Annotated in this window: 53 protein-coding genes (1 of these 53 cut by a window edge); 27 read left to right on the forward strand and 26 right to left on the reverse strand. The window is 68.1% G+C overall.

Features of this window, described 5'->3' with window-relative positions; genetic code table 11:
* Nucleotides 1-195: 195 nt before the first annotated feature.
* The 3 genes from ACFOMP_RS15100 to ACFOMP_RS15110 form a co-directional block, all read right to left on the reverse strand.
* A complete protein-coding gene (locus ACFOMP_RS15100; protein WP_379031975.1) occupies nucleotides 196-1863 on the reverse strand; it encodes a SulP family inorganic anion transporter in 1668 nt (555 codons plus the stop codon).
* A gap of 67 nt (nucleotides 1864-1930) precedes the next feature.
* Nucleotides 1931-2188, reverse strand: a complete 258-nt coding sequence (locus ACFOMP_RS15105) for a helix-turn-helix domain-containing protein (protein WP_379031978.1) — start codon at nucleotides 2186-2188, stop codon at nucleotides 1931-1933.
* A 138-nt stretch (nucleotides 2189-2326) separates the two neighbouring features.
* Complete coding sequence (locus ACFOMP_RS15110; protein ID WP_379031981.1) at nucleotides 2327-4315, reverse strand: TonB-dependent receptor domain-containing protein; 1989 nt, start codon at nucleotides 4313-4315, stop codon at nucleotides 2327-2329.
* Between the two features lie 243 nt (nucleotides 4316-4558).
* Between ACFOMP_RS15110 and ACFOMP_RS15115 the strand changes: the two genes are divergently transcribed.
* From ACFOMP_RS15115 to ACFOMP_RS15150, 8 genes are all read left to right on the forward strand, one after another.
* On the forward strand, nucleotides 4559-5173 hold the full coding sequence (locus ACFOMP_RS15115) for a ribonuclease D (RefSeq protein WP_289894714.1): 615 nt from the start codon (nucleotides 4559-4561) through the stop codon (nucleotides 5171-5173).
* Nucleotides 5174-5183: 10 nt separating this feature from the next.
* A complete protein-coding gene (locus tag ACFOMP_RS15120; protein ID WP_289894715.1) occupies nucleotides 5184-6131 on the forward strand; it encodes a KpsF/GutQ family sugar-phosphate isomerase in 948 nt (315 codons plus the stop codon).
* 2 nt (nucleotides 6132-6133) lie between these two features.
* A complete protein-coding gene (locus ACFOMP_RS15125; protein ID WP_289894716.1) occupies nucleotides 6134-6712 on the forward strand; it encodes a hypothetical protein in 579 nt (192 codons plus the stop codon).
* A 58-nt stretch (nucleotides 6713-6770) separates the two neighbouring features.
* Nucleotides 6771-7256: a lipopolysaccharide transport periplasmic protein LptA gene (lptA, locus tag ACFOMP_RS15130; protein WP_289894717.1), complete on the forward strand. Its 486-nt coding sequence runs from the start codon at nucleotides 6771-6773 to the stop codon at nucleotides 7254-7256.
* Entirely contained in the window at nucleotides 7256-7996 is a 741-nt protein-coding gene (gene lptB / locus ACFOMP_RS15135; RefSeq protein WP_289894718.1) for an LPS export ABC transporter ATP-binding protein, read from the forward strand. Before lptA ends, lptB begins: the two co-directional genes overlap by 1 nt.
* A gap of 160 nt (nucleotides 7997-8156) precedes the next feature.
* A complete protein-coding gene (gene hpf / locus ACFOMP_RS15140) occupies nucleotides 8157-8732 on the forward strand; it encodes a ribosome hibernation-promoting factor, HPF/YfiA family (RefSeq protein WP_019353072.1) in 576 nt (191 codons plus the stop codon).
* Nucleotides 8733-8814: 82 nt separating this feature from the next.
* Complete coding sequence (locus ACFOMP_RS15145) at nucleotides 8815-9279, forward strand: PTS sugar transporter subunit IIA (protein WP_289894719.1); 465 nt, start codon at nucleotides 8815-8817, stop codon at nucleotides 9277-9279.
* A gap of 74 nt (nucleotides 9280-9353) precedes the next feature.
* A complete protein-coding gene (locus ACFOMP_RS15150; protein WP_289894720.1) occupies nucleotides 9354-9545 on the forward strand; it encodes a hypothetical protein in 192 nt (63 codons plus the stop codon).
* Between the two features lie 79 nt (nucleotides 9546-9624).
* Here ACFOMP_RS15150 and ACFOMP_RS15155 read toward each other — a convergent pair whose 3' ends face one another.
* On the reverse strand, nucleotides 9625-10494 hold the full coding sequence (locus ACFOMP_RS15155) for a branched-chain amino acid aminotransferase (protein ID WP_379031989.1): 870 nt from the start codon (nucleotides 10492-10494) through the stop codon (nucleotides 9625-9627).
* Nucleotides 10495-10646: 152 nt separating this feature from the next.
* Between ACFOMP_RS15155 and ACFOMP_RS15160 the strand changes: the two genes are divergently transcribed.
* Both ACFOMP_RS15160 and ACFOMP_RS15165 read left to right on the forward strand, forming a co-directional pair.
* Entirely contained in the window at nucleotides 10647-11165 is a 519-nt protein-coding gene (locus ACFOMP_RS15160; RefSeq protein ID WP_289894722.1) for a MarR family winged helix-turn-helix transcriptional regulator, read from the forward strand.
* Nucleotides 11162-11881 (forward strand): response regulator, encoded by a 720-nt coding sequence (locus ACFOMP_RS15165; protein ID WP_289894723.1) that lies wholly within the window; start codon nucleotides 11162-11164, stop codon nucleotides 11879-11881. Before ACFOMP_RS15160 ends, ACFOMP_RS15165 begins: the two co-directional genes overlap by 4 nt.
* 151 nt (nucleotides 11882-12032) lie before the next feature.
* Here the strand turns inward: ACFOMP_RS15165 and secA are convergent, their stop codons facing one another.
* Nucleotides 12033-14738 (reverse strand): preprotein translocase subunit SecA, encoded by a 2706-nt coding sequence (gene secA / locus ACFOMP_RS15170; RefSeq protein WP_289894724.1) that lies wholly within the window; start codon nucleotides 14736-14738, stop codon nucleotides 12033-12035.
* Between the two features lie 209 nt (nucleotides 14739-14947).
* On the opposite strand from secA, the gene ACFOMP_RS15175 reads away from it, so the two are divergent.
* The 4 genes from ACFOMP_RS15175 (at nucleotide 14948) to ACFOMP_RS15190 (ending at nucleotide 17853) form a co-directional block, all read left to right on the forward strand.
* Nucleotides 14948-15787: a peptidylprolyl isomerase gene (locus tag ACFOMP_RS15175; protein ID WP_379031994.1), complete on the forward strand. Its 840-nt coding sequence runs from the start codon at nucleotides 14948-14950 to the stop codon at nucleotides 15785-15787.
* 5 nt (nucleotides 15788-15792) lie between these two features.
* On the forward strand, nucleotides 15793-17202 hold the full coding sequence (gene argJ, locus ACFOMP_RS15180; protein ID WP_379031997.1) for a bifunctional glutamate N-acetyltransferase/amino-acid acetyltransferase ArgJ: 1410 nt from the start codon (nucleotides 15793-15795) through the stop codon (nucleotides 17200-17202).
* Nucleotides 17199-17597, forward strand: coding sequence for a (deoxy)nucleoside triphosphate pyrophosphohydrolase (locus ACFOMP_RS15185; RefSeq protein ID WP_289894727.1), 399 nt, complete (start codon nucleotides 17199-17201; stop codon nucleotides 17595-17597). Before argJ ends, ACFOMP_RS15185 begins: the two co-directional genes overlap by 4 nt.
* 124 nt (nucleotides 17598-17721) lie before the next feature.
* Nucleotides 17722-17853: a hypothetical protein gene (locus ACFOMP_RS15190; protein ID WP_019352669.1), complete on the forward strand. Its 132-nt coding sequence runs from the start codon at nucleotides 17722-17724 to the stop codon at nucleotides 17851-17853.
* A gap of 130 nt (nucleotides 17854-17983) precedes the next feature.
* Here the strand turns inward: ACFOMP_RS15190 and infB are convergent, their stop codons facing one another.
* The 6 genes from infB to pip all read right to left on the reverse strand — a co-directional run bounded on the left by infB (nucleotide 17984) and on the right by pip (nucleotide 25065).
* Nucleotides 17984-20527 carry a translation initiation factor IF-2 gene (infB, locus tag ACFOMP_RS15195; protein WP_289894728.1) on the reverse strand — a complete coding sequence of 848 codons (2544 nt, stop codon included), beginning with the start codon at nucleotides 20525-20527 and terminating at the stop codon, nucleotides 17984-17986.
* A gap of 7 nt (nucleotides 20528-20534) precedes the next feature.
* Nucleotides 20535-21155, reverse strand: coding sequence for an RNA-binding protein (locus tag ACFOMP_RS15200; protein ID WP_289894729.1), 621 nt, complete (start codon nucleotides 21153-21155; stop codon nucleotides 20535-20537).
* Nucleotides 21156-21170: 15 nt separating this feature from the next.
* Nucleotides 21171-22856, reverse strand: coding sequence for a transcription termination factor NusA (nusA, locus tag ACFOMP_RS15205; protein ID WP_379032002.1), 1686 nt, complete (start codon nucleotides 22854-22856; stop codon nucleotides 21171-21173).
* Between the two features lie 3 nt (nucleotides 22857-22859).
* Entirely contained in the window at nucleotides 22860-23465 is a 606-nt protein-coding gene (gene rimP / locus ACFOMP_RS15210; RefSeq protein ID WP_019353580.1) for a ribosome maturation factor RimP, read from the reverse strand.
* A gap of 139 nt (nucleotides 23466-23604) precedes the next feature.
* Nucleotides 23605-24054: a tryptophan-rich sensory protein TspO gene (tspO, locus tag ACFOMP_RS15215; RefSeq protein WP_289894732.1), complete on the reverse strand. Its 450-nt coding sequence runs from the start codon at nucleotides 24052-24054 to the stop codon at nucleotides 23605-23607.
* A gap of 30 nt (nucleotides 24055-24084) precedes the next feature.
* Nucleotides 24085-25065, reverse strand: coding sequence for a prolyl aminopeptidase (gene pip / locus ACFOMP_RS15220; protein WP_289894733.1), 981 nt, complete (start codon nucleotides 25063-25065; stop codon nucleotides 24085-24087).
* Between the two features lie 51 nt (nucleotides 25066-25116).
* Here pip and ubiG point away from each other — a divergent pair, with 51 nt between their 5' ends.
* Nucleotides 25117-25884 carry a bifunctional 2-polyprenyl-6-hydroxyphenol methylase/3-demethylubiquinol 3-O-methyltransferase UbiG gene (gene ubiG / locus ACFOMP_RS15225; protein WP_289894734.1) on the forward strand — a complete coding sequence of 256 codons (768 nt, stop codon included), beginning with the start codon at nucleotides 25117-25119 and terminating at the stop codon, nucleotides 25882-25884.
* Between the two features lie 81 nt (nucleotides 25885-25965).
* Here the strand turns inward: ubiG and ACFOMP_RS15230 are convergent, their stop codons facing one another.
* Genes ACFOMP_RS15230 through ACFOMP_RS15245 form a run of 4 tightly spaced genes read right to left on the reverse strand, consistent with a single transcriptional unit; the run spans nucleotide 25966 to nucleotide 28349 of the window.
* Entirely contained in the window at nucleotides 25966-26469 is a 504-nt protein-coding gene (locus tag ACFOMP_RS15230; RefSeq protein WP_289894735.1) for a MarR family winged helix-turn-helix transcriptional regulator, read from the reverse strand.
* Nucleotides 26466-27317, reverse strand: coding sequence for a carbon-nitrogen hydrolase family protein (locus ACFOMP_RS15235; RefSeq protein WP_289894736.1), 852 nt, complete (start codon nucleotides 27315-27317; stop codon nucleotides 26466-26468). Before ACFOMP_RS15235 ends, ACFOMP_RS15230 begins: the two co-directional genes overlap by 4 nt.
* Entirely contained in the window at nucleotides 27314-27577 is a 264-nt protein-coding gene (grxC, locus tag ACFOMP_RS15240; protein WP_289894737.1) for a glutaredoxin 3, read from the reverse strand. Before grxC ends, ACFOMP_RS15235 begins: the two co-directional genes overlap by 4 nt.
* 34 nt (nucleotides 27578-27611) lie before the next feature.
* Nucleotides 27612-28349, reverse strand: a complete 738-nt coding sequence (locus tag ACFOMP_RS15245) for a double zinc ribbon domain-containing protein (protein WP_379032007.1) — start codon at nucleotides 28347-28349, stop codon at nucleotides 27612-27614.
* A 31-nt stretch (nucleotides 28350-28380) separates the two neighbouring features.
* On the opposite strand from ACFOMP_RS15245, the gene ACFOMP_RS15250 reads away from it, so the two are divergent.
* Nucleotides 28381-29220 (forward strand): methyltransferase domain-containing protein, encoded by an 840-nt coding sequence (locus tag ACFOMP_RS15250; protein WP_379032010.1) that lies wholly within the window; start codon nucleotides 28381-28383, stop codon nucleotides 29218-29220.
* Entirely contained in the window at nucleotides 29217-30248 is a 1032-nt protein-coding gene (hemH, locus tag ACFOMP_RS15255) for a ferrochelatase (RefSeq protein ID WP_379032013.1), read from the forward strand. The genes ACFOMP_RS15250 and hemH overlap by 4 nt, the downstream gene beginning before the upstream one ends.
* Nucleotides 30249-30287: 39 nt before the next feature.
* Here the strand turns inward: hemH and dhaL are convergent, their stop codons facing one another.
* Genes dhaL through ACFOMP_RS15280 form a run of 5 tightly spaced genes read right to left on the reverse strand, consistent with a single transcriptional unit; the run spans nucleotide 30288 to nucleotide 35671 of the window.
* Nucleotides 30288-32057 carry a dihydroxyacetone kinase subunit DhaL gene (dhaL, locus tag ACFOMP_RS15260; protein ID WP_379032016.1) on the reverse strand — a complete coding sequence of 590 codons (1770 nt, stop codon included), beginning with the start codon at nucleotides 32055-32057 and terminating at the stop codon, nucleotides 30288-30290.
* A gap of 25 nt (nucleotides 32058-32082) precedes the next feature.
* Nucleotides 32083-32898 (reverse strand): sugar phosphate isomerase/epimerase family protein, encoded by an 816-nt coding sequence (locus tag ACFOMP_RS15265; RefSeq protein ID WP_379032018.1) that lies wholly within the window; start codon nucleotides 32896-32898, stop codon nucleotides 32083-32085.
* 59 nt (nucleotides 32899-32957) lie between these two features.
* Entirely contained in the window at nucleotides 32958-33716 is a 759-nt protein-coding gene (locus ACFOMP_RS15270; protein ID WP_289894743.1) for an SDR family NAD(P)-dependent oxidoreductase, read from the reverse strand.
* A 37-nt stretch (nucleotides 33717-33753) separates the two neighbouring features.
* Nucleotides 33754-34803: a transketolase family protein gene (locus tag ACFOMP_RS15275; RefSeq protein ID WP_289894744.1), complete on the reverse strand. Its 1050-nt coding sequence runs from the start codon at nucleotides 34801-34803 to the stop codon at nucleotides 33754-33756.
* A 13-nt stretch (nucleotides 34804-34816) separates the two neighbouring features.
* On the reverse strand, nucleotides 34817-35671 hold the full coding sequence (locus ACFOMP_RS15280) for a transketolase (RefSeq protein WP_379032022.1): 855 nt from the start codon (nucleotides 35669-35671) through the stop codon (nucleotides 34817-34819).
* Between the two features lie 294 nt (nucleotides 35672-35965).
* Here ACFOMP_RS15280 and ACFOMP_RS15285 point away from each other — a divergent pair, with 294 nt between their 5' ends.
* From ACFOMP_RS15285 to ACFOMP_RS15305, 5 genes are all read left to right on the forward strand, one after another.
* Complete coding sequence (locus ACFOMP_RS15285) at nucleotides 35966-36943, forward strand: TRAP transporter substrate-binding protein (protein ID WP_289894746.1); 978 nt, start codon at nucleotides 35966-35968, stop codon at nucleotides 36941-36943.
* The gene (locus tag ACFOMP_RS15290) at nucleotides 36940-37506 is read left to right on the forward strand and encodes a TRAP transporter small permease (RefSeq protein WP_019352749.1); all 567 of its coding nucleotides are present in this window, start codon (nucleotides 36940-36942) and stop codon (nucleotides 37504-37506) included. The genes ACFOMP_RS15285 and ACFOMP_RS15290 overlap by 4 nt, the downstream gene beginning before the upstream one ends.
* The gene (locus ACFOMP_RS15295) at nucleotides 37503-38762 is read left to right on the forward strand and encodes a TRAP transporter large permease (RefSeq protein WP_379032025.1); all 1260 of its coding nucleotides are present in this window, start codon (nucleotides 37503-37505) and stop codon (nucleotides 38760-38762) included. The genes ACFOMP_RS15290 and ACFOMP_RS15295 overlap by 4 nt, the downstream gene beginning before the upstream one ends.
* Before the next feature lie 9 nt (nucleotides 38763-38771).
* Complete coding sequence (locus ACFOMP_RS15300; RefSeq protein ID WP_289894748.1) at nucleotides 38772-39659, forward strand: NAD(P)-dependent oxidoreductase; 888 nt, start codon at nucleotides 38772-38774, stop codon at nucleotides 39657-39659.
* A 74-nt stretch (nucleotides 39660-39733) separates the two neighbouring features.
* Nucleotides 39734-40708: a LysR substrate-binding domain-containing protein gene (locus ACFOMP_RS15305; protein WP_379032028.1), complete on the forward strand. Its 975-nt coding sequence runs from the start codon at nucleotides 39734-39736 to the stop codon at nucleotides 40706-40708.
* Between the two features lie 48 nt (nucleotides 40709-40756).
* Here ACFOMP_RS15305 and ACFOMP_RS15310 read toward each other — a convergent pair whose 3' ends face one another.
* Both ACFOMP_RS15310 and ACFOMP_RS15315 read right to left on the reverse strand, forming a co-directional pair.
* A complete protein-coding gene (locus ACFOMP_RS15310) occupies nucleotides 40757-42823 on the reverse strand; it encodes a TRAP transporter permease (protein ID WP_379032031.1) in 2067 nt (688 codons plus the stop codon).
* Between the two features lie 81 nt (nucleotides 42824-42904).
* Nucleotides 42905-43906, reverse strand: coding sequence for a TAXI family TRAP transporter solute-binding subunit (locus ACFOMP_RS15315; protein WP_379032034.1), 1002 nt, complete (start codon nucleotides 43904-43906; stop codon nucleotides 42905-42907).
* A gap of 288 nt (nucleotides 43907-44194) precedes the next feature.
* Between ACFOMP_RS15315 and ACFOMP_RS15320 the strand changes: the two genes are divergently transcribed.
* The 3 genes from ACFOMP_RS15320 to ACFOMP_RS15330 all read left to right on the forward strand — a co-directional run bounded on the left by ACFOMP_RS15320 (nucleotide 44195) and on the right by ACFOMP_RS15330 (nucleotide 48754).
* Nucleotides 44195-45847: a BCCT family transporter gene (locus ACFOMP_RS15320; RefSeq protein ID WP_379032037.1), complete on the forward strand. Its 1653-nt coding sequence runs from the start codon at nucleotides 44195-44197 to the stop codon at nucleotides 45845-45847.
* A gap of 105 nt (nucleotides 45848-45952) precedes the next feature.
* Entirely contained in the window at nucleotides 45953-47437 is a 1485-nt protein-coding gene (locus tag ACFOMP_RS15325) for an inorganic phosphate transporter (protein WP_289894753.1), read from the forward strand.
* A 114-nt stretch (nucleotides 47438-47551) separates the two neighbouring features.
* Nucleotides 47552-48754 (forward strand): DNA topoisomerase IB, encoded by a 1203-nt coding sequence (locus tag ACFOMP_RS15330; protein WP_379032040.1) that lies wholly within the window; start codon nucleotides 47552-47554, stop codon nucleotides 48752-48754.
* On the opposite strand, the gene ACFOMP_RS15335 is transcribed toward ACFOMP_RS15330, so the two are convergent.
* On the reverse strand, nucleotides 48712-49368 hold the full coding sequence (locus ACFOMP_RS15335; protein ID WP_289894755.1) for a L,D-transpeptidase: 657 nt from the start codon (nucleotides 49366-49368) through the stop codon (nucleotides 48712-48714). The two genes, ACFOMP_RS15330 and ACFOMP_RS15335, sit on opposite strands and share 43 nt — an antisense overlap.
* 229 nt (nucleotides 49369-49597) lie before the next feature.
* On the opposite strand from ACFOMP_RS15335, the gene ACFOMP_RS15340 reads away from it, so the two are divergent.
* Together ACFOMP_RS15340 and ACFOMP_RS15345 are read left to right on the forward strand one after the other, a co-directional pair.
* Complete coding sequence (locus ACFOMP_RS15340) at nucleotides 49598-50167, forward strand: CAP domain-containing protein (protein WP_289894756.1); 570 nt, start codon at nucleotides 49598-49600, stop codon at nucleotides 50165-50167.
* A gap of 89 nt (nucleotides 50168-50256) precedes the next feature.
* A complete protein-coding gene (locus tag ACFOMP_RS15345) occupies nucleotides 50257-51042 on the forward strand; it encodes an inositol monophosphatase family protein (protein ID WP_379032044.1) in 786 nt (261 codons plus the stop codon).
* A 143-nt stretch (nucleotides 51043-51185) separates the two neighbouring features.
* Here the strand turns inward: ACFOMP_RS15345 and ACFOMP_RS15350 are convergent, their stop codons facing one another.
* From ACFOMP_RS15350 to ACFOMP_RS15360, 3 genes are all read right to left on the reverse strand, one after another.
* The gene (locus tag ACFOMP_RS15350) at nucleotides 51186-51707 is read right to left on the reverse strand and encodes a L,D-transpeptidase family protein (RefSeq protein ID WP_289894758.1); all 522 of its coding nucleotides are present in this window, start codon (nucleotides 51705-51707) and stop codon (nucleotides 51186-51188) included.
* A gap of 65 nt (nucleotides 51708-51772) precedes the next feature.
* On the reverse strand, nucleotides 51773-52990 hold the full coding sequence (locus ACFOMP_RS15355) for a class I SAM-dependent RNA methyltransferase (protein WP_379032048.1): 1218 nt from the start codon (nucleotides 52988-52990) through the stop codon (nucleotides 51773-51775).
* Nucleotides 52987-54718, reverse strand: the 3' portion of a protein-coding gene (locus tag ACFOMP_RS15360) for an ABC transporter ATP-binding protein (RefSeq protein ID WP_379032050.1). 140 nt of this gene lie beyond the right edge of the window; the window shows 1732 of its 1872 coding nt (coding positions 141-1872); its start codon lies beyond the right edge, outside the window; it ends in the stop codon at nucleotides 52987-52989. The genes ACFOMP_RS15355 and ACFOMP_RS15360 overlap by 4 nt, the downstream gene beginning before the upstream one ends.

Genomic DNA, 54718 nt, shown 5'->3' on the forward strand with positions numbered 1-54718 from the left:
ACCGCCGGGTGTTCCTGAACGGCAACAAGACCGTCGTCTTCCCCGCATCGCCCGGAAGCTACGCATCCGAGCGCATGGGCTGAGAACCGCGCCGGGCGGCCAGCGGGCCGCCCCGTTCCGCCCCCGTCTTCACCGTTGCAAAAATACCCCCGCCGGAGGCCGGACGCCGAAGCCGGCGCCGGCCGCGCAGAATCGCTATGACCCGCGACGCCGGCGCAACGCTTCCTCGACCGTCGGCGCGTAACGCGCCAGCGGCCGGCGCAGCCCATGCGTCAGCAGCACCCGGCGCATGTCGCGGCTGGTGCCGGTCAGCCACAGCGCGATGCCGCGGCGTCGCGCCTTGTGCGCCAGCCCCTCGATCATGTTGGCGCCGGTGGAATCCAGGAAGGGCACGGCGCTGAAATCCACCACCAGCACCCGGAACCCGTCCTGGATGCGGTCCAGAACCGAGCCGATCGAGGCCGTGGCGCCGAAGAACAGCGCCCCCGAGATGCGATAGACCACCACGTCGCGCGGCTGCGGCTGGTCCGGGCGCGGCTGGGCGCTGTCGGCCGTGTCGGCGCCGACCAGAGCCACGACGCCCACGGCCTGGCTCATGCGCTGGATGAACAGCACCGAACCCAGCGCCAGACCCACCACGATGGCCTCGGTCAGGTCGCGGAACACCGTCAGCAGAAAGGTCACCGCCAGCACCGCCGCCTCGCCCCAGCCCGAGCGCAGCAGGATGGCGATGGCGGGTTTCTCGACCATGTTCCAGGCCACCACCGCCAGCACGCCGGCCAGCGCCGCCAGCGGGATATACGACGCCAGCGGCGCCGCGACCAGCATGAAGCCCAGCAGGAACAGCGCATGCAGCATCCCCGCCACCGGCCCATGCGCCCCGGCGCGCACATTGGTCGCGGTCCGCGCGATGGTGCCGGTGACGCAGATGCCGCCGAACAGCGCCGAGCCGATATTCGCCACGCCCTGCGCCACCAGCTCGCAATTCGAGCGGTGGCGGCGGCCGGTCATACCATCCGCCACCACAGCCGACAGCAGCGATTCGATGGCGCCGAGCAGCGTCAGCGACAGGGCGGCGGGCAAGAGCGTCAGCACCCTGTCCAGCGACAACTCCGGCAGCGCCGGGGCGGGCAGGGTCGAGGGGATGCCGCCGAAGCGGCTGCCGATGGTCGCGACATCCGCCCCGGTCGCGGCGGTGAAGCCCGCCGCCAGCGCCACGGCGATCAGCATGCCGGGCCAATGCGGCCGGGCGCGTTTCAACCCCAGGATCACCGCGACGGTTCCCAGCGCGATCGCCAGCGCCGCCGGGGTCAGGCTGGCGCGGGCCTGCCAGAGCGCCGGGATCTTCTCGACCAGCGCGCCCGGCTCATGCGTCAGCGCCAGGCCGAAGATCTCCTTCAGCTGGCTGGTGAAGATGATCACGGCGATGCCGGCGGTGAAGCCGACCGTCACCGGAAAGGGAACGAACTTGATGAAGGTGCCCAGCCGCAAGAGCCCGATGGCGACCAGCATCAGCCCCGACAGGAAGGTCGCAAGGATCAGCCCCGACATGCCGTGCTGCGCGACGATGCCGGCGACCAGCACGATGAAGGCCCCCGCCGGTCCGCCGATCTGGAAGCGCGAGCCGCCAAGCGCTGAAACCAGGAAGCCGCCGACGATGGCGGTATAGAGCCCCTGCGCCGGCGAGGCGCCGGCGGCGATGGCGATGGCCATCGACAGGGGCAGCGCCACGATGGCGACGGTCAGCCCGGCCAGGGCATCGGCGCGCAGCTTGGCCGCGCCATAGCCCTCGCGCAGGACGGTGATCAGTTTCGGGGTGAACAGCGGCGCAAATCCGGGCGCCATGCTGGCCTGTTGGTTCATCTGGGGCCGCACCTTCGCGAAGGAGGCGGCGGGATCGTCGGCTGTGTGTCGGCGGTCGCCGTCGCGATTACGTCTGTGGACCGGATTTCAGCCGCACGCCGCGCCCGCCCGCGCCGCTGACCGCGCCTTCGCCGATCAGCTCGATCCCGGCGGCCTCCAGCGCCTCGACCACCCGGGTCAGGCTTTCGACCACGCCGCGCACATTGCCGTCGCTGGCCTCCATGCGCTGGATGGTCGGGACCGACAGGCCGGAAAGCTCGGCCAGCCGCTTCTGGTCGATGCCAAGCAGGGCACGCGCCGCCCGCATCTGGGCCGAGGTCATCATGCAGTGATTCCCAATCCTTGATGATGGATGTCTAGCATGGCGATAATGATATTTCAAATATCATGATTGCATGGTGACATGCAAAAAGGCCCCCGCGAAGGAGGGCCTTTCATGTCCATATGCCGAGCAGGCCGGAAGTCAGAACTTCATCGTGGTGCCCAGAGTGATCGTGCGGCCGGGTGCCCAAACCGGTTCGATCCCACCGCGGCCGTCATTCGCGCCAAAACCCGAGCGCTCGTAATAGTTCTTGTCGAACAGGTTATCGACGCTGAGCCGGACCGCCATGTTTCCGTAGGCCGGGGGCGTCCATTCCGCATAGGCGTTGACCACGGTATAGGAGGGTTGCTTGTAATAAGTCGTGCCTTCGACAACCCGCTCGTCGATGGAACCAGCCCACTCAACCGAAGCGCCGACCACCGTATTCCATGCCGCCAACTCGTGATCGACCCAGAGTGCGGCAGTCTCGCCCACGGGCATGAAATAGACGCCGTTATTCGCCACGACATCTTCGTCATCGCCGGTAACGTCCGCCTTGGTGAAGGAGGCACCGATCCTGGTGGAGCCAAAATCATAGGCACCGTGCAGGGTGAATCCCTTGCTGCGGTATTCCTCGGCACGGTTGGTCAGGAGCGTCGAGGATTCATAGCTCAGCAACCCATCGATCTTCGTGTCAAATACGGTGATGCCGGCCTGCCAGACGTCGCCGTTGAAGTTCGCGCCAATCTTGAGGTTCTTGGCCGTGCCCGTGTCTAGGTTCGGGTCGGTGACGAAGCCGTCATCGCGGGCATGGACATAGCCATAATCGCCGATGACGTAACCCAGCCAGGTGCGTGAAGCGCCGGCAAAAACTTCGATATTGTCGTTGATGCGATAGGCGAGGGTGCCGTTCACGCTGGCGCCGGAATCGCTGAACCGCTCGCCGTTCCAATCGGTAAAGCGGTGCGCGTCGTAGCGGGCGCCGGTCGAAAGGTTGAAGCCGTTCTCAAACTCGAACCGTCCTTGAGCGAAGATGCCGATCTGGCTCGTCGAGAAGTTGCGGTAGCGACGGTTGTTGTTGCCGTAGTTGTCGGTGGAGTAGTCGTGTTCGTTGAAATCGACCCCAGCGGTGATCTTGCCGGCCCCGATGGTAAAGGTGTTCTGCGCCTTGCCGCCGAACTGCTCTTCCTCGAAGATCGCGTTGCCGTTGGTGCGGGTCGTATAGTTCGGTCGCCAGTATTCATACTGGCTGAAGTAAAGCGAAACCTCGGGATCCCACATGTCGGTCGGGTCCGTCGAGGTATAGGTCAGCTTGACTGTGTCGCGGCTGACCTTCAGCGGATGAACCTCGTCGCCGGCAAGGCCCATATTCGCCTTGATCAGACGATCGGCGTCGTCGCGGCTGCGTTCCAGGCCGAGCTCGATCCGATGTCCTTCGAACTCGTAGCCGAGCTTGGCCAAGATATTCCGCGCAGCAGGCTCGGTGCCGAGGATCTCCTTGCCGTCGCCGCTATCATAATTGTCGCCGTTCGAGCTGTGGGCCATGATGAACCAGTCGAACCCGCCGCTGCGGCCATAGCCGGCCAAGCTGCCCGAGAAGCCGCGACCATTCGAGCCATAGGAAAGTGCTGCACGGCCGCCGATGTTCTGCCCCGCTTCCAGCATGTCGAGCGCACTCACCGTCTCGTAACGCAGCGCACCCGCAGCGGCGGCAAAGCCGGAATCGGCTGCTGCGGCGCCGGCCTCGACCTCGACGGATTTCAGGAAGGCCGGGTCGATCACGTTAGAACCGGTATGGTGCCAGCTGGTCTGCGCTTGCGGCACCCCGTCCACGGTAACGGCCAGCAGTGATTGCTCGATGCCGAAGACACTGATCTTCTTCGCAGGTCCGCCACCACCCGAGACCGTGATGGCGGAATCACGGGCGAAAAGCTCGGACACGTCGGCGGGCTGCAGCGCCTCGAGATCCTCGGCGGTGACCGAGACGCCGCCGGTGGCCTCGACGTTCTCCTGGCCGTCGGTGACCAGGGTGATCGGGTTCAGCACGAGGGTCTCGCCCGGCGCGGACGGGGCGGATTCCTGGGCGTAGAGGGCCGTCGCCAGGGCAAGCGTGGACACCCCCGCCAGAGGGAGGATTTGGCGCAACTGCATGTCTTTTCCTTGTTTCGTTGAGGAACTGGCGCGCGTTATAGGCTGCCGGCCTCTATACACAAGTAATTTACTCGGAATTCAATATCGGGAACTGATAAAAACAGTCGGGATTGTTGCCGATCTGCGTCACCCCCCGCCGCCCGCCGGGGAAAGGCCGGCCTTTGCCGAGCCCGGACGACGGGGCTGGCGCTGCCGGGGGCAAAGGGGTTACAGACCAGCAAAGCCGCAGCCCGGGACAGCAAGATGAGCATCAATCTCTATCAGAACGATCTGCCGGACGATCTGGACCTTGGCCCGGTGGTGGCCATCGACACCGAGACCATGGGCCTTGACCCGCGCCGCGACCGGCTGTGCCTGGTGCAGATGAGTTCGGGCGACGGCAATGCGCATCTGGTGCAGATCGCCCGCGGCCAGCACCAGGCGCCGAACCTGACCCGGATGCTGACCGATCCCAAGGTGCTGAAGCTGTTCCATTTCGGCCGCTTCGACATCGCGGCGCTGGAAGCCGCCTTCGGCGTGGTGACCAAGCCGGTCTGGTGCACCAAGATCGCCAGCAAGATGGTGCGCACCTTCACCGACCGGCACGGGCTGAAATACCTGCTGAGCGAGCTGGTCGGCGTCGACATCTCCAAGCAGCAGCAGACCAGCGATTGGGGCGCGGCCGAGCTGTCCGACGCGCAACTGGAATATGCCGCCTCGGACGTGCTTTACCTGCACGCGCTCAAGGCCGAGCTGGAAAAGCGGCTGGAGCGCGAGGGGCGGCTGGGCCTGGCGCAGGCCTGTTTCGACTTCCTTCCCGCCCGCGCCCATCTGGACCTGCGCGGCTGGGGGGATGAAAACGACATCTTCCACCATTAGGTAGCGGGCCATGAGCGCATATCTCGACACCGCCCTGCGGGTGATCCGCACCGAGGCCGAGGGGCTGGCCATGCTGGCCGAGGGGCTTGGCGACAGCTTCGACCGCGCCGTCGCGGCGATTCTGGCCGCGAACGGCCGGGTCGTGGTGTCGGGCATGGGCAAGTCCGGCCATGTCGGGCGCAAGATCGCCGCCACCCTGGCCTCGACCGGCACGCCGGCGCAGTTCGTCCACCCGGCCGAGGCCAGCCATGGCGACCTGGGCATGGTCACCCAGGGCGATCTGGCGCTGGTGCTGTCGAATTCGGGCGAGACGCCCGAGCTTGCCGACCTGATCGCGCATACCCGGCGCTTCCAGATCCCGCTGATCGGCGTCGCCAGCCGGCCCGATTCCACCCTGCTGCGTCAGGCTGACGTGGCGCTGGTGCTGCCCGCCGCGCCCGAGGCCTGCGGCACCGGCATCGTGCCCACCACCTCGACCACCATGACCATGGCCCTGGGCGACGCGCTGGCCGTGGCGCTGATGGAGCATCGCAAGTTCACGCCCGAGCATTTCCGCACCTTCCACCCCGGCGGCAAGCTGGGCGCCCGGCTGTCGCGGGTGGCCGACCTGATGCACGAGGACATCCCCCTGGTCGCCGAGACCGCGCCCATGGCCGATGCGCTGCTGACCATCAGCCAGAAAAGTTTCGGCGTGACCGGCGTGACCAATGCCGAGGGCACGCTGACCGGCATCATCACCGACGGCGACCTGCGGCGGCACATGCAGGGCCTTCTGGAGCACACGGCGGCCGAGGTGATGACCCGCAACCCGCGGACCATCGGCCTCGACCAGATGGCCGAGGCGGCGCTGGCCGAGATGCAGTCGCGCCGCATCACCAGCCTGTTCGTGGTCACGCCCGACGGCCGGCCGGCCGGGCTGATCCATATCCATGATTTCCTGCGCACGGGGATGGTCTAGCGGTGCCGACCCGGTCCTGCATCGTCGCCTGGCTGCGCGTGATCCTGCCGCTGGCGGCGCTGGCGCTCTTGTCGGTGCTGTTCCTGCTGGGCCGCAAGCCCGAGCCGGACGCAAACATCCCCTATGCCGACGTGAACCCGCAGGAGCTGGCCGAGCGTCAGGCGGTGACACAGCCGACCTATGCCGGCGTGACCGAAGACGGGGCACAGATCAGCGTGACCGGCGCCGAGGCGGTGCCCGATGCCGGCGGCGGCGGCGCGGCCAAGGCGGTGCGCATGACCCTGCGCGCCAGGGACGGGCGCGCGGCCGATGTCAGCGCCGGCGCCGCCTCGCTGCAGGGCGACCAGATCCGGTTGGGCGAAGGCGCGCGCATGACCACCGCCGACGGCTGGGTGCTGACCGCACCGGAATTCCTGGCGTCGACCACGGCCGGCACCGTGGTCTCGGAGCAGGAGGTGAACGCCCTTGCCCCTTTCGGCGAATTGACGGCGGGCCGGATGGAGCTGAAACCCTCGGGTGAGGGCAGCGGCGATCATGTTCTTGATTTGAGCGGCGGAGTCCGATTGATATACCGGCCATGACCTTTGCGTCCCCACACGCCGCGCCCGGGGGCATCTCATGCGCCAGAAAGGAAACCCGATGATCCGGTCCGGACCGCTTTTGCCCGTGATCCTGTCGCTTGCCCTGGCGGCTTCGGCCGGCGCGCAGGGCACGGGTTTCGGCAATGCGCAGGACATCAAGCAGCCGGTCGAGGTCACCGCCGACACGCTGTCCGTCGATCAGAAGACCGGCAAGGCCACCTTCTCGGGCAATGTGCTGATCGGGCAGGGGGCGATGCGGCTTTCGGCGGACAGCGTGACCGTGACCTATGCCCAGGGCGACCAGAGCCGGATCAGCGCGCTGCACGCCGCAGGAAACGTCACCCTGGTCAGCGGCGAGGACGCGGCCGAGGCGAAGGCCGCCGATTACGACGTCGAATCGGGCAATGTGGTGCTGACCGGCGATGTGCTGCTGACCCAAGGCGGCAATGTGCTGTCGGGCGACAAGGTCACGGTGAACCTGACGACCGGCACGGCCAATGCCTCGGGCCGGGTGCGCAGCGTCCTGCAGCCGGGGAACCGGTGATGGCGGCCGAGGCGGCACAGGGCCTGCGCGTCAGCGGGCTGCGCAAGTCCTATCGCAACCGGCCGGTGATCCGCGACGTGGCGATGCAGCTGGACCGGGGCGAGGTGGTGGCGCTTCTGGGTCCGAACGGCTCTGGCAAGACCACCTGCTTTTATTGCGTGGCCGGGTTGGTGGCGCCCGATTCGGGGCAGGTGCTGATCGACGGCCAGGACGCGACGCGGCTGCCAATGTATCGCCGCGCGCAGATGGGCATCGGCTATCTGCCGCAGGAAATGTCGATCTTTCGCGGCCTGACGGTCGAGCAGAACATCATGGCCGTGCTGGAACTGGTCGAGCCGCATGTGCATCAGCGCCGCGAGCGGCTCGAGGAGCTGCTGGGCGATTTCTCGATCGGCCATCTGCGCAATGCCTCGGCCATGGCGCTGTCCGGGGGCGAGCGGCGCCGGGTCGAGATCGCCCGCTGCCTGGCGGCCGATCCGGCCTATCTGCTTCTGGACGAACCATTCGCCGGCGTCGATCCGATCGCCGTGGGCGAGATCCGCGGCCTGGTCCACGCCCTGAAAAGCCGCGGCATCGGTGTGCTCATCACCGATCACAACGTCCGCGAGACGCTGGAGATCGTCGACCGCGCCTATATCCTGCATGACGGCCATGTGCTGAAATCCGGCACCACGGCCGAGATCGTCGCCGACGAGCAGGTGCGCCGGGTCTACCTGGGCGAGAGCTTCCGGATGAACTGAGCGCGAGGCCGCGCCGATCCCTGCGCGCGGCCGTTGACACGGGCGCATGGCTGTCACCAAATGAGGTTATGGCGGGGGCAAGGACGCCCCTGCCGGAAAACCTCGGCGGCGCATGGGCTGCTTGCCTGCCGCCGCCGGGCAACCGAAAGGACGGACCACCATGCGCTACCAGATCAGCGGAAAACAGATCGATATCGGCGATGCGCTTTCGACCCATGTGAAGGCCGAGCTGGGTGAGACGATTGACAAGTATTCTCAACGTCCTACGGATGCCACGGTGATCTTTTCCCGCAACGCGCATGAATTCATCTGCGATGCGGTGGTGCATCTCTCGACCGGGTTGAACGTGCAGGCCAAGGGTGCCTCGACCGAGATCTATGCCGCCTTCGAACAGTGCAAGGAACGGATGGACAAGCAGCTGCGCCGCTACAAGCGCCGGCTCAAGGATCACCACAAGGACCGGGTCGAACCGATTGCCTTCGAGCAGGCGGGCATGTATGTGCTGGCCGCCGATGAGGACGAATGGGAATCGCAAGGGGACGGCCTGCAGCCCATGATCATCGCCGAGATGGAAACCCGCGTGCCCACCCTGTCCGTGGGCGAGGCGGTGATGCAGATGGAACTGGCCGGCAGCCCGCTGCTGGTCTTCCGCAACGAGAAACATGGGGGCGTGAACGTCGTTCACCGCCGCGAGGACGGCAACGTGGGCTGGATCGACCCTCGCAATCTGGGCTAGACTGACGCAGAAGGGCAGTCTTGTTGAACCAAACGTCCCGGCCGCGCAGCCCGCGGCCGGGACCTGACAATTTTCGGGCGACATGCAAATCAGCGACATTCTCTCCCCCGCCGCCGTGCGGACGATGAGCCAGACCACCAGCAAGAAGCGGTTGTTCCAGGAAATCGCCGAGCAGGCGCGCACGGTCTATGGCGTGGATGCGCCGCAGACCCTGGATGCGCTGCAGGAACGCGAAAGCCTGGGCCCGACCGGAGTCGGCCATGGCGTGGCGCTGCCGCATGCGCGGCTGCATGGGCTCGACCGCGTGGTCGGCCTGTTCCTGCGGCTGGAAAAGCCGCTGGATTTCGACGCCGTGGATCGCCAGCCGGTGGACCTGATCTTTGCGCTGCTGGCGCCGAAGAATTCCGGTGTCGATCACCTGAAGGCGCTGGCGCTGGTCTCGCGCACGCTGCGCGACCAGGATCTGCGCGCCAAGCTGCGCGCCAATGACGACGCGGTGGCGCTGCATGCCATGCTGGCGGCGGCGCCGGGCATCAAGGCGGCCTGAAGTCGCATCCGGGCGGGCAGGGGGTGAAATGCCCCCGCATCGGCGCTATACTTCCGCGCGGGAGGAAGACCGAAATGACCAGACATCTAGCAGACCGCAGTCACGAAACCAGCGCGGGCCGCACGCAATACTATACGCGGCAGGAACGCGAATCCGGCACCCATCCGGCCATCGCCGCCCTGCGCATGCGGCCCCGCGCCCGCAGCGAGGCGACGAATCGCCGCGCTGCCGAATTCGCCCGGATCGAGCGCGGCCATCAGGTCTGACCCTTGACCTGCCAATATGAAACCGGCCGGGCGCTGCCGCCCGGCCGGTTTTCCTATTGTCCCCGGGCCCCGGCCGCGATCAGGCGCGGACCAGCTTTTCGTAATCCGCGGCGATCTTGCGGGTGGTGTCGCCGACCTGGAAATGCCAATCGCCGATCTGCCCGACCGGAGTCACCTCGGCCGCCGTGCCGGTCAGGAAGCATTCCTGGAAACTGTCCAGCTCCTCGGGCTTGATGCGGCGTTCGTGCACCGCGGTGCCGTTGTCCTTCAGCATCTGGATGATGGTCTGCCGGGTGATGCCGTTCAGGAAGCGGTCGGCCAGGGGCGTGTGCACCTCGTCATCCTTGACGAAGAAGATATTGGCGCCGGTGGCCTCGGCGACATAGCCTTCCCAGTCCATGAACAGCGCGTCCGAGCAGCCCTTCTCCTCGGCGGCGTGCTTGGACATGGTGCAGATCATGTAAAGCCCGGCGGCCTTGGCGGCGGTGGGGATGGTCTCGGGGCTGGGCCGCTTCCACTTGGCGATGTCGAGCTTGGCGCCCTGCCATTTCGCCTCGCCGTAATAGCTGCCCCATTCCCAGGCGGCGACGGCCATGCGCACCGGGTTGCGGCGGGCGGAAACCCCCATGTCCTCGCCCGAGCCGCGCCACATCACCGCGCGGACATAGGCGTCCTTGAAGCCGTTGGCATTCAGCACCGCCTCCTTGGCGGCGTCGATCTCCTCGGCGGTATAGGGCGATTGCATGTCCAGCAGCCGCGCCGATTCGATCAGCCGCAGCGAATGCTCGTGTCCCTTGAAGATCTTGCCGCTGTAGCAACGCTCGCCCTCGAACACCGAGCTGGCATAGTGCAGCGCATGGGTCAGGATGTGGACATTCGCCTCGCGCCACTCCACCAGCTTGCCATCCATCCAGATCTTGCCGTCACGATCGTCATATGCGCCCGCCATTCTTTCCTCCGGCCGGTTCTGTTTTCGGAATGTTGCGCCCTCAGAGCGTGTCTGGCAAAGAAAGTTGCGCAACTTGGGGTCTGGGCTATCCATTCATGGTTGGAAAGTCAATAAGTCTGACATAAATAGGAGCCATGCATTACGGAGAAGCCATGCAGAACAAGGTTGGAATCGCGGCGACGGGCGGCGAAAGCCTGCTGTTTCTTACCGATGACCAGCTGCGGCGCGGGATCGAGGCGATGTTCTTCGCCTATCGCGCCTTCACGGCCGATCCCGACATGATCCTGGCCGAGCTGGACTATGGCCGCGCCCATCACCGGGCGATCCATTTCATCAACCGCGAGCCGGGACTGACGGTGACGGCGCTGCTGGACGTGCTGGGCGTGACCAAGCAATCGCTGAACCGGGTCTTGCGCGCGCTGATCGAGGACGGGCTGGTCGAAAGCCGCATCGGCCGCCGCGACCGGCGCGAACGGCAGCTCTACCTGACCGACAAGGGCGCGATCCTGGAACGCCAGCTGTCCGAGGCGCAGCGCGCCCGGATGCGCGCCGCCTATCGTGCCGCGGGGCCGCAGGCGGTGGCGGGTTTCCGGCAGGTGCTCGAGGCGATGATGGACCGCGACACGCTTCGGCAGTATCGTGCGCTGAAAGATCTGCCCGACCCGTCATGAACAGTCCCGATCCGCAACCCGCGGCCCATATCCTGGTCGTCGACGACGACGAACGCATCCGCAGCCTGCTGCGCCGTTTCCTGATGCGCAATGATTTCCTGGTCACCACGGCGCGCGACGCCGCCCATGCCCGCCGCCTGCTGGAGGGGCTGGATTTCGACCTGATCGTGCTCGACGTGATGATGCCGGGCGAGGACGGCTTCTCGCTGACCCGCGACCTGCGCCAGCGCATGCCGACGCCGATCCTGCTCTTGACCGCCAAGGGCGAGACCGGCGACCGCATCGAGGGGCTGGAAAGCGGCGCCGACGACTATCTGCCGAAACCCTTCGAGCCGCGCGAATTGCTCTTGCGCATCGCCGCCATCCTGCGCCGCATCCCGGTGGCCGAAGCCAGGGGGCCGAAATTCCTGTCGCTGGGCCCGTTGCGCTATGATGCCGACAAGGGCGAGCTGTGGCAGGGCGACGCGCCCTTGCGTCTGACCGGGACCGAGCAGGCGTTGCTGAAGCGCCTGGCCGATACGCCGCGCCAGCCGGTCAGCCGCGGCGCGCTGATCGAGGATCTGGGCCGCAGCCCCGCCGAGGAGCCGGGCGAGAATTCGGAACGCGCCATCGACGTGCAGATCACCCGGCTGCGCCGCAAGATCGAGCCCGACCCGAAGGAGCCGCGCTATCTGCAGACGGTGCGCGGGACGGGCTACATGCTGGTGCCCGACTAGGAAGCCGCCGCGCCGCTTTCGCGGCCGCAATGGGTCTTTGGGCAACAGAGAAGACCCGAGCGCGGCGGCCCCTGCTTCTTCGTTGGTCAAAGACCCATGCCGGACGTGCCATCCGCGCGGCGCATGAGAAAGGGGCCCGAAGGCCCCCAATTCATGCCAGCGCGCCGTGGCAGTGCTTGAACTTCTTGCCCGAGCCGCAGGGGCAGGGGTCGTTGCGCGACGGGTTGCCCCAGGTGGTGGGGTCGGTCTCGTCGAAGCCGGCGACGCGGCCCGAGACCTCGCCGCCCTCGGCCTCCTCGTGCTCGGGGTGCATCTGCGCCTCGGTCGCCGCTTGCTGCTGCTGGTATTCGCGCAGCATCTGCTCGCGCTCGGCATCGGTCAGCGGCCGGATGCGGGCCAGTTGCTGGGTCACGTCGACGCGCAGCCCGTCCAGCATGGTCTCGAACAGCTGGAAGCCCTCGGTCTTGTATTCCGACAGCGGGTCGCGTTGCGCATAGCCGCGGAAACCCACCACCGAGCGCAGATGTTCCAGGGTCACCAGATGCTCGCGCCACTTGCCGTCGATCTGCTGCAGCAGCACCTGCTTTTCGATCTGGCGCATGTTCTCGGGACCGAACTGTTCGGTCTTCTGCGCCATATAGGCATCGGTGGCCTGCTGGATGCGCTCGCGGATCAGCTCCTGGTCCACGCCGTCCTCGGCCGCCCAGTCGGCGATCGGCAGGTCCATGTTCAGCTTGTCGATCACCGCGTCATGCAGGCCCTGGACATCCCATTGCTCGGCATAGGCGCGGGGCGGCAGGTGCTGGTCGATCAGGTCGTCGATCACCTGCGCGCGCATGTCGGCGGCGATCTCCCCGACCTCCTCGGTATGCATGATCTCCAGCCGCTGGCTGAAGATCGCCTTGCGCTGGTCGTTCATCACGTCGTCGAATTTCAGCAATTGCTTGCGGATGTCGAAGTTGCGCCCCTCGACCTTGGCCTGGGCGCGTTCCAGCGACTTGTTGACCCAAGGGTGAACGATGGCCTCGCCATCCTTCATGCCCAGCGTGGACAGCACCTTGTCCAGGCGTTCCGAGCCGAAGATCCGCATCAGGTCGTCTTCCAGCGACAGGAAGAACAGCGAACGGCCGGGGTCGCCCTGCCGGCCCGAGCGGCCGCGCAGCTGGTTGTCGATGCGCCGGCTTTCGTGGCGCTCGGTCGCCAGAACGAACAACCCGCCCGCGTCCAGCACCGCCTGTTTCTCGGCGGCGTGCTCGGCCTCGATGCGAGTGCGCAGCTCGTCGGGATGCGCCTCGGGATCGGCGGCCAGCGCCTCCATCACCTTCATCTCGACATTGCCGCCCAGCTGGATGTCGGTGCCGCGGCCGGCCATGTTGGTGGCGATGGTCACCGCGCCCAGCTTGCCGGCATCGGCGACGATCTTCGCTTCCTGTTCGTGCTGGCGGGCGTTCAGGACATTGTGCTGGATGCCCTCGCGGGTCAGCATCTGCGACAGCATCTCGGATTTCTCGATGCTGGTGGTGCCGACCAGGATCGGCTGGCCCTTTTCATGGGCTTCCTTGATCGCCTCGATGACGGCGGTGTATTTCTCGGCCGCAGTGCGATAGACGCGGTCGTGCTCGTCGATGCGCTGCACCGGGCGGTTGGTCGGCACCTCGACCACGCCGAGCTTGTAGATCTCGGCAAATTCCTCGGCCTCGGTGGCGGCGGTGCCGGTCATGCCCGAGAGCTTGTCGTAAAGGCGGAAATAGTTCTGGAAGGTGACGCTGGCCAGCGTCACGTTCTCGGGCTGGATCGCCACGCCCTCTTTCGCCTCGATGGCCTGGTGAAGGCCGTCCGACAGCCGGCGGCCTTTCATCATCCGGCCGGTGAATTCGTCGATCAGCACGATCTCGTCGTCGCGCACGATGTAGTGCTGGTCGCGCTGGAACAGCTTGTGTGCCCGCATCGCCTGGTTGACGTGGTGGACGATGGTGGTCGATTCGGGATCGTAGAGCGTCTGGCCCTCGGGCAGGATGCCGGCGGCCTGCAGGCGCTTTTCAAGGAACTCGTTGCCTTCCTCGGTGAAGGTGGCGTTGCGGGTCTTCTCGTCCAGCTTGTAATGCTCGGGCGCGAGTTCGGGCATGAAGGCGTCCAGCGTCTTGTAAAGCTCGCTGCGGTCCTGCGACGGCCCCGAGATGATCAGCGGCGTGCGCGCCTCGTCGATCAGGATGCTGTCCACCTCGTCGACGATGGCGAAGAAATGCCCGCGCTGGGTCATCTGCTCGATCGAGCCCTTCATGTTGTCGCGCAGGTAGTCGAAGCCCAGCTCGTTGTTGGTGGCATAGGTCACGTCGGCCTGGTAGGCGGCGCGCTTCTCGGCATCGTCCTGGAAGGGATAGACGACGCCGGTGGTCATGCCGAGCTGGGCGAAGACCTTGCCCATCCAATGCGCGTCGCGCTTGGCCAGATAGTCGTTGACGGTGACGACATGCACGCCCTTGCCGGCCAGCGCGTTCAGATAGGCCGGGAAGGTCGCGACCAGGGTCTTGCCCTCGCCGGTCTTCATTTCGGCGATATTGCCCTGATGCAGGAAGATGCCGCCCATCAGCTGGGTGTCGAAGGCGCGCAGGCCAAGCGCGCGGCGTGCCGCCTCGCGGCAATTGGCGAAGGCCTCGGGCAGGAGCTTGTCCAGATCCTCGCCCGATTGCGCCCGGCCCTGCAATTCGCGGGTCTTGCCGATCAGGTCGGCATCGGACAGGGCGCGGAACTTCTCCTCCTGCGCGTTGATCTGGGCCACCAGCGGGCGGACCGATTTCACCTTGCGGTCGTTGGGCGTGCCAAAGACCAGTTTCGCCAAGTTTCCGATGCCGAGCATGTGAGCCTTCAAAATCGCGTATCTGGGGGTGCGCGGGACGTTCCGCCCACTTGCCGGCACCATTCGCCTTGCCCTATCACTTGGGCCGGAAAAACGGCGACGGGCGCGCATTTTCGGTTGGGCCGGATGTATGCGCCAGCCGCCTGAGTGTCAATGTTTGCGCCTGTTCACCTGCGCGTGGCCGGCGCCGTCCCATGAAAGGGAACCTCATGCTGAAACCGCTCCTCGCCGCGACCGCCCTTGCCTCCGTCACGCTGGGGGCGCTTCCGGCCCTGGCGCAGGACGCCGATACCGTGGTTGCCAAGGTCAATGACGAAACGATCACCCTGGGCCAGATGATCGCCATGCGTCAGGGGCTGGATCCGCAGGCGACGCAGGGACTGCCGGACGCGGCGCTGTGGGATCTGATGCTGGACCAGCTGATCCGCCAGACCGCCGTGGCGCAAAGCGCCCAGCCGCTGAGCAAGCGCGACACCGCCGCGCTGGAGATCGAGAAGCGCGCCTATCTGGCCGGCTCGGTCCTGGAAAAGGTCGCGGGGGCCGAGCCGAGCGAGGCCGAGCTGAAAGCCGCCTATGACCAGGCCTTCGGCGGCCAGACCGAGCCGAAGGTCGAATACAACGCCGCCCATATCCTGGTGAAGACCAAGGAAGAGGCCGAGGCCATCGCCAAAGAGATCAAGGACGGCGCCGATTTCGGCAAGCTGGCCGAAGAGAAATCCACCGACAATTCCGGTCCGAACAAGGGCGACCTGGGCTGGTTCCAGCCCGAGCAGATGGTCGCGCCCTTTGCCGAGGCGGTGAAGCAGCTGGACAAGGGCCAGGTCTCGGACCCGGTCGAGACCCAGTTCGGCTGGCATGTCATCAAGCTGGTCGACTCGCGCGAGGTCACGCCGCCTAGCTTCGACGAGGTCAAGGAACAGCTGGCCGTGCAGGTCCGCCGCGACAAGGTGCAGGCCGCCATCGAGAAGCGCGTCGCCGAGTCGAAGGTCGAGAAGACCGAGGGGCTGGCCCCCGACCTGCTGAACAAGACCGAGATCCTGGGAGAGTGACCAAGATGGCCAAGGCCGAAGACAAGAAGTCCGGGCTTTCCGATGCCGACAAGCTGAAATCGCTCAAGAAGAAGCTGAAGAAGCTGAAATCCGCCTTCAAGGAGGCTGCGGTCAGCGTCGAGTCGCGCGTCGAGAAGGGCGCCGAGGCGGCCGCGGCGGCGGTGAGGAAGACCGGAAATCCGGTCTCGCCGCTGGCGCCGGCCGGTTTTCCCGATCTGCCGGTGGTCGCGGGGGCCGAGTTCGCCTCGGGCGCGGCGGGGGTGAAGTACAAGGGCCGCACGGATGTGATGCTGGTGCGGTTGGCGCCGGGCACCGCCATCGCCGGCGCCTTCACCAGGTCGTCGACCCGCGCCGCCAGCGTGCTGGACTGCCAGGCCAAGCTGGCGCTGACGCAGGATACCGCCAAGGGCGCGGCGATCATCGTGAATTCGGGCAATGCCAATGCCTTCACCGGCAAGAACGGGCAAGAGGCGGTGGATGCCGTCACCGGCGGCGTCGCCAAGGCGCTGGGCGTGCCGCGCGAGCGGGTGTTCTCGTCTTCGACCGGGGTGATCGGCGAGCCGCTGCCGGCCGAGCGCATCACCGCCGTGATCGGCGATCTTGCCGCCAACCTGGACACGGCCGGCGCGGCCGGCGCGGCGCGCGCCATCATGACCACCGACACCTTCCCGAAAGGCGCCGCCGCCAGTTTCGAGGGCGAGGGCGGCATCATCAACATCGTCGGCATCGCCAAGGGCTCGGGCATGATCGCGCCCGACATGGCGACCATGCTGGTCTATGTCTTCACCGATGCGCAGATCGCCCCGGCATTGCTGCAGAAGATGCTGTCGGCGCGCATGGACCAGACCTTCAACGCCATCACCGTGGACAGCGACACCTCGACCTCGGACGCGCTGATCCTGGCGGCGACCGGCAAGTCGAAGGCGGCGCCGATCACCGACCTGCGCTCGGCCCCGGCACGGGCCTTCGGCAAGGCGCTGACCCGGGTCATGCTGGATCTGGCGCAGCAGGTGGTCCGGGATGGCGAGGGCGCGACGAAATTCGTCGAGGTGCAGGTGACCGGCGCGACCAGCGACGCCGACGCGCATCGCGTCGCCATGGCCATCGCCAATTCGCCCCTGGTCAAGACCGCCATCGCCGGCGAGGACGCGAACTGGGGCCGTGTGGTCATGGCCGTTGGCAAGTCGGGGGCCGTGGCCGACCGCGACCGGCTGACCATCCGCTTCGGCGACATGGTGCTGGCCGAGAACGGCTGGCGCGCGCCCGGCTATGACGAGGCCGCCGCCAGCGCCTATATGAAGCGCGACCAGTTGGTCATCGGCGTCGATCTGGGGCTGGGCAAGGGCAAGCGCACGGTCTGGACCTGCGACCTGACGCATCGCTACATCGACATCAACGCCGATTACCGCTCATGAAGATCGTGCTTGTCGCGGCCGTGGCGTTGATCGACGCCGATGGCCGCGTGCTTCTGGCACAGCGCCCCGAGGGCAAGTCCCTCGCGGGCCTGTGGGAGTTTCCCGGCGGCAAGGTCGAACCGGGCGAGAGCCCGGAGACGGCGCTGATCCGCGAGCTGCACGAGGAGCTGGGCATCGAGACCTGGCAATCCTGCCTGGCGCCGCTGACCTTCGCCAGCCATGCCTATGACGATTTCCACCTGCTGATGCCGCTGTTTGCCTGCCGGCGCTGGCAGGGGGTGCCGATGCCGCGCGAGGGCCAGAACCTGGCCTGGGCGCGCGGCACGGAACTGTCACATTATCCCATGCCGCCGGCGGATGTGCCGCTGATCCCGATCCTGCGCGACTGGATCTGAGGCTTTGACACCACCCCGCCGGGTTTTTCTCCTCCATTGGCCGCATCTTTGGACAATATTAGTTAACATTTTACATTTTTGTGGCAATTCTGAAACCCTGTAGAGGAGGAGGAGTACTCAGGACATGATTCGCACGATTACGATCGGAAGCTGTATTTCTGTCCAAGGCGTGTTCGAGCGTCAGCAGGCGAACGGGAACATCGTTGTCCGCGTGGGAAGCAAGACCTACGAGGGCAAGCCGGTTCTTCTGACCTGATCGAGATACGGTATGTGCCCAGAATCATGACGGGGCCCTTTCGCAAGGGGCCCCGTTTTCATTTTCCGACACCCCGAACGCGAAAGGGCGGACCCGCAGGCCCGCCCCCTCATGCCGTTCGGATGCGGGATCACAGCTGGCGCTGCACTTCCTCGCGCTCGAAGATCTCGATGACGTCGCCCTTGCGGATGTCGTCATAGTTCTCGAAGGCCATGCCGCATTCCTGGCCGGACTGCACTTCCTTGACCTCGTCCTTGAAGCGCTTCAGCGTCTTCAGCGTGCCCTCGTGGATCACCACGTTGTCGCGCAGCAGGCGCACGCCGGCCGAACGCCGGGCCACGCCCTCGGTCACCAGACAGCCGGCGACATTGCCGACGCCGGTGACGCGGAAGACTTCGCGGATCTCGGCATAGCCGATGAAGTTTTCGCGCACCTCGGCCGACAGCAGCCCCGAGGCCGCCGCCTTGATGTCATCCACCAGGTCGTAGATGATCGAGTAGTAGCGGATCTCGACACCCTTCTGGTTGGCGGCGTTCCGCGCCGGGGCATTGGCCCGGACGTTGAAGCCGATGACCGGGGCGCGGCTGGCTTCGGCCAGTCCGATGTCCGATTCGGTGATCGCGCCGACACCGTAATGCAGCACGCGCACGCGCACCTCGTCGTTGCCGATCTTTTCCAGCGCCTGGACGATCGCCTCGGCCGAGCCTTGCACGTCGGCCTTCACCACCACCGGCAGCTCGGCGACATTCTCGTCGGCCTTGGCCTTGGCCAGCATCTGGTCCAGCGTGATCGCGGCACCGGCGGCGGCGCGCTTGTCCTTGGCGGCCTGCTCGCGGTAATCCGCGATCTCGCGCGCCTGCGCCTCGGTCGAGACGACGTTCAGCACGTCGCCGGCTTCCGGCGTGCCGTTCAGGCCCAGCACCTCGACCGGGACCGAGGGACCGGCCTCGTCGACGCGCTCGCCCTTGTCGTTGATCAGCGCCCGGACCTTGCCCCACTGTTCGCCGACGACGAAGATGTCGCCGCGCTTCAGCGTGCCGTTCTGCACCAGCACGGTGGCGACCGGGCCGCGGCCGACATCCAGCTGAGCCTCGATCACCGCGCCCTGTGCCGGGCGGTCGGGATTGGCCTTCAGCTCCAGGATCTCGGCCTGCAGCGCGATGGCTTCCAGCAGCGCGTCCAGGCCCTGGCCGGTCTTGGCCGAGACTTCCACGTCCTGCACCTCGCCGGACATGGCCTCGACGACGACCTCGTGCTGCAGCAGGTCGGTGCGGACCTTCTGCGGATTGGCGGTCGGCTTGTCGATCTTGTTGATCGCCACGATCATCGGCACCTTGGCGGCCTTGGCGTGGTTGATCGCCTCGACCGTCTGCGGCATGACCGCGTCATCCGCCGCCACCACCAGCACGACGATATCCGTCACCTGCGCGCCGCGGGCCCGCATCGAGGTGAACGCGGCGTGGCCGGGGGTGTCGAGGAAGGTCAGCGTGGCGCCGTTCGAGGCCTTCACCTGATAGGCGCCGATATGCTGGGTGATGCCGCCGGCCTCGCCCGAGACCACGTTGGCGTGACGGATCGCATCCAGAAGCGAGGTCTTGCCGTGGTCGACGTGACCCATGATGGTGATGATCGGCGCGCGCGGCTTCAGATCCTCGGGCTTGTCCTCGACCTGGTCGATGACCTGCTCCACATCGGCATCCGAGACGCGCACGGCATTGTGGCCGAACTCGTCGATCACCAGCTCGGCGGTGTCGGCGTCGATGGACTGGTTGGCGGTGACCATCATGCCCATCTTCATCAGCGACTTGATGACATCCGCCACCCGTTCCGCCATGCGGTTCGCCAGTTCCGACACCACGATGGTTTCCGGCAGCTGCACGTCGCGGGCCTGCTTTTCGGCGCGCTGGCTGCCGCCCATGGCTTTCTGCCGGGCCTTTTCCTGCTTGCGCTTCATCGCCGCCAGGCTGCGCTGCCGGCCGCCTTCGCCGTCCAGCGCCTGGCTCAGCGACAGCTTGCCGGTGCGGCGGCTGTCGTCGCGGCCCTTGTTGCGGTTGTCGCGGTCGTCGGCTGGGCCGCGAGTGTCGCGGTCGCGGTCGGTCTTGCGCGGACCGGCGGCGCTGACGCCCTTGGTCTCGGCGCGCACGGCGGCGGCCTCGGCGGCGGCGCGGTCGGCCGGGGTGGCCGGGCGCGCTTCCGTCTTGGGCTTGGCGATCTCGGCCTTCTTCTTCTCGCGCAGCTCGGCTTCGCGGGCGCGGCGCTCGTCCTCCTCGGCCTTCAGCCGCAGGGCTTCCTCGCGCTCGCGCTCCTCGCGCTCCTTGGCTTCCAGCTCAAGGCGGCGGCGTTCGCGTTCTTCCTCGCGGGCCTTCTCCTCGGCAACGCGCTGAGCGGCTTCCTCGACCTCGCGGGCCTTGGCGGCGCGCAGAGCGGCCATGCGCCGCTCCATCTCGGCATCCGAGATGCCGGCGGGACGCTTCGACGGGTCGCCCGACACGGCCGAGGGCGAGCCCGAGCGCCCGCCGCCCGCTGCCGGGCCGGTCTTGCCGGGCACGACCACGCGCTTGCGCTTGGTCTCGACGACCACGTTATGGGTCCGGCCGTGGCTGAAGCTTTGCTTCACATGGCCCGAGCGGCCGCCACCAAGACCCAGGGGTTTCTTTCCGTCAGTATCGCTCATCCGATCTTCATTCCTTCCCGGCGGCCGCATTGCCGCCGTCATGCTCGCGCAGACCCGTCAGTCTGCTCGCGTCCCTGATCAATTTTTCGGTCAGGCCCCCCGGCGCAAGCGCGCTGTGTATGACATGATCGCGCCCAAAGGACAAACCCAATTCTGATGCGGTCATGCAGCCGAACCACCGGCCCCCGGGCGGGGTCCAGAGCTTGCCTTTGCCGCGTTCCGATCCGTCGCTGGCCTGCAACAGCACCTTGGCCTTTCCGGCGGCCAGCCAGTCCTTGACCTTCTCGAAGCCGGCGACCGCCAGCCCGGCCTTGCGCGCCAGCGACAGCGTGTCCGTCACCCGCCGCGACAACCCGGATTCGATCAGCGCCAGCAGCTCGGGCGGGGCGGTCACCCGCGCCTTGGCGCCTCGCGAAAACAAGCCCTTGGCGGCAGCCTTGTCCAGCGCCTGCCGGTCGGCCACCACCCAGAAGCCGCGTCCGGGCAGCTTCTCGGCCAGATCCGGCACCACCTCGCCATCGGGGCCCGCGACAAAACGGATCAGCCCGGCCTTCGGCTGGACCTCGCCCGTGACGATGCAGCGCCGTTCGGGCGTCTCGCGGTCCTTGATACGGCCCCCGCGTGTCATCCGGCTCCCGGGGCGTTACACCCCGGCCTCCTGTTCGTCGCCCGGCTCGGCCGCCTCGGCCTCGTCGGCCGATTCGAGCTCGGTCGGATCGACCCAGCCCAGCATGACCCGGGCGGTCATCACCAGGTTCTGCGCGTCTTCCAGCGAGACGTCGAAGGGTTCCAGGATGCCGTCGTCCTTGACGCGCTGGCCGTTCTGCGTGGTCCAGCCGCCGGCCAGCTCCCAGTCGGCGCAGGTGGCGAAATCCTCCAGCGTCTTGACGCCGTCCTTGGCCAGCGCCTCGACCATCTGCGGGGTCAGGCCCTCGAACTCGATCAGGCTGTCCTCGACGCCCAGGGCGCGGGCAGTTTCCAGCGCGGCCTTGTTCGCGGCCTCCAGATGTTCGCGGGCCCGGGTCTGCAGCTCCTCGGCGGTGCCTTCGTCCACGCCCTCGATCGACAGCAGCTCGTCAACGTCGACGTAAGCCACTTCTTCCAGGTTGGTGAAGCCCTCGGCCACCAGAAGCTGGGCGAAGAACTCGTCCAGGTCCAGCGTGTCCATGAACAGCTTGGTGCGGGCGTTGAACTCGGCCTGGCGGCGCTTCGATTCTTCCTCTTCGGTGAGGATGTCGATATCGAGCCCGGTCAGCTGGCTGGCCAGCCGCACGTTCTGGCCGCGGCGGCCGATGGCGAGGCTGAGCTGCTCGTCCGGCACCACCACCTCGATGCGGGTCGCGTCCTCGTCGAAGACCACCTTCGCCACCTCGGCCGGCTGCAGCGCGTTCACCAGGAAGGTCGCCTGGTCCTCGGACCACGGGATGATATCGATCTTTTCGCCCTGCAATTCACCGACGACGGCCTGCACGCGCGAGCCGCGCATACCGACGCAGGCGCCGACCGGGTCGATCGAGTTGTCATAGCTGATCACGGCGATCTTGGCGCGCGACCCCGGATCGCGGGCACAGGCCTTGATCTCGATCACGCCGTCATAGATTTCCGGCACTTCCATCTTGAACAGCTCGGCCATGAACTGCGGATCGGTGCGCGACAGGAAGATCTGCGGGCCGCGCGCCTCGCGGCGCACATCCTTGACATAGGCGCGGATGCGGTCGTTCGGGCGATAGCTCTCGCGGCCGATTTTCTCGTTGCGGCGCAGGATGGCCTCGCCCCGGCCCACATCGACGATGATGTTGCCGTATTCCTCGCGCTTGACGACGCCGTTGATGATGGTGCCGGCGCGGTCCTTGAATTCCTCGTACTGGCGGTCGCGCTCGGCCTCGCGGACGCGCTGCAGGATCACCTGCTTGGCGGATTGCGCGGCGATGCGGCCCAGATCCACCGGCGGCACCTGTTCCTGGAACACGTCGCCCGGCTGCGGCTTGCCCGAGAAATCGGTCAGCCCCTGGCCATCGCGCAGCCAATGCGCGCGGCCGTCCTTCGAGGGTTCGAAATAGGCGCGGGCCTGGTCGGCGGTGAACTCGGCCTGGTAGTTCTCGACTGCGTCATCCTCGACCACGGTGCGGGCGCGGGTGAAAGTGGCGTTGCCGGTCTTGCGGTCGATATGGACGCGGATGTCCATTTCCGAGCCGTAGCGCGACTTCGCGGCGCGGGCCAGGCTGTCCTCCATCGCCTCGATCACCAGATCGGGGTCGATCATCTTCTCGCGCGCGACCGCCTCGGCGGTCTGCAGAAGCTCAAGCTGGTTGGCAGAGGTGATGGCCATTCCTCACTCCTTCGCACCGGCGTTGTCGCCGGATTCCGTTTCGATCTCGTCAAAAGCGGCTTCGTCCAGATTGTCGATCTGCACGCCCGCATCCTTCTTTTGCCGCAGCATCTCGGCGATCAATTCGTCGGTCAGCACCAGCTTCGCATCGGAAAGCCAGTCGAAGTTCAGCCCGATGGTATGGGTCTCGCCGCCCTCGTCGATGTTGAGCAGCACCTCGTCGCCCTCCACCCCGGCCAGCACGCCCTTGAAGCGCTTGCGGCCGTCGATGGGCTGGTTGGTTTCCAGCCGCGCCTCGTAGCCCTCGAAAAGGGCGAAGTCCTTGAGCCGCGTCAGCGGCCGGTCGATGCCGGGGCTGGAGACCTCCAGGTGATAGGCGTCCTCCAGCGGGTCCTCGACATCCAGCACCGCGCTGACGGCGGTGGAAATGTCGGCGCAGTCGTCGACATTGATGCCGCCTTCGGGGCGGTCGGCCATGATCTGCAGCGTGGCGGTCTTGCCGCCCTGCAGGCGGATGCGCACCAGTTCGAAACCCAGATCCTCGATGACCGGGGAAATGATCTCGGCCAGGCGCCGGTCGATGGCGGTCTTGGCGATGAGGTCGGTCATTCGTGATACCCCAAATACAAAAAACGGGCCGAGGCGGCCCGTGCGTCTTACCGGTGGGCAGGGTGTGGACGCCTGCGCCGCTGTTGAGCCGCATATAGGGCGCGGCGCGGGCGATTGCAAGGAAAACCGGCGGGGCCGTTCAACGCGGTGCAGGATTGTCCCGCCAGATGCGGAAATTCAGCGCCCCGGCTAGGGTCAGCCAGGCCAGATAGGGCAGAAGCAAAACCCCGGAAAGCAGCTCCAGCCGGAAGGCCGCGACCACCAGCGCGGCGCTGACCAGCCACAGCACCGCCAGCACCGCCATGGCCGCGCCCGGCCGGCGCGCGCCGAAGAATACCGGCGTCCACAGGGTGTTCAGCGCGATCTGCGCCGACCACAGCGCCAGGGCGGGCCCGGCGCCGGGCAGGCCCGCCAGCCGCGCGCCCACCCAGGCCAGCAGCAGGTAAAGCGTGGTCCAGGCCAGCGGGAACGCCCAGCGTGGCGGGGTGAAATCCGGCTTGCGCAGCCCGTCATACCAGCCGCCGGGCGGAAAGATCAGGCCGGCCGCGGCCGCCGCGCCGCAAGCGATCAGGAAGAACAGGAAAGTCACGTCGCACCCCGCCGGAACAGGCGGCGCGCCCTATCGCGCCGCATCCCGGAAACCGTCCATCACCCGCACCAGTTCCGCGGCGATTCGCGGCTCGCTCAGCGCGTGGCCCGAGGCGGGGACCAGCCGCAGATCGGCCTTGCCCCAGCCCTCGGCCAGTTCCCAGGCGGTCGCGGGCGGGCAGACCATGTCATAGCGGCCCTGCACGATCACGGCCGGGATATGCTCGATGCGGTGGCGGTCGCGCAGCAGCTGGCCCTCGGCCAGGAAGCAGTCATGGGCGAAATAGTGGTTCTCGAGCCGGGCGAAGGTGCGGGCGTAGTCCGGGGGCGCATGGCCCGGCCCGTTGATCTCCAGTCCCGCCAGGGCGTTTTCCCAGACCAGCCAGGGCAGGGCATGGCGGATCTCTTGTCCGCGGTCGCCGCTGAACAGCCGCCGGTGATAGGCGGCGATCATGTCGCCGCGCTCGGCCTCGGGGATCGGGGCCTGGAATTCGGCCCAGCGGTCCGGAAAGAAGCGGGCGACGCCGCCGCCGTAGAACCAGTCCAGCTCGGCCCGGCGGCCCAGGAACACCCCGCGCAGCACCAGCGCCACCACGGGGTCGGGATGGGCCTGGGCATAGGCCAGCGCCAGCGTCGCGCCCCAGCTGCCGCCGAACAGGATGGCGCGCTCGATGCCCAACTCGCGGCGGATCGTCTCGATATCGGCGATCAGGTGTCCGGTGGTGTTCGCCGCCACCGTGGCATGGGGCTGCGAGCGGCCGCAGCCGCGCTGGTCGAACAGCACCGCCCGGTAATGCGCCGGATCGAAGAAGCGCCGCATGAAGGGGCTGCACCCGCCTCCGGGCCCGCCATGCAGGACGATCACCGGCACGCCGCCCGGATTGCCGCTCTGCTCGACATGCAGCATGTGGCCGTCGCCGACCTCGATCATCCGGCGGTCGAAGGGTTCGACCATCGGATGCAGCCTGCCATGCGACGGTGTGCCGCCGATTTGCCCTGCCAATCTGTCCATGGCACCACTATATAGCGCCTCGTGCGCGCCCGCCACATGAAGGACGGCCAGATGACCGAAAGACCAGCCCCCGCCAGCCCGGCCCCCAGCAGCATCGACCCGGCCGAGGTCGCCAAGTTCCAGGCCATGGCGCGGGAATGGTGGGATCCGAACGGCAAGTTCAAGCCGCTGCACATGCTGAACCCGACGCGGCTGGATTATGTCACGACCCAGATCGCGGCACAGTTCGGCCGCGACCTGACCGCGCCCCGGCCCTTCGACGGGCTGCGGCTGCTCGACATCGGCTGCGGCGGCGGGCTGATGGCCGAGCCGATGGCCCGGCTGGGCGCCGCGGTCACCGGCGCCGACGCGGCCGAGGGCAATATCGCCATCGCCGGCCTGCATGCCGCGGACCAGGGCCTTGCCATCGACTACCGCGCCACCACGGCCGAGGCGCTGGCGGCCGAGGGGCGCCGTTTCGACGTGGTCATGGCGCTGGAGATCGTCGAGCATGTCGCCGACCCGGCGCAGTTCATCGCCACCTGTCGCGACCTGGTGGCGCCGGGCGGCATGCTGATCGCCTCGACGCTGAACCGCACGGCGCGCAGCTTCGCCGCCGCCATCGTCGGCGCGGAATGGGTCATGCGCTGGCTGCCCAAGGGGACGCATGACTGGCGCCGCTTCATCACCCCGGACGAACTGGCGCGGATGAGCGAGGCGGCGGGGCTGCGCGTCGTCGACCGCTGCGGCATGGTCTTCAACCCGCTGGGCTGGAGCTGGTCGCTGTCGCATCGCGACCTATCGGTCAATTACGCGATGACCGCGCTGCACGACGCCTGAAATTTCCTCGTCCGGCAGAGGCTCGATCGCCGCGCGGCCGGTCTTTCACCGTTTCCCAAATACCCGGACGACCCGGCGCCCTCAGCGTCCGCCGCGCGATTCGTGACGCAACGTCTCTTCCAACTGCTTGCGCAGCATGCGCAGCACCGGCAGCGCCGCGCGCACCCGATCGGCGCCGACATCGCGCACCACATCGGCGATTCGCGGCATGAAGGCCGCCAGTGCCGCGTCCCGCGCCGCCCGGCCCGCCGGGCTGATCGCCACGAACTTGCGCCGCGCGTCGTCCCAGTCCGGGCGGATATGGATATGCCCGGCCCATTCCAGCCGCGACAGCGTGTTGGTCATCGCGCCGCGGGTGACGTGGAAGGCTTCGGCCAGCTCAGCGGGCGTGCGTTCGACATTCAGATGCGCCAGCAGGTTCAGCACCGAGAAATGCGAGATCTGCATGCCCTTGGGCAGCGCCTTGCCGATCAGGTCGCGCGCCAGCTGGTCGGCGATGAACACCTCGGAAAACAGGCTGGCCGCAAGGGCATCGGCCGAGATGTCGGCATGGCCTGCCGGGCTGTCATGGGTCTTGTCGATCATGGGCCGGTGAAGTCTCGGTCATGCGTAAGCGATGGGATGCGGGACCGTGCCCCAGGGACGGCCCCGGGGTCAAGCGTGACGAAGGTGACGCCGGGCTCGCTGCCGCCATCGGCCAGCACCTCGCCCCAGGGGCCGACCGCCAGGGAATGGCCGTGGCTGCGGCGCACCCGGCGCCCGGCATCGAAATGCGCCGCATGGCTGCCGCATTGCGCCGGGGCCAGCACGAAGCAGCCGGTCTCGATGGCGCGGGCGCGCAGCAGCACCTCCCAATGCGCGGCGCCGGTGGTGTCGTTGAAGGCGGCGGGCACGGTCAGCGCCTTTGCCCCGGCCTTGGCCAGCGCCCGATAGAGCTGTGGAAAGCGCAGGTCGTAGCAGACCGTCATGCCGATGGGCAGCGGCCCCTCGGCCAGCACGGCGCGGCCGCCGGGACGGAAGGCCGCCGATTCGCGATAGGATTCGCTCTCGGACACCGTCACGTCGAACATGTGCAGCTTGTCATAGCGTGCCCGGATCGCGCCGTCGGGGGCGATCAGGAAGCTGCGATTGGCAAAGCGCGTCTCGGCCGGATCGCCGGTTTTCAGCGACAGCGAGCCGATCAGCAGCCAGATCCCCAGCGCGCGCGCATCCTCGCGCAGGGCGGCGAGCGTCGGGTCCTCGGCCTCGACATGCAGGATGCGCTGCTGCAAGTCGCGGCTGCCGCCCAGCAGGTTGGTGGCCTCGGGCGTCAGCACCCAGCCGGCGCCGCCCTGCGCCGCCTCGCGCACCAGCGCCCGCGTGACCGGCAGGTTGCGCGCCGGATCGTCCGAGACGCTGAGCTGCACCAGAGCCGCCGTCAGCGCCTCGCTCATGCCGTCAGGCCCAGCAGCCCGTCCAGCTTGCCCCGATGCTCCAGCGCATGCAGGTCGTCGCTGCCGCCGACATGCTGGCCGTCGATGAAGATCTGCGGCACGGTCCGGCGGCCGCCGGCGCGCTGGGTCATGGCGCCGCGCAGCTGCGGGTCGCGGCTGACATCGGTTTCCTCATAGGCGACGCCCTTCTTGCGCAGCAGCGATTTGGCGGCGGTGCAATAGGGGCAGGTGGGGGTGGTATAGATCTCGACCTTGGCCATAAGCGCGTCCCGGTAGTCATGCTTCGGCCCTTATCTATGCATCCTTGACCGCCCGCGCCAGAACCACCACCGAGATTGGCCCCGTTCCGGCGGCGCGCAACGCCTCGGCCGCTGCCGCCATGGTCGCCCCCGAGGCCATCACGTCATCGACCAGCAGCACCGCGCGGCCCTGCAGGCGCGGCGCCATGCGCGCCGGCACGGCGATGGCATCCGCGACATTGGCGAAACGGTCGCCGACGCTGCCATGGTCCTGCATCGGCGTGTGCCGCAGCCGCCGCAGTCCGCCCGGCAGATGCGCCAGCCCATGCGCGCGCGCGACGCGCCGGGCCAGCATCTCGGCCTGGTTGTATTTCCGCTTCAGCAGCCGGCGCGGATGCACCGGCACCGGCACCACCACCATGTCCGGCCGCAGCAGCGGCAGCGCCGCCCGCGCCACCCAATCGCCCAGGGCGGGCGCCAGGTCCAGCCGGTCGCCGTGTTTCAGCATCAGCGCCAGCTTGCGCCCGGTGCCGCGATAGGCCAGCGCCGCGCGGCCGCGCAGCCAGGGCCGCTGGACGCGCAGGCAGTCGTCGCAGACCAGCAGTCCCGCCGCCTCGTCGGCCTCGTCCCCTGGTCCGCCGCCGGGCAGCGGCACCCCGCAGCGCCCGCAGCAGGTTCCCTGGATGAATTCCGCCTCGCGCCAGCAGGCGGTGCACAGCCCGCCCTCCTCGGCGACCGGCGCGCTGCAGCACAGGCATTGCGGCGGGTAGATCAGCCGCAATGCGCCTTTCATCAGGCCGCGAAGCCCCCTATGTTCTGCCTCCATGATGCCTGACCGTTCCACCCCCGTTCCCAGCCTTACCGACCGCGGCGCGCTCGAGCGGAACCGCCGCCGCGCCCTGCACCTTGGGCCGGTGGATTTCCTGCACCGAATCGTCGCCGACGAGATCGAGGATAGGCTGGCGGAGGTTAACAGGAGGTTTAGCGCCATCGCCGTGGTGACGGGTCTGCCGGAGTTCTGGCAAAAGGCCATGCCCGGCGCGAAGATCGTCGCCGACGCGCCCCGGCTGGACCTGCAGCCCGGCGCGCATGACCTGGTGATCCATGCCATGGCGCTGCATTGGGCCGAGGATCCGGTGGGCCAGCTTGCGCAGGCGGCCCGGGCGCTGCGTCCCGACGGGTTGCTGATCGCCGCCTGTCCCGGCGGGCGCAGCCTCTCCGAGCTGCGCGAGGTGCTGACCCGCGCCGAGGCCGAGGTCTCGGGCGGCCTGTCGCCGCGCGTCCTGCCGATGGGCGAGATCCGCGATCTGGGCGGGTTGCTGCCGCGTGTCGGTCTGGCGCTGCCGGTCGCCGACCAGATCACCCAGGTCGCCAGCTATCGCAGCCTGTTCCACCTGGCCCGCGACCTGCGCGCCATGGGCGAGGGCAATGCGCTGGCCGGCCGGCTGCGCCATCCCACGCGGCGCGATGTCCTGATGCGCGCCGCCGCGCTTTATGCCGGGGATCACCCCGACCCGCAGGACGGCATGCGCATCCGGGCCACCTTCGAGCTGGTCTTCCTGACCGGCTGGGCGCCCGATGCCAGCCAGCAGAAACCGCTTCGCCCGGGCTCGGCCAGGATGCCGCTTGCCGAGGCCCTGTCCCGCACGAGAAAGCCTGAATGACCCTTCCCGAGCACGCCCCCGCCAGCCATCCCGCGATGCCCCCTCGCAAGATCGGGGTGCTGATCGCCAATCTGGGCACGCCCGACGCGACCGATTACTGGTCGATGCGGCGCTACCTGTCCGAATTCCTGTCCGACAAGCGGGTCATCGACTATCCGGCCTGGAAATGGCAGCCGCTGCTGCAGACGGTCATCCTGACCAAGCGACCCTTCACCTCGGGGGCGAATTACAAGACCATCTGGAACAACGAGGCGAACGAAAGCCCGCTGATGACCATCACCAGGGACCAGGTGGCGGCGCTGCGCGAGCGGACCTCGGCGCTGTGGGGCGACCGGGTGATGGTCGATTTCTGCATGCGCTACGGCAATCCCTCGACCCCCGACGTGGTCGCGCGGATGGTCAAGGCGGGTTGCGACCGCATCCTGTTCCTGCCGCTTTATCCGCAATATGCGGGTGCGACGACGGCGACGGCGAACGACCAGTTCTTCCGCGCGCTGATGGCCGAAAAGCGGCAGCCGGCCGCGCGCACCGTGCCGCCCTATTTCGACCGGCCGGACTATATCGCGGCGCTGGCCGGCTCGGTCGAGCGTGCGCTGGGCGGCCGCCAGCCCCGCAAGCTGGTCGCCAGCTATCACGGCATGCCCAGGCGCTATCTGCTGGAGGGCGACCCCTATCATTGCCAGTGCCAGAAGACCTCGCGCCTGCTGCGCGAGCGGCTGGGCTGGCCCGAGGGCGTGATCGACACCACCTTCCAGTCGGTCTTCGGCACCGAGGAATGGCTGCGCCCCTATACGGTCGAGCATGTGGCCGAGCTGGCGAAACAGGGCATCACCGAGATCGCGGTGATCTCGCCCGCCTTCTCGGCCGATTGCATCGAGACGCTGGAGGAGATCCAGGGCGAGATCCGCGAGGCCTTCGTCCATGCCGGCGGCAGGGAATTCACCTATATCCCCTGCCTGAACGCCGAGCCCGCGCATATCGACGTGCTGGCGTCGGTGATCGCCGAGAACCTGGCGGGCTGGGTCTGAGACCCGGCGCGCGGCAGCCGAAAGGCGCCCCGCCGGCCGTCAGGGCGCTGCCGGCTCCGCGGCGGCTGTCCGGACCAGATTGCGGGCCATGGCGCGCAGGCTGACAAAGGCCGATGCGGCGCCCGGGTCGATATGGCCCAGCGACCGGGCGCCCAGCTTGGCCGAGCGGCCGCGGCGGCTTTCGATCCCGGCGGTCCGGCGCATCCCGGCCTCGGCCGCATCCCGCGCCGCCGTCAGCACCCCGATCTCGTCCGCGCCGGCCGCGGCGGCGGCGGATGCGGCCTCGGCCGCCGGCAGCCAGGCGTCGATCATGGTCTTGTCGCCGGGGCTGGCGCCGCCGCGCGCCAGGATGCCGTCGCTGATGCCGGTGATCCAGGCCGCCAGCGCGGCGCCGTCCAGGTTCAGCCGGTCCTGCACCGCCCGTCCCGCCTGGCGAAACGCCCCGGCATAAAGCGGCCCCGACGAGGCGCCCACCGCCGCAAGGAAGGTCTGGCCGATCCGTTCCGAGACGGCGCCGATCAGCGCCTCCGGCTCCAGCCGGTCCAGCTCGGGCAGCACCGCCGACCAGCCGATATCCATGGTCACGCCATGGTCGCCGTCGCCGATCACCCCGTCGAGCTGCGACAGCCAGTTCCGCTCCTGCCGGATCTCGGCGGCCACGGCGCGCATCATCGCGACGAACAGCGCCGGGGTGATGCGGCCGCCGGCCTGCAGGGCCGCAGCATCCGCCGCGGCGGTGTCCTCGCGGCGGATGCTGCGCCGCGCCGTGCGGCGGGTGGTCGGCGGCGGCGCCTCGACGCCCACGGTCAGGGCCGGGCTGCGGCAGGGATGATCCAGCAGCCGCGCCAGCTCGTCATCCAGCCGCAGCAGGGTGATCGAGGCACCGGCCATTTCCAGCGCCGTGGCATATTCCCCGACCCAGCTGGCATGGATGGTCACGCCCAGCCCGTCGAGGATCTGCCGCAGCCGGCGGAACAGCAGAAACAGTTCCAGCTGCGTCGTCGCGCCCAGGCCGTTCACCAGCACCGCCACCCGGTCGCCGGCCGACAGCGACAGCTCTGCCAGGATCTTCTGCATCAGGTCGTCGGTCACCGCGTCGGCCGAAGCCAGCGGGGCGCGATACATGCCCGGCTCGCCATGGATGCCCATGCCGATCTCCATCTCGGTGTCGCCGATCCGGAAATTCGGCGTGCCGGTCTGCGGCAGCGAGCAGGGGCCAAGCGCGACCCCCATCGAGCGGCAGTTGTCATTGGCGCGGCGGGCCAGCGCCTCGACCCGCGGCAGCGGCTCGCCCAGGTCGGCGGCGGCGCCGGCGATCTTGAAGACGAAGAAATCGCCGGCCACGCCGCGCCGCTCGGCCCGCCGCTCGGCGGGGGCCGAGGCGATGTCGTCGGTCACCGCCACCTGCCGGACCGGCGTGCCCTCGGCCCCGAGTTCCTCGGCCGCCATGGTGAAGTTCAGCACGTCGCCGGTGTAATTGCCGTAAAGCAGCAGCACCCCGGCACCGCCATCGGCGGCCCGGCCGGCGTCGAGGATCTGCGCCGGCGAGGGCGAGGCGAAGACATTGCCCACCGCCGCTGCATCCGCAAGGCCGCGGCCCACATAGCCGGCAAAGGCCGGCTCGTGACCCGAGCCGCCGCCGATGACGATGCCGACCTTGCCGTCGCGCGGCCCGTGGCGGGCGACGATGGCGCGGCCGGTCGGTCCCTCGACGGCCAGCAGCGCGGCATGGGCGGCGACATAGCCCTCGATGAATTCGGGGATGATGGCTTCGGGCGCGTTGATCAGCTTCTTGCTGCGTGGGGTCATGGTCCTCTCCTCGCTCTGCGGCGGCTCAGTTCAGCGGCACCAGCCGCTTCGCGGCGGCGACGGTGCGTTCCAGCCAGGCATGTTCCTGCGCGCGCGTGGCCGCCATGTCCTCGGAATGCGGCAGCCAATGTTCCAGGATCACGCTCATCTCCGGCGGGCAATGCGACAGGCAGTCGAGGATCTGCGCCAGTTCGGCCCGCCCTTCGCCCAGCGGCGTGCCGTGGATGCGGAAACCGACGCCATGGGGGTCGGGGGTGATCTGGTAGTCCTTCAGATGCAGGTTGATCGTATAGGGTGCCAGCATCCGCACCGTGGTCATCGGCCATTCTCCGGCGCAGATCGAATTGGCCACGTCCAGGCAGACGCCCAGCGATTCGTCCGCCACCCGGTCCAGAAGTTCGACCATGCGCGGCGAGGGGTAGTTGAAATGGTTTTCGATGGCGAAGCGCAGGCCGGCGCGCTTGCCGTCCGGCAGCAGCTCGCGCAGCTGCGCCGCCAGCTCCGGCACCGGCACCTGCGCGTCCTCGGCATCCAGCGCCACGCGCAGGATGCGGGCGCCGAGGCGGGCGCCGATGGGGATGTAGCGGGCCAGTTCCTCGGCATCGAAGCTTTGCGTGCCCAGTTCCAGCGCCATGCCGTAACGGTCCGCCCGGGCCTTCAGCGCCAGGTGCTCGTCGGCACCCAGCCGGTCGAGCGGCAGGTTGTCGGCATATTGCACCACCGACAGGCCGTGGCGATGCGCGATCTCCAGCAGCTCCATCGCCGTCATCGGGCGCGGCGGCTGCCGGTCCCCGATGCCGATCGACCAGCGAAAGGCATAGCTGCCCAGTCCGAGCTTCATCTTTCCCCCCGTTTTCGCGGATCAGGGGCGGCGCCGCGCCGGCGCCGCCAGGCAGGTGATCAGTGGATCAGCGAACCGCCGTTCACGTCCACCTCGGAGCCGGTCACATAGGCCGACAGGTCCGAGGCCAGGAACAGCGCGCAGCCGGCCACGTCCTCGGCGGTGCCGGGGCGGCCCATGGGAATCCCGGCCTTGATGCTGTCCAGCATCTCGGGGGTCAGCAGGCCGCCGGTGATGTCGGTGGCGATGAAGCCGGGGCAGATCGCGTTCACCCGCACATTGTCCGGCGCCAGCTCGCGCGCCATGGCCTTGGTCAGGCCCAGCACGCCGGCCTTGGCGGCCGAGTAATGCGGTCCGCCGAAGATGCCGCCGCCGCGCTGCGCCGAGACCGAGGACAGGTTCACGATCCGGCCCTGCTTGCGGGCGCGCATATGCGGGATCACCGCCTGGCTGCAATACAGCGTGCCGCGCAGGTTGACGTCCAGCACCGCGTCATAATTCTGCGGCGCGATGTCCATGATCTTCAGCGGCTGGGTGATGCCGGCGTTGTTGACCAGGATGTCGATCCGGCCCCACTCCTCGATCAGCCTGTCGATGACCTGCTGCACGCCCTGAAGGTCGGTGACGTTGCAGGCCATGCCAAGATGCTGCGGGCCCAGATCGGCGGCGGCCTGCTTCGCTGCCGCCTCGTCCAGATCCAGGATGGCGACGGTGGCGCCGTGATCGGCGAAAAGCCGGGCGGTGGCCTTGCCGAGGCCGCGTTTCGACGCCGCACCGGTGATGACGGCGAACTGGCCCTGAAGCAGAGCGGTGGTCATGCGATTCTCCCTTGGTTTGCGAAGGTTGCGGCGGGCGTCACAGCCAGCCGCGGATCTGTGCGGCGACGGCCGCGGTCGAGATGCCGTAGCGGTCGTGCAGGGTGGGCAGGGCGCCGGCATCCAGGAACTGGTCCGGCAGGCCGATCATGCGGAAGGTCGGGGCGACGCCATGGGTCAGCAGCGTCGCCGCCACCGCCTCGCCCAGACCGCCGATGCGGGTGTGGTTTTCCGCGGTGACCACCAGCCGGCCGGTTTTGCCGGCCTCGGCCAGGATGGTTTCGGTGTCCAGCGGCTTGATGGTCGGGCAATGCAGCACCGCGACCGAGATGCCGTCGCGCTCCAGCGCGACCGCGGCGTCCAGGGCGCGCATGGTCATGAAGCCCGAGGCGATGACCAAGGCGTCGCTGCCGTCGCGCAGCAGCCGGGCCTTGCCCAGTTCGAACCGGTAATCGGGGCAGTGCCGGCGGATCACCGAAGGCACCTTGCCGCGCAGCAGCCGCATGTAGACCGGGCCGGGATGGGCGGCGATGGCCGGCACCGCCTCGGCCACGTCGATGGCGTCGCAGGGGTCGACGATGGTCAGGTTCGGCAGGCCGCGGAAGATCGCCAGATCCTCGGTCGCCTGGTGGCTGGGGCCATAGCCGGTGGTCAGCCCGGGCAGGGCGCAGACGATCTTGACCGGCAGGTATTCCTCGGCGATGGCCATGGCGATGAAATCATAGGCCCGGCGGCTGGCGAAGACCGCATAGGTGGTGGCGAAGGGAACGAAGCCCTCGCGCGCCATGCCGGCGGCGGCCGAGATCATCACCTGTTCGGCCATGCCCATCTGGTGGAAGCGGTCCGGGAAGGCCTCGGCAAAGACATGCAGGTCGGTGTATTTCGACAGGTCGGCGGTCAGGCCGACGATCCGGTCGTTGCGGCGCGCCTCGGCGACCAGGGCCTGACCGAAGGGCGCGGACACCGTCTCGTAGCCCTCGGCCGCCAGCGAGGCGATCATGGCCGAGGTGCGCGCCGCCTCGCCGGGTTTCGGCGCCGGGCGGGGCTGCCACTTGCGATGCGGGTCGTAGCGATGATGGGCGATGGTCATGTCCTGTCCCTCCTCAATCCGGGCGGCCGGCGTCCAGAACCGCCAGCGCCTGTTGCCATTCGTCGGGCTCGACGCGGACGAAATGCGTGATCTCGCGGCTTTCCAGGAACGGCACGCCCTTGCACATCACCGTGTCGCAGACGATCACCCGCGGCCTGGGCTCGGCCAGCGCGCGCGCGGCGTCGAAGGCGCGGACCAGCGCCGGGATGTCGTTGCCGTCCACCCGCTGGACGTGCCAGCCGAAGGCCGCCCATTTGTCCTGCAGCGGCTCGGCGCACAGCATTTCGGTCGATTTGCCGTCCGCCTGCTGGTCGTTGAAATCGACGATGCAGATCAGGTTTCCCAGCTTGTGATGGGCGGCGGACATCGCTGCCTCCCAGGTCGAGCCCTCGCCCAGCTCGCCATCCGACATCAGGTTGTAGACGAAGGCGGGGTTGCCCTTGGCGCGCAGGCCCAGCGCCATGCCGACGCCGATGCCCAAGCCCTGGCCCAGCGAGCCGCCGGTGATCTCCATCCCCGGCGTATAGGCGGCCATGCCCGACATCGGCAGGCGGGAATCGTCGGTGCCATAGGTCTCCAGCTCGGCCTCGGGCAGGATGCCGGCCTCGATCAGCGCGGCGTAAAGCGCGATGGCGTAATGGCCGATGGACAGCAGGAAGCGGTCCCGGCCTTCCCATTCCGGCTCGTGCGGGCGCAGGTGCAGCGCGTGGAAATAGGACACCGCCAGCACATCGGCGATGCCGAGCGCCTGCCCGACATAACCCTGTCCCTGCACCTCGCCCATGCGGATCGCCTTGCGGCGGATCTCCCAGGCGCGGCGGGCGAGGCTGGTGTTCGACAGCAGGGCTGTCGCGCGTTCATCCTGCATGATTCCTCCTCCGGCAGTCGCGGCTGCGGCAATGGCCGCGTCGCTTTTTACTGGCGGCGGATCGGCCGGCAGGCAATTAAGTTTTCCTACGGAGTTGTTAAGAACAGCTTAGATGACCTGCTGCCGGGAATCGGCGAGGGTCTTGCCAGTCGGGCGAGGAGGACGCTCTGCCATATAAGCACCATGCTTGACATGCCGGGGGCGCGGGACGAGCTTCGCCCGCCGCGGTCGCCGGCAGGTCGGGCGGGACGGCCCTCCTGACCGGCCCGAGAGGTTTTTCTAGGGAGGAGTCACATGACAATCCGTCATCTATTCGCCGCCGCCGCGGCGCTTGCGCTTTGCGCGCTGCCGGTCTGGGCCCAGAACTTCCAGCTTTCGCACAATGCGGCGGCCGGAAACCCCAAGGACGTGGCCTCGCTGAAATTCGCCGAGCTGGTCGAGCAGAAATCCGGCGGCCGTCTGCATGTCGATGTGGGCGGCAGCGCGCAATTCGGCGACGATGCCGAGACGATCACCAACATGCGGCTGGGCACCGTCGCCTTCTCCGCCAATTCGCAGGGCACCACCTCGGCCGTGGTCCCCGAGATCGCGCTTCTGGGCCTGCCCTTCCTGTTCCAGGATCTGGCCCAGGCCGAGGCGGTGATGGACGGCCCGGTCGGCGACAAGATCGCCGCCGCCGCCGAACAGCAGGGCCTGGTGGTGCTGGGCTGGTGGAACAACGGCATCCGCGAGGTGTCGAACTCCAAGAAGCCGGTCCAGACCCCCGCCGACCTGGCCGGGATGAAGCTGCGCACGCCGCCCGATCCGATGACCATCGACATCTTCGCCGCGCTCGGCGCCTCGCCGACGCCGATGGCCTTCTCGGAGCTTTACATCGCCCTGCAGCAGGGCGTGGTGGACGGGCAGGAGAACCCGCTGATCAACATCCATTCCTCCAAGCTGCACGAGGTCCAGCCCTATATCTCGCTCACGCATCACAAATACGAGGCGACGCCGTTCCTGGCCTCGAAGATGATCTTCGACACGCTGTCGGCCGAGGATCAGCAGATCGTCCGCGATGCCGCGAAAGAAGCCGGCGCCCTGAACCGTCAGATGGTGCGCGAGCAGACCGAGGCGCTGCAGGCCGAGATGGAAGCCGCCGGCGTCACCTTCAACGAGGTCGACCCCGCGCCCTTCGTCGAGGCGACGCAGCCGGTCTATGACAAGTGGCGCAAAGACTATCCCGAACTGGTGGACGAGATCGTCGCCGCAGCCAAGGCGGCGGGCCAATGATCCAGGCCACCTGTTCGCAGGGCGATGACAGCGCGGCTTCCCCCGCCCTGCGCATCGCCAATGCGGTCGGCGCCGTGCTGGACCGCTGCGCGGTGCTGATCGCCACCGGCTCAGTGGTGGTGATCTTTCTGGCGCTGATGGCCGAGGTGGTGGTGCGCTATCTCACCAGCGCGGGCCTGGGCTGGCCGAACGAGGTGCCGAACCTGCTGTTTCCCTGGCTGGTCATGGGCGGCATCGTCATCGGTGCCAACCGCAACGCCCATATCGCCGCCGAATTCCTGCGCGCCCAACTGGACAAGCGCCAGTTGCGGCTGCTGCTGATGGCGATCCATGTGATGGTCGGAGCGGTGTTCGCCGTGCTGGCCTGGCTGTCGCTGGGGGTGATCGCGATCACCAAGGCGCAGGTCTTTCCGATGACCGGGCTGGGCCAGGCATGGGCCTATAGCTCGATGCTGTTCGGCTTTGGCGGCATCGCGCTCGCCTCGCTGGTCAACCTGGTGCGGGTGGCGTCGAGCGACGATCCCGCGACGCTGAGCCACCCGGACGCGGAGCATATGACATGACCTTCATGATGACCGGGCTTTTCGCCCTGCTGCTGTTTCTTTCCGTGCCGGTCGGCTATGCGCTGATCATGGCTTCGGGCACCGCCATCCGGTGGCAGGGCGGCACGCCGACCGTCCTGGCGGTGGTGAAGTTGTTCCAGCCGACGCAGAGCTTTCCGCTGCTGGCCATTCCCTTCTTCATCCTGTCCGGCTCGCTGATGATGTCGGGCACGCTGGGCCAGAAGCTGGTGCAGTTCGCCGCCGCCATGGTCGGCCGCTTCCACGGCGGCATGGGTCAGGTGACGGTGGTTGGCTCGACCATCTTCGGCGGCGTCTCGGGCTCGGCGGTGGCCGAGGCCTCGGCGCTGGGCTCGATGCTGATCCCCTGGCAGAAACGCGAGGGCTATCCGGCGGGCTTCGCCGCCGCGGTCACGGCCTCCTCCTCGACCATCGCCGGGCTGATCCCGCCCTCGATCCCGCTGATCCTCTATTCGACGGTCTCGAACACCTCGATCGCCTCGCTGTTCTCGGCGGCGATCCTGCCGGGGCTGATGCTGGCCTTCGGCATGATGCTGGTGTGCTATTTCTCGGGGCGGTTGCGCAACTTCCCCCGCCTGTCGAACCGGGCCGAGCTGACCGGCTTCGGCCGCTCGCTGCTGTCGGCCTTGCCGGCGCTGGCCATGCCGTTCTTCATCATCCTGTTGCTGCGCGCCGGCATCGCCACCCCGACCGAGGTCAGCGTCATCGCGGTGTTCTACGCGCTGGTGGTCAGCCTGTTGCTGTATCGCGACCTGACCCTGGCCCGGCTGCAGGAGGCCCTGGTCGGCACCGTCATCACCACCGGCGTGGTGATGCTGGTCATCGCCGCCTCGAGCCTGGTCGGCCATGTGCTCATCACCGAGCGCATCCCCGCCATGGTCGCGCAATGGTCGCAAGAGACGCTGGGCACGCCGGTCCTGATCATCCTGATGATGAACCTGATCATGCTGGTGGTCGGCATGTTCCTGGACCTGCCGGCGGCGATCCTGCTGCTGGGGCCGACCTTCGTCGCCATCGGCCAGGCCATCGGCATGGACCCGATCCAGCTGGGGGTGATGATCTGCATCAACCTGTCCATCGGCCTGTTCACCCCGCCGATCGGCACGACGCTGTTCATCGGCGCCGCCATCGCCCGGGTGCCGATCGGCGCCGTAGTCAAGGAGCTGTGGCCCTTCTACCTGGTCGCCTTCCTGGTGCTGGTGCTGATCTCCTACATCCCCGCATTCACCATCTACTAAGGAACGGACATGCAGAAGGAACGGAAGATCGCCTTCGTCGGCCTTGGCTCGATGGGCCTGCCGATGGCCGAGAACCTGCTGCGGGCCGGCCACGCGGTCGCGGGGTTCGACACCCGGCCGGCCGCGGTCGAGGCGCTGGCCGGCGCCGGGGGGCAGCGCCCGGCCGATCTGGCCGCCGCCTGCGCGGATGCGGCGCTGCTGGTGCTGATGGTGGTGAATATCGACCAGGCGCGGGCGGTGCTGTTCCAGGCCGGCGGCCTGGCGGCGTTGCCGCCCGCGGCGCGCATCTGCCTGATGGCGACCTGCCCGCCGCAGGACGTCGCCGCCCTGGCGCGCGAGGTGGCGGCGGCCGGGCGCGAGCTGATCGACTGCCCGGTCTCGGGCGGGGTGGTGGGCGCGCGGGCGGGGACGCTGACCATCATGGTCGGCGCGCCCGCCGCCAGCTATCAGGCAGTGGCGCCGGTGCTGCGCGCCATGGGCGACAGGCTTTACCATTGCGGGCCCGAACCGGGGCAGGGCGCCATGGTCAAGGCGATCAACCAGCTGCTTTGCGGCGTGCATCTGGCCGCCGCCGCCGAGGCGCTGGCCCTGGGCGAAAAGACCGGCATCGACGGCGCCACCCTGCTGGAGATCGTCTCGGGCTCGGCGGCATCAAGCTGGATGCTGAAGGATCGCGGGCCGCGCATGTTGCGCCGGAACCCCGAGGTGACCAGCGCCGTCGACATCTTCGTCAAGGATCTGGGCATCGCCCTGTCGGCGGGCCGGGGCGCGGCCATGGGCCTGCCGCTGACCGCCGCGGCGCATCAGATGTTCCTGGCCGAAAGCGGCGCCGGCCACGGGCTTGCCGATGACAGCCAGGTCATCGCCGCCTATCGGCGGCTGAACGGCATCGGCTGAGCCGTGGCCGGGTTTCGCGGCGCGGCGCCTTGACGGGCGCCGCCTCTGGCTGTCCTCTGGGGGCAAGAGGAACCATGCCGCTCAATCCGAACCTGAACTCGCTTGCCTATTTCGAAGCCGTGGCGCGCACCGGCCGGGTGACGCTGGCCGCCGCCGAACTGGGCGTGTCCACCGCCGCGGTCAGCCAGCAGCTCAAGCAGCTGGAAGAGCAATGGGGCGTGCGGCTGTTTCGCCGCCAGGACCGCCGGCTGACGCTGACCCTGGACGGCGAGATGCTGTTCCAGACCACCACCGCCGCCTTTCGCATGATCCGCGGCGCGCGCTCGGCGGTGCTGCGCCAGCGCGACAGCCGGCAGCTGAACCTGCGCTCCAGCCCCAGCTTCGCGGTGCGCTGGCTGACGCCCCGGCTGAAGCATTTCCTGGAACTGAACCCGGAATGGGGCGTGCGGGTCGATGCCTCGCCCGATTTCTCGGATTTCGAGACCGAGATCATGGACCTGGACCTGCGCTACGGCTCGGGCAACTGGGCCGGGCTGCATGCGGAATGCGTGATCCGCGACTATGTGCTGCCGATGTGCAGCCCGGCCTATCGCGACATGCTGGCCGCGGCAGAGGCCGATCCGGTGCGCCAGCTGGCCCAGGCGCGGCTGATCCATTCGGTCAAGGCGCTGTATCAATGGGATGTCTGGCTGGCGGTCCACGGCATCGAGGCGCCGGACCAGCAGGCGCCGCTGCGCTTCGACCGCTCGTCCATGGCGATCCAGCTGGCGCTGGACGGCATGGGCATCGTGCTGGAATCGGTGACGCTGGCGCTGGACGAACTGCAAAGCGGCGCGCTGGTGCCGCTGTCGACCGATTTCGCCGCGGTGGAGTTTCCGGCCTGTTGGGCGGTCTGCCCCGACCGGCACCTCAACCGGCGCATCGTGCGGCTGTTTCTCGACTGGCTGCGCGAGGCGGCGGCCGGCTTCCAGGAGGTGGCGCAGCAGCGGCTGACCGGGCTTGGCTGTCCGATCCGCATTGCCGCCGCGGGCGAGCCCGGCCTGCTTTGAGGACAGGGTGCCGGGCCCCGGCCGTCCGGCCGAGGCCCGCGCCGTCATTCAGGTGGCCGGCTCGGGCCTTGGTCCCGACCGGCCGGCCAGATACTGCCGCAGCAGCACCAGGCCCAGGATCGCTGCGCCGATCACGGTCGAGACCAGCTCGGGCGCGATCATCATCAGCGCCGCCACGGGCAGCAGCAGCCGCTCGATGGTCAGCAGCGGCCCCAGCAGCCAGTTGGTGATCGCCGCCGACAGCGCCACGATGCCCAGCACCGCGCCGGTAAAGGCCAGCAGGAAGTCGGGCAGGGTGAAGGCCTGCGTCACCAGCAGCAGCGAGGGCGAGAAGACGAAGACGAAGGGCACCATCGCCTTGCCCATCGACAGCCGGAAGGCGGTGTTGCCGGCCTTGAAGCCGTTGGCCCCGGCGATCCCGGCCCCGGCATAGGCGGCCAGCGCCACCGGCGGCGTCACGTCGGCCAGCACGCCGAAATAGAACACGAAGAAATGCGCCACCAGCGGCTCGACATTCATCATGCCCAGCACCGGCGCCGCCACCGCGACCATGATGATGTAGTTTGCCGTCGTCGGCACGCCGCAGCCCATCAGCACGCAGACCACCGCCGTCATCAGCAGGGTGAAAAGCAGCGTCAGGGTCTCGATGCTGAACAGCTCGAAGGGCAGCACGGCCAGCAGCCCGTGCAGCGAGGCGGCCCAGTTTGCCGCCACCGAGGTCACCATGAAGGCGATCTTGAAGCCGACGCCGGTCAGGGTGACGATGCCGATCACCACGCCGACCAGCGCCGCCGCCGCCGTCACCGCCAGGGATTGGCGGGCGCCGGCGACGAAGCCTTCATAGATGCCGGTGGCGGTTTCCCTGATGCCCTCGACGGCGCCCGCCGCCATGACCCGCTGGATCAGATAGACGACCATGCAGGCGGTGATGGCCCAGAAGGCCGACAGGAAGGGTGTGCGGCCCGACATCAGCATCCAGACCAGCAGCACCAGCGGCAAGACCGACAGCCAGCCCTCGCGCAGGACTTTCCAGGCCTTGGGCAGCTCTTCCTGGCGCAGGCCGCGGATGCCCAGGCGCTTGGCTTCCAGATGCACCTGAACCAGCACGCCGAAGAAATGCATGAAGGCCGGGACCACCGCCGCGATCAGGATGGTGCGCAGCGGGATGCCCAGATATTCGACCATCAGGAAGGCGACCGCGCCCATCACCGGCGGGGTGATCTGCCCGCCGGTCGAGGACGCCGCCTCGACCGCGGCGGCGAAATGGCGCTTGAAGCCGATCTTGATCATCGCCGGGATGGTCAGCGCGCCGGTGGTCACGGTATTGGCGATCGACGAGCCCGAGATGGTGCCCAGCATGGCCGAGGAGATCACCGAGACCTTGGCCGGCCCGCCGGCGAAGCGCCCGGCCAGCGCCGTGGCCAGGTCGATGAACAGCTGGCCCAGGCCGATCTTCTGCGCCATCACCCCGAACAGCACGAAATGAAAGACATAGGTGGCGATGACGCCAAGCGCGGTGCCGTAGATGCCCTGCGAGGTCAGGTAAAGGTGGTTGACGATGGTGGACCAGTCGGCGCCGGGATGGACCAGGATGCCGGGCATCGACTTGCCGAAATAGGCATAGGCGATGAACAGCCCGGCGATGACCGGCAGCGGCCAGCCCATCGAGCGGCGCACCGCCTCCATCAGCACCAGCAGCAGCACCGTGCCCATGACGATGTCGATGGCCAGCGGGTTGCCGACGCGGAACTGCAACTGGTCATAGATCCAGGGCACGTAGAAGGCGCTGACCGCGCCGCCGATGGCCAGCACCCAGTCCGTCACCGGCACGCCGAGAATGGCGAAGCCGTCGGTCTTGTGGCGGTTGCGCGCCAGGGCCGAGAAGCTCAGGAAGATGATGAACAGCGACACGCCCATGTGCAGCCCGCGATGCGTGGTGGCGCGCGGGATGCCGAAGCCGGCGGTGTAGAAGTGATAGCACGACAGCAGGAACAGGATGATCCCGGACAGGATGGCGATCGGCCGCGTCACGGTGCGGAATCGCGCCTCGGGATCGTATTCTTCCTCCAGGGCGCGAAGCTCATCCTCGGAAAGCGGGCGGGTTGTCTCGGTCATGGGGGGTCCTGCCGTTCGGTTCAAGGGCAAAGGACGCGGACCGGGGGCCGGCCGCGTCCTTTCGTCAGCCTGCGGCCATGCTCACTCGAGCTTGCCGGCTTCCTTGTAGAAACGCTCGGCGCCCGGATGGAAGGGGATGCCGGCGCCCTGGGTGGCGCTGTCCAGCGTGATCAGCTTGCCCTTGGCATGGCCGGCGGCGAACAGCTTCTGGGTGTTCTCGTTGTAAAGCGCCTTGGTGATGCCATAGATCAGCTCCTCGGGCTGGTCGGCATTGGTCACCAGCTGCGCCCCGACCGAGATCGTGGAGACATCGGCAGCCTGCCCTTCATAGGTGCCGGCCGGAACGGTGTCGGCGGCGAAGAAGGTATAGGTCTCGCGCAGCTTGTCGACCTCGGGGCCGGTGATCGGCACCAGCACCACGTCATGCTGGCTGGCCAGCTCGGCGATGGCGCCGGCCGGATAGCCGCCGACGAAGAAGAAGGCGTCCATGGCGCCATCGCGCATCCGGTCCGCCGCCTGGTCGGGCTTGAGATATTCCACCGTCACGTCGGCTTCCGACATGCCGAAGGCCTCCAGGATGATCTTGGCATCGACCAGCGTGCCCGAGCCCGGCTCGTCCAGCGACACCCGCTTGCCCTTGAGATCGGCGACCGAGGCGATGCCCGCATCGGCCCGGGCGACCAGATGGATGCTTTCGGGATAGAGATTGGCGATCAGCCGCAGCTTCTCGACCGCCGGCTGGCCTTCCCACAGCCCGGTGCCGGTCTGCGCCCAATAGGCGACGTCGGACTGGCTGAAGCCGGCCTCCATCGCGCCGCCGTTGATGGCGTTCACATTGCCGACCGAGCCGTTCGAGGCCACCGCCGTCGCCACCAGCCCCGGCACCCCGCACGAACCGCCGTCCTCGCAGGCGCGCGAGCCGGGCGGGCTGGAGATGGCGTTGGCGATCAGCCCGCCGATCGGATAATAGGTGCCCGCCGTGCCGCCGGTGCCGATGCGGAAAAACGACATTTCCTGCGCCGCAGCGGCCTGGCCGAAAGAGGCGGCAATGGCAAAAGCCGCAAGCAAAGTCTTGAGTTTCATGTACCTATCCCTGTTTCCCGGATCCTCTGGGCAAAGGTTAGCCCAAGCCCGCCGCTGACGACAACCCGGGCAGCGGCGCGCGTGCGGTTGCCGCTACGTCATGCCGCCACACCACGCCAGACAGCCGGTTCCGCCGCCCGCGTTGCGTTTTTGCGCTTGTTCCGGTAAAAACGCCGGGTTGGTTGCGGCCTTTTTGCAGGTTTTTGTCCTCGGGCCGTCTATTTCCGTTGCGCGCCCAGGGCGTGCTGGACCAGATCGCACAATCAGGGAAAAGACCTTTTGGCAGAAATGACGCAGGTTCCGATCGACCCGATCACCCCCGAAGCAGTTCCGGCGCCCGAGGGCCCGACGCAGATCATCGACACCGCCTACGAGATCGGCCAGGACAACATCAATTATCGCCGACGCTTCGTGTTCGAGCTGGATATCCACAACGTCGTTTTCAGCATCTCGGCGCTCGGGGTCGTCGCCTTCACCCTGCTGACCCTGATGTTCCAGAACACGCTGGACCCGTTCTTTTCCGGGCTGCGCGATTTCCTGACCGCCAATCTCGACTGGTTCTTCCTGATCGTCGGCAATGTCTTCGTGCTGCTGTGCCTGGTGCTGATCGTGCTGCCGCTGGGCCGCATCCGGCTGGGCGGTCCGCAGGCGGTGCCCGATTACAGCTATCTCTCGTGGTTCTCGATGCTGTTTGCCGCCGGCATGGGCATCGGCCTGATGTTCTATGGCGTGTCCGAGCCGCTGGGGAACTACACCGCCGCCTTCGACGGCCCGACCGTCGGGCCGGACGGCATCCGCACCGACTGGGCGCCGCTGCAAGGCGTGCCGGGCGATGCCGAAGGTGCGCGGCGGCTGGCGATGGCGGCGACGATCTTCCACTGGGCGCTGCATCCCTGGTCGATCTATGCGATCGTGGCGCTGTCGCTGGCGCTTTTCGCCTTCAACAAGGGCCTGCCGCTGACGCTGCGCTCGGTCTTCTATCCGATCTTCGGGGAACGGGTCTGGGGCTGGCCGGGCCATGTGATCGACATTCTGGCGGTCTTTGCGACGATCTTCGGGCTTTCCACCTCGCTGGGCATCGGGGCGCAGCAGGCCAGCGCCGGGCTGAACTTCCTGTTCGGCCTGCCCGCGACCACCGGGGCAATGATCTTCCTGATCATCTTCATCACCGGCATCGCCACCGCATCGGTGGTGGCTGGCATGGACAAGGGTGTGAAGCTGCTGTCCGAGGCGAACATGGCGCTGGCGCTGCTGCTGCTGGTCTTCATCGTGCTGGTCGGCCCCACCACCCAGATCGCCACCGGCTTTTTCAAGAACCTGCTGGCCTATGTGGAATATCTGCCGGCGCTGTCGAACCCGCTGGGGCGCGACGACGACAATTTCCGCCAGGGCTGGACCGCCTTTTACTGGGCCTGGTGGATCAGCTGGTCGCCCTTTGTCGGCATGTTCATCGCCCGTGTCAGCCGCGGCCGCACGGTGCGCGAGTTCCTGATCGCGGTGCTGCTGATCCCGTCGCTGGTCTCGACCATCTGGATGACCGCGCTGGGCGGCACGGCGATCAGCCAGGTCGTGGACCAGAGCCTGCGCTCGGTCCAGGACGCGGCGCTGGAACTGCAACTGTTCGAGATGCTGGCGCATCTGCCGCTGACCGGCATCACCTCGCTGATCGGCATCGTGCTGGTGATCGTGTTCTTCGTCACCTCGTCGGATTCCGGCTCGCTGGTGATCGACACGATCAGCGCCGGCGGCAAGGTGAACGCGCCGGTGCCGCAGCGGGTGTTCTGGGCCACCTTCGAGGGGCTGGTCGCCATCGCGCTGCTGTTGGGCGGCGGGCTTGCGGCGCTGCAGGCCATGGCCGTCTCGACCGGCTTTCCCTTTGCGATCGTGCTGCTGGGGGCCTGCTTCGCGCTGGTCAAGGGCTTGCGGGCAGAGCCGGGCTGACCGGTCCCGCAGGCGGTGCGGGGCGGCGCGGTGCGCCGGGCGTCGGATGCATCTTGATATGCCACCGATTCCCTCCTAGCACCCGCGGGAACAGAAAGGCGGAACATGTCTAACAAGGATCTCGAGCCCCGACATCTCGACACGCTGGACCGCGACCTGGGCCGCTTCGCCAATCTCGAGGCGGCCGCGGTCTATGTCTCGCGGCCCCTGGTGGCGCCGAGCATCGGTTTCGTCTTCATCATCCTGGCCGGGCTTGCCGCGGCGATGCTGCTGGGCCAGCACGGCGAGATGCCGATCGTCGTCGCCGCCGCGGTGTTCGGCGCCTACATGGCGCTGAACATCGGCGCCAACGATGTCGCCAACAATATGGGTCCGGCGGTGGGGGCGAATGCGCTCAGCATGGGCGGCGCCATCATCATCGCGGCGATCTTCGAAAGCGCCGGCGCGCTGATCGCTGGGGCCGACGTGGTCTCGACCGTGGCCAAGGGCATCGTCGCGCCCGAGGCGCTGGACACGCCCGCGATCTTCATCTGGGCGATGATGGCGGCGCTGCTGGCCTCGGCCCTGTGGGTGAACCTGGCGACATGGATCGGGGCGCCGGTCTCGACCACCCATGCCGTGGTCGGCGGGGTGATGGGCGCAGGCATGGCGGGTGCCGGTTTCGGTGCGGTCAGCTGGGACCAGATGTTCGCCATCGCCGCAAGCTGGGTCATCTCGCCGGTGATGGGCGGCGTGGTGGCGGCCGGCTTCCTGTGGTTCATCAAAAGCCGGATCATCTATCGCGACGACAAGATCGCCGCCGCCCGGACCTGGGTGCCGGTGCTGGTCGGGATCATGGCCGGCACCTTTGCCGCCTATCTGGTGATGAAGGGGCTGAAACAGCTGATCGCGGTCTCGATGGGCTCGGCGCTGCTGCTGGGCCTGATGATCGGGCTGGGCTGCTGGCTGGTGATGATCCCGGTCACCCGCCGCCAGTCCAAGGGGCTGGAGAACCGCAACAAGTCGCTGAAGGTGCTGTTCGGGATTCCGCTGGTCGCCTCGGCGGCGCTGCTGAGCTTTGCCCATGGCGCGAATGACGTCGCCAATGCCGTCGGCCCGCTGGCGGCCATCGTGCAGACCGCGCAGACCGGCAATTTCGAGGGGGCCGTGACCATTCCCCTGTGGGTGATGCTGATCGGGGCCTTCGGCATCTCCTTCGGCCTCAGCCTGTTCGGGCCCAAGCTGATCCGCATGGTCGGCAGCGAGATCACCAAGCTGAACCCGATGCGGGCCTATTGCGTGGCCCTGTCGGCGGCGATCACCGTCATCCTGGCCAGCTGGCTGGGGCTGCCGGTCAGCTCGACCCATATCGCGGTGGGCGCGATCTTCGGCGTGGGCTTCTTTCGCGAATGGGACGCCGAGCGGCGGCTGAAACGGGCCCGCATGACGCTGCCGAAGACCGAGGAGATCCCCGCCGACGAGCGCCGCCGCCGCAAGCTGGTGCGCCGGCTGCATGTGCTGACCATCGGCGCCGCCTGGGTGGTCACCGTCCCCGCCGCGGCGCTGCTGTCGGCGATTCTGTTCCTGATCCTGCGGCAGATCCCGGTCTGATCCGGCGCGTCGGGGCGGCCGGCATCCTGGCCGCTTTTCCCCCTCGTCTGCATCACGATCCGGTTTCCTGACCCGGTTGCCGCCGGGCGCGCAACCGGGCGGATCCGGAACGCGTTGCGCCTTGTTGCCGCGTGCTTTCCGGTCGCCATGCCCGAGGATTCGCCCATCGCCCACGCCCAGGACGCCGCGGAAACCGCGGGGCTGATCCATGCCGGCGACGATGCGCCCGGAATCTCCCGCCGGCGCTGCGGCACCGGGTTTTCCTATCGCGACGCGCGGGGCCGGACGATCCGCGACGCCGCCGTGCGGCGCCGCATCCGGGCGCTGGCGATCCCGCCTGCCTGGTCCGAGGTCTGGATCTGCGCCGATCCGCGCGGCCATGTGCAGGCCACCGGGCGCGATGCGCGCGGCCGCAAGCAATATCTTTATCACCCGCGCTTCCGCGCCTTCCGCGACCGTGCCAAGTTCGATCACCTGCTGGAGTTTGCCGCCTGCCTGCCGAAGATCCGCGCCCGCGTCGATGTCGACATGGCGCGGCCCGGGATGCCGCCCGACAAGGTTCTGGCGACCGTCGTGCATCTGCTTGAAACCACGATGATCCGGGTCGGCAATGCCAGCTACGCGCGCGAGAACCGTTCGCACGGGCTGACCACGCTGCAGAACCGCCATGCCCGGATCGACGGCGGCAAGGTCCGCTTCCGTTTCCGGGGCAAGGGGGGCAAGACCTGGGATCTGGGCATCCGCGACCGCCGCGTCGCCCGCATCGTGCGCAAGATGCAGGATCTGCCGGGCCAGCCGCTGTTCCAGTATCTCGACGAGGCGGGCGAATGCCGCAGGATCACCTCGGGCGAGGTGAACGACTACCTGCGCGGCATCGCCGGGCGCGAGGTGACGGCCAAGGATTTCCGCACCTGGACCGGAACGGTCCTGGCCGCCGAGGCGCTGGCACGCTGCGATCCCTTCGAGAGCGAGGCCGAGGCCAAACGCAACCTGCGCGAGGCCATCGCCAACGTCGCCGCCCGGCTGGGCAACACCCCGGCCATCTGCCGCAGATGCTATGTCCACCCACAGATCATCGAGGCCTATCTGGCGGGCGGGCTGAAGCTCCGGCTGGGCAAGGACGGCACCGCCCGCGATACCGGGCTCGGCCCCGAGGAGCGTCAGGTCCTGCGCCTGCTGCGCAAGGCCGCCCAGCCGTCCGGGGGGCTGAACGGCGCCGGTCCGCGCCGCCATGAAAAAGGGCCCTGCCGGCCCCTTTTCGCGCTGCCTGCGGGTCAGATCAGCAGCACCTGGGTGCCGATCTTGGTCAGGTCGTAAAGCTGCTTGATATGTTCGTTGTAAAGGCCGATGCAGCCGTTCGAGGACTTGCGGCCGATCTTGCGCGTGTCATGCGTGCCGTGGATGCGGTAATACTGCCAGCTCAGCCACAGCGCATGGGTGCCCAGCGGGTTGTCCGGCCCCGGCGGCACGAAATCCGGCCATTCCGGGTTGCGCTTCTTCATCTCGGGGGTGGGCGCCCAGCTCGGACCCTTGACCTTCTTGATGATCTCGGTGCGGCCGGTGCGGGTCAGGTCGGCGCTGACCGGAACCGAGGTCGGGAACAGCTTGTAGACGGTCTGGTCCTCGGACCAGTAATGCAGCGCGCGCGAGGTCAGGTCGACCAGGATGGCGCCATTGGTCAGGGTGCTGAAATAGGGCTGCCAGTCCTGCATGCGGAAGCTGGAGATGTTGCGGCGCGAATCCTGGGCCGCGTCATATTGCACCATGCCCGCGTCCGGGGTGGCGCCGCCGGCCGCGCCCTGCAGCGGCTGGCCGGTATAGGGGTCGATGGCCTGGGCCAGGGCCGGGGCCGCCAGCCCCGCCGCCGCGCCCATCGCCGCCGAGGCGGTCAGAAATTTCCGGCGCGAGACCGGATTTTTCGGCGTGATCATGTGTCGCTCCTGATATGTGGCGGACCGCTCGCGGCGGTCTTCTCTGCCCGAATTTGCGAAGAATGGCGTTACGACATGGATTTACGCCCCGGCCCGGACCCTTGCAATTCAAACAAGCGTCATTGTCGCAACAGAGTCGCAGCCTGTGGCCCTCACGCAATCTTGCGTTTGAAGCGAGGCGCTGCCTTTTGTATGGCTGGCGCAAAATATCCTCTCGGGACAGGACATGATGCTGAAACTCTCTACCCTGGCGCTTGTTTCGGTGCTGGCGCTTGCCGCCTGCCAGCAGCCGCAGCAGACGCAACTCGGCCCCGACGGCCAGCCGCTGCCGGTCGCCTACAAGATCACCCCGCGGGAAGAGGCGCAGATCCCCGGCCGCATCCTGGGCCAGATCAATGCGCTGCGCGCCAATGTCGCCGCCGCCCCCATGGTGCAGAACCCGATGCTGGACGCGGCCGCCAAGGCCCATGCCCGCGACATGGCGGCGCAGAACCGCGCCTGGCATTTCGGCTCGGACGGCTCCTCGCCGCTGGATCGCATCCGCCGCAACGGCTACATGGGCCACCTGATCGGCGAGAACATCTCCGAGACCTACGAGAACGAGATCGCGACGCTGAACGCCTGGATGCAGACCCGCGACACCCGCGACGTGGTCATGGACCCGCGCGCGACCGAGCTGGGCGTCGGCTGGTACCAGGAACCCTCGGGCAAGATCTGGTGGGTGCTGATCACCGGCGGCGCGACCGCCACGCCGACGACCATGGCCGGGGGCTTTGCCGCCCCCGGCGCCGGAATCTGACCGGACGGCGCGGCCGGACCGGGCCGCGCCTTTCCGCCTTTCATCGGCAGACGGGCCCTCGGCCGGCGGCTGCGTGGCAGGAGGTCGGGATGAGCGAGATCGACCGAATCCTGGCCGCGGCGCTGGCCCTGGCCGCGGCGGCTGCGGACATCTCCGCCCAGGCATGGCGCGGTGCGCTTGCGGTCCGCTACAAGCCAGACGGCACCTCGCTGACCGAGGCCGACCTGTCCATCGAGTCGATGTGGCGCGAGTGCATCCGGCGGCAGTTTCCCTCGCACGGCATCCTGGGCGAGGAATACGGCGCCGATGCCGGCAGCAGCGCCTTTACCTGGGTGCTTGATCCGATCGACGGCACCCGCCAGTTCGCGGCGGGATTGCTGAACTTCGCCTCGCTGATCGGCGTCTGCCGCGACGGAGTGCCGATTCTGGGTCTTATCGACCTGCCGGCGCCGGGCGCCCGCTATGTGGCGGCCGAGGGGCGCGGGACGCGCTTCGGCAGCCGCCTTGTCCGCAGCAGCGGGCAGCGCGCGCTGGACAGGGCCGTCGTCAGCCTGGCGAATCCCGACAGTTTCACCGCGCCCGGCAGCGCGGCCGGATACCGCCGGTTGCGCTCGGCCGGGCGGGTCAGGGTGTTCGACGGCGGCGCGGCCGCCTATGGCGCGCTGGCCCGCGGGCTGGTGGATCTTTGCCTGAACGGCGACGACCTGGACGCTTACGACATCTGCGCCCTGTGCCCGGTCGTGCAGGAGGCGGGCGGCGTCATTTCCGACTGGCGGGGTCGGCCGCTGACGCTGCGGTCCCGCGGGGCCATCCTGGCCAGCGCCTCGCCCGCACTGCACGCGGCGGCGCTGGACCGGCTGGCCCTGCCGGGCTGATGGCGATTCGGCCCGGCCCGGGCCGGCATGGCAGGGCATGACATGGCAGGCGCGACGGGCAGGCGGCCGGCCTGCGCCGTCCCGGCGATCAAAAGCCCCGCGACGATGCGCAGGGCCCTTGTGACAGGCGCTGCCGGTGGCGCCTAGGGATAGAGGAAAATCGGCACGCCCGGGCGCAGCATGGTGAAGATCTCCTCGATCTCCTCGTCGGTGACGGCGATGCAGCCGGCGGTCCAATCGTTGCGCTGCCGGACCAGCTGCCGCCCCTCGGGGCCGAGGCCGTGGATGAAGATGTCGCCGCCCGGCCGCAGCCCCCTGGCCGCCGCCTGGGTCACGTCCTGCGCGGATGGGTAGGAGATGCCGACCGACAGGTGATAGCGGCTGCGCGGGTTGAAACGGTCGATGAAATACATGCCCTCGGGCGTGCGGCCGTCGCCTTCGAATTGTTTGCGGCCGACCGGCTGATTGCCGAGCTTGATCTCATAGCTCTTGATCACTTCCCGGCCGCTGACGAGATACATCTTGCGCTCGCCCTTCTTCACCACGACCTGCGTGATGGGCGGACCCTGATAGGTCTTTCTGGATTGAGTGCTGTCCCCGCCGCCGCAGCTTGCCACAACAGCCACTGCGACAACCGCGAAAAATGCGCGTATTGCCCGAATCATCACTGCCCTCTGTCTGCGCTATGCGCTTGGTTTTCCCAAGAAATAGCACAGAGATTAAAATTTCGCTAGCTTCGGCGAAATTCCGCCACGGTCTCGACATGCGGCGACCAGCGGAACTGGTCGACCACGAAGAGCCGCGCCAGCGCCCATCCGCCCTCGGCGAGAATTCGCGCGTCCCTTGCAAAAGTGACGGGATCGCAGCTGACCCAGGCCAGCCGGTCCGCGGCCGAGCGGGCCAGTTCGCGCGCCTGCGCCTCGGCCCCGGCGCGCGGCGGGTCGATCACGATTGCGTCATAGGCCAGCTCGTCGGGCATGAGCGGCCGGCGGGCAAGGTCGCGAATCTCGGTCGTGATTCGGCGCAGGCCGGGGCTGCGGCGAGCGGCCGCGTCCAGCGCCTGCAGCGGCGCGGCCAGCCCCTCGACGGCATGGACCTCGGCCGTCTCGGCCAGCGGCAGGGTGAAGGTGCCGCAGCCGGCGAACAGGTCCAGCACCCGGCCGGCACCGCGCAACATGCCGCGCACCGCGGCCAGCAACGCCGCCTCGCCCTCGGCGGTGGCCTGCAGGAAACCGCCCGGCGGCGGCACGACCTGCGCCCGCCCCATGGGCAGCGCCGGCGGGCGGCGGGTGATGCCTTGGCCGTCCCAACTGAGCCGCGCCAGATCGCCCTCGGCCGCCAGCGCCGCCAGGGTTTGGAACAGCGCCGGCTGCATCGGCTTGCCGCCGGTCACCGCCACGTCCAGCCCGGCCGGCGTCTCGGTCACGGTCAGCGACAGCTCGCCCGCGCGCGAGGCGCCGGCGACGACCAGCCGCCGCAGCAGCGGCAACGACGACTGGATTCCCGGCCGCAGCACATGGCAATCCGCGATATCGACGATCACGTCCGAGGCGCGGGCGTGAAAGCCCAGCAGCGCGTCTTTCTTCGTCCGCCGCCCCGACAGCACCGCCCGCCGGCGCGAGCGCGGCGGCGAGACATGCACCCCGGCAATCGGCGCGGAAAGCCCCTGCGCCCGCAACGCCTCGGTCACCACGCCGACCTTCCAGGCCTTCACGAACGCCTCGGAGCCGTGCATCAGCGCGCAACCGCCGCAGGCGCGGTAATGCGGGCAGGGCGGGCGCACCCGCTCGGGCGCGGGGGTCACGATGCGCGGGCTGGCGATGCGGCCGTTCTCGGCCTCGCCCTCGATCACCTCGCCGGGCAGGGTCAGCGCCGCCAGGGCGCGGCCCCCGGACCCGACCGCCACGCCATCGCCCTTGCGGCCCAGCCGCTCGACGGTCCAGATCACTCGGCGGCCTCGGTGGTTTCCTCGTCCTCGTCGGTGCCCAGGAAGCCGCCGGACTGGCGGTTCCAGTAGCGGGCATAGGTGCCGTCCAGCGCCAGCAGCTCGGCATGGCTGCCCTGCTCGACGATGCGGCCGGCTTCCAGCACCACGATGCGGTCCAGCTCGGCGATGGTCGAGAGCCGGTGCGCGATGGCCAGCACGGTCTTGCCCTGCATGGCGCGGTGCAGCGCCTCCTGCACCTGCGCCTCGACCTCGCTGTCCAGCGCCGATGTCGCCTCGTCCAGGACCAGGATCGGCGCGTCCTTCAAGAGCGCGCGGGCCAGCGCGATGCGCTGGCGCTGGCCGCCGGACAGCTTGACGCCGCGCTCGCCCAGATGGGCGTCGTAGCCGGCGCGGCCCATATGGTCGCGCAGGGTCAGGATGAACTCATGCGCCTCGGCCGCGCGGGCCGCCGCCACGATCTCCTCCTCGGTGGCATCCGGGCGGCCGTAAAGGATGTTGTCGCGGGCCGAGCGGTTGAACATCGCGGTTTCCTGCGTGACCATGGCGATGTTGCGGCGCAGGCTTTCCTGGGTCACCGCGCGCACGTCATGGCCGTCCACCCGCACCGCGCCGCGTTCCACGTCGTAAAGCCGCAGCAGCAGCGAGACCATGGTGGACTTGCCGGCGCCCGAGGCCCCGACCATGCCCAGCCTCTCGCCCGGGGCGATATGCAGGTCCAGGTCGCGGATGCCGCCGCCGCCGTCCCGCGCCGTGTCGCGGCCATAGGCGAAATCGACATGGTCGAAGTCGATGCGCCCGGCCACGCGGTCCAGCGCGACCGCATCGGCGGCGTCGGTCAGGGCATGGGGCGGCGACAGGGTCTTCATGCCGTCCTCGACCTCGCCGATCGAACCCCAGACGCCCATCAGCGCCATGCTGACCCAGCCGGTCATCTGCGCCAGCCGCATCGAGATCGCGCCGGCGGCGGCGATGTCGCCGGCCGTCGCCAGCCCCTCGCGCCACAGCATCAGCGTGCCGCCGATCAGCACCACCGGCAGCGCGCCGGCGACGAACATCAGCGAAAAGCGGAACCAGGTGCTGACGCGGCCGAAATCCAGCGCCCGTTCGCGAAACCCGGCCATGGCGCCAAGTGCGGCGCGGTCCTCGTGCTCGGCATGGGCGAAAAGCTTCACGGTCTTGATGTTGGTGATCGTGTCCACCACCTGCCCCGTCACCATGGCCCGCGCCGAGGCGCGGCTGGCCGAGCGGGTGCGGATGCGCGGCAGGAAGAAGCGGATCAGCAGCGCATAGCAGGCAAGCCAGGCCAGCATCGCCACCGCGCCCCAGCCGTCCACCGAGACCAGGAAGGCGGCCGAGCCGATGATCGAGGCCAGCGCGAAGGCCACCACGTTGACGAATTCCGTCGCCACGTCGGTCACCGCCCGGGCGGTCTGGGTCTGCTTCTGCGCGATGCGGCCGGCGAAATCGTTGTCGAAGAAGGTCACCGCATGGCCCATGGTCCAGCGGTGCAGCCGCGACAGCACCAGCGGGAACAGGTTCGGCCCGATGATGACGCTGGAGGAGGCGGTGGACAGGCCGAAGATCGCCGGCCGCACCACCAGGAAGAACAGCACGAAGCCCAGGATCAGCCCGCCCTTGTCGGCGACCAGGGTCGCGGGCGTGCTGGTCACGACGGCATCGATCACCCGGCCCAGCAGCACCGCCGAGACGATATCCGCGATGCCGCTC

The sequence above is a fragment of the Paracoccus simplex genome, assembly GCF_042648325.1.
GTDB classification, from domain to species: domain Bacteria; phylum Pseudomonadota; class Alphaproteobacteria; order Rhodobacterales; family Rhodobacteraceae; genus Paracoccus; species Paracoccus simplex.

What these genes read in the sequence shown, in the direction of transcription:
- ACFOMP_RS15150 (WP_289894720.1), top strand. Translation starts at nt 9,354, where the DNA reads ATGACCAGACATCTAGCAGACCGCAGTCACGAAACCAGCGCGGGCCGC.
- ACFOMP_RS15155 (WP_379031989.1), bottom strand. Translation starts at nt 10,494, where the DNA reads ATGGCGGGCGCATATGACGATCGTGACGGCAAGATCTGGATGGATGGC.
- ACFOMP_RS15315 (WP_379032034.1), bottom strand. Translation starts at nt 43,906, where the DNA reads ATGAAACTCAAGACTTTGCTTGCGGCTTTTGCCATTGCCGCCTCTTTC.
- ACFOMP_RS15175 (WP_379031994.1), top strand. Translation starts at nt 14,948, where the DNA reads ATGCTGAAACCGCTCCTCGCCGCGACCGCCCTTGCCTCCGTCACGCTG.
- hpf (WP_019353072.1), top strand. Translation starts at nt 8,157, where the DNA reads ATGCGCTACCAGATCAGCGGAAAACAGATCGATATCGGCGATGCGCTT.
- ACFOMP_RS15115 (WP_289894714.1), top strand. Translation starts at nt 4,559, where the DNA reads ATGAGCATCAATCTCTATCAGAACGATCTGCCGGACGATCTGGACCTT.
- ACFOMP_RS15320 (WP_379032037.1), top strand. Translation starts at nt 44,195, where the DNA reads ATGACGCAGGTTCCGATCGACCCGATCACCCCCGAAGCAGTTCCGGCG.
- rimP (WP_019353580.1), bottom strand. Translation starts at nt 23,465, where the DNA reads ATGACCGACCTCATCGCCAAGACCGCCATCGACCGGCGCCTGGCCGAG.
- ACFOMP_RS15120 (WP_289894715.1), top strand. Translation starts at nt 5,184, where the DNA reads ATGAGCGCATATCTCGACACCGCCCTGCGGGTGATCCGCACCGAGGCC.
- secA (WP_289894724.1), bottom strand. Translation starts at nt 14,738, where the DNA reads ATGCTCGGCATCGGAAACTTGGCGAAACTGGTCTTTGGCACGCCCAAC.
- ACFOMP_RS15100 (WP_379031975.1), bottom strand. Translation starts at nt 1,863, where the DNA reads ATGAACCAACAGGCCAGCATGGCGCCCGGATTTGCGCCGCTGTTCACC.
- ACFOMP_RS15270 (WP_289894743.1), bottom strand. Translation starts at nt 33,716, where the DNA reads ATGACCACCGCTCTGCTTCAGGGCCAGTTCGCCGTCATCACCGGTGCG.
- hemH (WP_379032013.1), top strand. Translation starts at nt 29,217, where the DNA reads ATGACCCTTCCCGAGCACGCCCCCGCCAGCCATCCCGCGATGCCCCCT.
- ACFOMP_RS15145 (WP_289894719.1), top strand. Translation starts at nt 8,815, where the DNA reads ATGCAAATCAGCGACATTCTCTCCCCCGCCGCCGTGCGGACGATGAGC.
- ACFOMP_RS15245 (WP_379032007.1), bottom strand. Translation starts at nt 28,349, where the DNA reads ATGAAAGGCGCATTGCGGCTGATCTACCCGCCGCAATGCCTGTGCTGC.
- ACFOMP_RS15160 (WP_289894722.1), top strand. Translation starts at nt 10,647, where the DNA reads ATGCAGAACAAGGTTGGAATCGCGGCGACGGGCGGCGAAAGCCTGCTG.
- ubiG (WP_289894734.1), top strand. Translation starts at nt 25,117, where the DNA reads ATGACCGAAAGACCAGCCCCCGCCAGCCCGGCCCCCAGCAGCATCGAC.
- ACFOMP_RS15335 (WP_289894755.1), bottom strand. Translation starts at nt 49,368, where the DNA reads ATGATCACGCCGAAAAATCCGGTCTCGCGCCGGAAATTTCTGACCGCC.
- ACFOMP_RS15190 (WP_019352669.1), top strand. Translation starts at nt 17,722, where the DNA reads ATGATTCGCACGATTACGATCGGAAGCTGTATTTCTGTCCAAGGCGTG.
- ACFOMP_RS15345 (WP_379032044.1), top strand. Translation starts at nt 50,257, where the DNA reads ATGAGCGAGATCGACCGAATCCTGGCCGCGGCGCTGGCCCTGGCCGCG.
- ACFOMP_RS15325 (WP_289894753.1), top strand. Translation starts at nt 45,953, where the DNA reads ATGTCTAACAAGGATCTCGAGCCCCGACATCTCGACACGCTGGACCGC.
- ACFOMP_RS15305 (WP_379032028.1), top strand. Translation starts at nt 39,734, where the DNA reads ATGCCGCTCAATCCGAACCTGAACTCGCTTGCCTATTTCGAAGCCGTG.
- ACFOMP_RS15300 (WP_289894748.1), top strand. Translation starts at nt 38,772, where the DNA reads ATGCAGAAGGAACGGAAGATCGCCTTCGTCGGCCTTGGCTCGATGGGC.
- nusA (WP_379032002.1), bottom strand. Translation starts at nt 22,856, where the DNA reads ATGGCCATCACCTCTGCCAACCAGCTTGAGCTTCTGCAGACCGCCGAG.
- ACFOMP_RS15285 (WP_289894746.1), top strand. Translation starts at nt 35,966, where the DNA reads ATGACAATCCGTCATCTATTCGCCGCCGCCGCGGCGCTTGCGCTTTGC.
- ACFOMP_RS15105 (WP_379031978.1), bottom strand. Translation starts at nt 2,188, where the DNA reads ATGATGACCTCGGCCCAGATGCGGGCGGCGCGTGCCCTGCTTGGCATC.
- argJ (WP_379031997.1), top strand. Translation starts at nt 15,793, where the DNA reads ATGGCCAAGGCCGAAGACAAGAAGTCCGGGCTTTCCGATGCCGACAAG.
- ACFOMP_RS15280 (WP_379032022.1), bottom strand. Translation starts at nt 35,671, where the DNA reads ATGCAGGATGAACGCGCGACAGCCCTGCTGTCGAACACCAGCCTCGCC.
- lptB (WP_289894718.1), top strand. Translation starts at nt 7,256, where the DNA reads ATGGCGGCCGAGGCGGCACAGGGCCTGCGCGTCAGCGGGCTGCGCAAG.
- ACFOMP_RS15310 (WP_379032031.1), bottom strand. Translation starts at nt 42,823, where the DNA reads ATGACCGAGACAACCCGCCCGCTTTCCGAGGATGAGCTTCGCGCCCTG.
- infB (WP_289894728.1), bottom strand. Translation starts at nt 20,527, where the DNA reads ATGAGCGATACTGACGGAAAGAAACCCCTGGGTCTTGGTGGCGGCCGC.
- lptA (WP_289894717.1), top strand. Translation starts at nt 6,771, where the DNA reads ATGATCCGGTCCGGACCGCTTTTGCCCGTGATCCTGTCGCTTGCCCTG.
- ACFOMP_RS15185 (WP_289894727.1), top strand. Translation starts at nt 17,199, where the DNA reads ATGAAGATCGTGCTTGTCGCGGCCGTGGCGTTGATCGACGCCGATGGC.
- dhaL (WP_379032016.1), bottom strand. Translation starts at nt 32,057, where the DNA reads ATGACCCCACGCAGCAAGAAGCTGATCAACGCGCCCGAAGCCATCATC.
- ACFOMP_RS15230 (WP_289894735.1), bottom strand. Translation starts at nt 26,469, where the DNA reads ATGATCGACAAGACCCATGACAGCCCGGCAGGCCATGCCGACATCTCG.
- ACFOMP_RS15200 (WP_289894729.1), bottom strand. Translation starts at nt 21,155, where the DNA reads ATGACACGCGGGGGCCGTATCAAGGACCGCGAGACGCCCGAACGGCGC.
- ACFOMP_RS15295 (WP_379032025.1), top strand. Translation starts at nt 37,503, where the DNA reads ATGACCTTCATGATGACCGGGCTTTTCGCCCTGCTGCTGTTTCTTTCC.
- ACFOMP_RS15165 (WP_289894723.1), top strand. Translation starts at nt 11,162, where the DNA reads ATGAACAGTCCCGATCCGCAACCCGCGGCCCATATCCTGGTCGTCGAC.
- ACFOMP_RS15235 (WP_289894736.1), bottom strand. Translation starts at nt 27,317, where the DNA reads ATGAGCGAGGCGCTGACGGCGGCTCTGGTGCAGCTCAGCGTCTCGGAC.
- ACFOMP_RS15290 (WP_019352749.1), top strand. Translation starts at nt 36,940, where the DNA reads ATGATCCAGGCCACCTGTTCGCAGGGCGATGACAGCGCGGCTTCCCCC.
- ACFOMP_RS15340 (WP_289894756.1), top strand. Translation starts at nt 49,598, where the DNA reads ATGCTGAAACTCTCTACCCTGGCGCTTGTTTCGGTGCTGGCGCTTGCC.
- ACFOMP_RS15250 (WP_379032010.1), top strand. Translation starts at nt 28,381, where the DNA reads ATGATGCCTGACCGTTCCACCCCCGTTCCCAGCCTTACCGACCGCGGC.
- ACFOMP_RS15275 (WP_289894744.1), bottom strand. Translation starts at nt 34,803, where the DNA reads ATGACCATCGCCCATCATCGCTACGACCCGCATCGCAAGTGGCAGCCC.
- ACFOMP_RS15350 (WP_289894758.1), bottom strand. Translation starts at nt 51,707, where the DNA reads ATGATTCGGGCAATACGCGCATTTTTCGCGGTTGTCGCAGTGGCTGTT.
- grxC (WP_289894737.1), bottom strand. Translation starts at nt 27,577, where the DNA reads ATGGCCAAGGTCGAGATCTATACCACCCCCACCTGCCCCTATTGCACC.
- ACFOMP_RS15265 (WP_379032018.1), bottom strand. Translation starts at nt 32,898, where the DNA reads ATGAAGCTCGGACTGGGCAGCTATGCCTTTCGCTGGTCGATCGGCATC.
- pip (WP_289894733.1), bottom strand. Translation starts at nt 25,065, where the DNA reads ATGGACAGATTGGCAGGGCAAATCGGCGGCACACCGTCGCATGGCAGG.
- ACFOMP_RS15110 (WP_379031981.1), bottom strand. Translation starts at nt 4,315, where the DNA reads ATGCAGTTGCGCCAAATCCTCCCTCTGGCGGGGGTGTCCACGCTTGCC.